This window comes from Kaistella palustris DSM 21579, from assembly GCF_000422265.1.
Classification (GTDB): domain Bacteria; phylum Bacteroidota; class Bacteroidia; order Flavobacteriales; family Weeksellaceae; genus Kaistella; species Kaistella palustris.
In genome coordinates this window covers 1-52,221 of sequence record NZ_AULL01000002.1, presented here as the reverse complement: position 1 = coordinate 52,221, position 52,221 = coordinate 1, and the positions used below count along the sequence as shown (strand labels likewise).

39 protein-coding genes are annotated in these 52,221 nt (G+C 40.5%); 27 read left to right on the top strand and 12 right to left on the bottom strand.

Going from position 1 to position 52,221, the window contains the following annotated elements:
• The first annotated feature begins 442 nt into the window (after positions 1-442).
• The 15 genes from H562_RS0100525 (at position 443) to H562_RS0100455 (ending at position 18,048) form a co-directional block, all read left to right on the top strand.
• The gene (locus H562_RS0100525) at positions 443-1,291 is read left to right on the top strand and encodes an ABC transporter permease (RefSeq protein WP_027375726.1); all 849 of its coding nucleotides are present in this window, start codon (positions 443-445) and stop codon (positions 1,289-1,291) included.
• Between the two features lie 188 nt (positions 1,292-1,479).
• Entirely contained in the window at positions 1,480-2,760 is a 1,281-nt protein-coding gene (locus H562_RS0100520; protein WP_027375725.1) for an ABC transporter ATP-binding protein, read from the top strand.
• On the top strand, positions 2,745-4,625 hold the full coding sequence (locus H562_RS0100515) for a protein kinase domain-containing protein (RefSeq protein WP_027375724.1): 1,881 nt from the start codon (positions 2,745-2,747) through the stop codon (positions 4,623-4,625). The genes H562_RS0100520 and H562_RS0100515 overlap by 16 nt, the downstream gene beginning before the upstream one ends.
• Positions 4,622-5,563: a glycosyltransferase family 2 protein gene (locus H562_RS14390; RefSeq protein WP_084466304.1), complete on the top strand. Its 942-nt coding sequence runs from the start codon at positions 4,622-4,624 to the stop codon at positions 5,561-5,563. Before H562_RS0100515 ends, H562_RS14390 begins: the two co-directional genes overlap by 4 nt.
• Positions 5,560-6,498, top strand: a complete 939-nt coding sequence (locus tag H562_RS15270) for a glycosyltransferase family 2 protein (RefSeq protein ID WP_051190344.1) — start codon at positions 5,560-5,562, stop codon at positions 6,496-6,498. Before H562_RS14390 ends, H562_RS15270 begins: the two co-directional genes overlap by 4 nt.
• On the top strand, positions 6,495-7,514 hold the full coding sequence (locus tag H562_RS15475; RefSeq protein WP_084466295.1) for a glycosyltransferase family 2 protein: 1,020 nt from the start codon (positions 6,495-6,497) through the stop codon (positions 7,512-7,514). The genes H562_RS15270 and H562_RS15475 overlap by 4 nt, the downstream gene beginning before the upstream one ends.
• Before the next feature lie 54 nt (positions 7,515-7,568).
• Positions 7,569-8,591: an acyltransferase gene (locus H562_RS0100495; RefSeq protein WP_169463239.1), complete on the top strand. Its 1,023-nt coding sequence runs from the start codon at positions 7,569-7,571 to the stop codon at positions 8,589-8,591.
• Positions 8,569-9,711, top strand: a complete 1,143-nt coding sequence (locus tag H562_RS0100490; protein ID WP_027375722.1) for a glycosyltransferase family 4 protein — start codon at positions 8,569-8,571, stop codon at positions 9,709-9,711. Before H562_RS0100495 ends, H562_RS0100490 begins: the two co-directional genes overlap by 23 nt.
• Before the next feature lie 210 nt (positions 9,712-9,921).
• Complete coding sequence (locus H562_RS0100485) at positions 9,922-11,055, top strand: glycosyltransferase (RefSeq protein WP_051190343.1); 1,134 nt, start codon at positions 9,922-9,924, stop codon at positions 11,053-11,055.
• 47 nt (positions 11,056-11,102) lie between these two features.
• Positions 11,103-12,197, top strand: a complete 1,095-nt coding sequence (locus tag H562_RS0100480) for an EpsG family protein (protein WP_027375720.1) — start codon at positions 11,103-11,105, stop codon at positions 12,195-12,197.
• Entirely contained in the window at positions 12,197-13,084 is an 888-nt protein-coding gene (locus H562_RS0100475) for a glycosyltransferase family 2 protein (RefSeq protein WP_027375719.1), read from the top strand. The genes H562_RS0100480 and H562_RS0100475 overlap by 1 nt, the downstream gene beginning before the upstream one ends.
• Complete coding sequence (locus H562_RS0100470) at positions 13,081-14,202, top strand: glycosyltransferase family 1 protein (RefSeq protein WP_027375718.1); 1,122 nt, start codon at positions 13,081-13,083, stop codon at positions 14,200-14,202. The genes H562_RS0100475 and H562_RS0100470 overlap by 4 nt, the downstream gene beginning before the upstream one ends.
• A gap of 193 nt (positions 14,203-14,395) precedes the next feature.
• On the top strand, positions 14,396-15,397 hold the full coding sequence (locus H562_RS0100465; protein WP_169463233.1) for a sugar-transfer associated ATP-grasp domain-containing protein: 1,002 nt from the start codon (positions 14,396-14,398) through the stop codon (positions 15,395-15,397).
• Between the two features lie 416 nt (positions 15,398-15,813).
• A complete protein-coding gene (locus tag H562_RS0100460; protein WP_027375716.1) occupies positions 15,814-16,878 on the top strand; it encodes an ATP-grasp domain-containing protein in 1,065 nt (354 codons plus the stop codon).
• 18 nt (positions 16,879-16,896) lie between these two features.
• Positions 16,897-18,048 (top strand): glycosyltransferase family 4 protein, encoded by a 1,152-nt coding sequence (locus tag H562_RS0100455; protein ID WP_027375715.1) that lies wholly within the window; start codon positions 16,897-16,899, stop codon positions 18,046-18,048.
• Positions 18,049-19,308: 1,260 nt separating this feature from the next.
• On the opposite strand, the gene H562_RS0100445 is transcribed toward H562_RS0100455, so the two are convergent.
• Positions 19,309-20,292 carry a lipoate--protein ligase gene (locus H562_RS0100445; RefSeq protein WP_027375714.1) on the bottom strand — a complete coding sequence of 328 codons (984 nt, stop codon included), beginning with the start codon at positions 20,290-20,292 and terminating at the stop codon, positions 19,309-19,311.
• Between the two features lie 846 nt (positions 20,293-21,138).
• Here H562_RS0100445 and H562_RS0100440 point away from each other — a divergent pair.
• From H562_RS0100440 to H562_RS0100430, 3 genes are read left to right on the top strand one after another with little or no spacing between them, the layout of a single operon-like run.
• On the top strand, positions 21,139-21,897 hold the full coding sequence (locus H562_RS0100440; RefSeq protein ID WP_027375713.1) for a hypothetical protein: 759 nt from the start codon (positions 21,139-21,141) through the stop codon (positions 21,895-21,897).
• Between the two features lie 2 nt (positions 21,898-21,899).
• Positions 21,900-22,304: a DUF5675 family protein gene (locus tag H562_RS0100435; protein ID WP_027375712.1), complete on the top strand. Its 405-nt coding sequence runs from the start codon at positions 21,900-21,902 to the stop codon at positions 22,302-22,304.
• Positions 22,301-22,519: a hypothetical protein gene (locus tag H562_RS0100430; protein ID WP_027375711.1), complete on the top strand. Its 219-nt coding sequence runs from the start codon at positions 22,301-22,303 to the stop codon at positions 22,517-22,519. The genes H562_RS0100435 and H562_RS0100430 overlap by 4 nt, the downstream gene beginning before the upstream one ends.
• Before the next feature lie 360 nt (positions 22,520-22,879).
• On the opposite strand, the gene H562_RS15835 is transcribed toward H562_RS0100430, so the two are convergent.
• From H562_RS15835 to H562_RS0100370, 9 genes are all read right to left on the bottom strand, one after another.
• Positions 22,880-23,218, bottom strand: a complete 339-nt coding sequence (locus H562_RS15835; protein WP_316928492.1) for a hypothetical protein — start codon at positions 23,216-23,218, stop codon at positions 22,880-22,882.
• A 235-nt stretch (positions 23,219-23,453) separates the two neighbouring features.
• On the bottom strand, positions 23,454-24,023 hold the full coding sequence (locus tag H562_RS0100415; RefSeq protein WP_027375709.1) for a hypothetical protein: 570 nt from the start codon (positions 24,021-24,023) through the stop codon (positions 23,454-23,456).
• A 556-nt stretch (positions 24,024-24,579) separates the two neighbouring features.
• Positions 24,580-24,912 carry a hypothetical protein gene (locus H562_RS0100405; protein WP_034690282.1) on the bottom strand — a complete coding sequence of 111 codons (333 nt, stop codon included), beginning with the start codon at positions 24,910-24,912 and terminating at the stop codon, positions 24,580-24,582.
• A 94-nt stretch (positions 24,913-25,006) separates the two neighbouring features.
• Complete coding sequence (locus H562_RS15795; protein WP_262493278.1) at positions 25,007-25,129, bottom strand: hypothetical protein; 123 nt, start codon at positions 25,127-25,129, stop codon at positions 25,007-25,009.
• Between the two features lie 3 nt (positions 25,130-25,132).
• Positions 25,133-25,429, bottom strand: coding sequence for a winged helix-turn-helix domain-containing protein (locus H562_RS0100400; RefSeq protein WP_027375707.1), 297 nt, complete (start codon positions 25,427-25,429; stop codon positions 25,133-25,135).
• A 3-nt stretch (positions 25,430-25,432) separates the two neighbouring features.
• Positions 25,433-26,044 carry a hypothetical protein gene (locus H562_RS0100395; RefSeq protein ID WP_027375706.1) on the bottom strand — a complete coding sequence of 204 codons (612 nt, stop codon included), beginning with the start codon at positions 26,042-26,044 and terminating at the stop codon, positions 25,433-25,435.
• Positions 26,045-26,323: 279 nt separating this feature from the next.
• Positions 26,324-26,854 (bottom strand): hypothetical protein, encoded by a 531-nt coding sequence (locus H562_RS0100390; protein WP_027375705.1) that lies wholly within the window; start codon positions 26,852-26,854, stop codon positions 26,324-26,326.
• A 562-nt stretch (positions 26,855-27,416) separates the two neighbouring features.
• Positions 27,417-28,100, bottom strand: a complete 684-nt coding sequence (locus H562_RS0100380; protein WP_027375704.1) for a GNAT family N-acetyltransferase — start codon at positions 28,098-28,100, stop codon at positions 27,417-27,419.
• Between the two features lie 575 nt (positions 28,101-28,675).
• Entirely contained in the window at positions 28,676-28,897 is a 222-nt protein-coding gene (locus H562_RS0100370; RefSeq protein ID WP_027375703.1) for a hypothetical protein, read from the bottom strand.
• Between the two features lie 1,207 nt (positions 28,898-30,104).
• On the opposite strand from H562_RS0100370, the gene H562_RS0100365 reads away from it, so the two are divergent.
• From H562_RS0100365 to H562_RS0100355, 3 genes are read left to right on the top strand one after another with little or no spacing between them, the layout of a single operon-like run.
• Positions 30,105-33,104 (top strand): SusC/RagA family TonB-linked outer membrane protein, encoded by a 3,000-nt coding sequence (locus H562_RS0100365; protein ID WP_027375702.1) that lies wholly within the window; start codon positions 30,105-30,107, stop codon positions 33,102-33,104.
• Between the two features lie 12 nt (positions 33,105-33,116).
• The gene (locus H562_RS0100360) at positions 33,117-34,490 is read left to right on the top strand and encodes a RagB/SusD family nutrient uptake outer membrane protein (protein ID WP_027375701.1); all 1,374 of its coding nucleotides are present in this window, start codon (positions 33,117-33,119) and stop codon (positions 34,488-34,490) included.
• A 52-nt stretch (positions 34,491-34,542) separates the two neighbouring features.
• Positions 34,543-37,035 (top strand): S9 family peptidase, encoded by a 2,493-nt coding sequence (locus tag H562_RS0100355; protein ID WP_027375700.1) that lies wholly within the window; start codon positions 34,543-34,545, stop codon positions 37,033-37,035.
• Between the two features lie 16 nt (positions 37,036-37,051).
• Here the strand turns inward: H562_RS0100355 and H562_RS0100350 are convergent, their stop codons facing one another.
• The gene (locus H562_RS0100350) at positions 37,052-37,321 is read right to left on the bottom strand and encodes a DUF6520 family protein (RefSeq protein WP_027375699.1); all 270 of its coding nucleotides are present in this window, start codon (positions 37,319-37,321) and stop codon (positions 37,052-37,054) included.
• 23 nt (positions 37,322-37,344) lie between these two features.
• A complete protein-coding gene (locus H562_RS0100345) occupies positions 37,345-38,856 on the bottom strand; it encodes a DoxX family protein (protein ID WP_027375698.1) in 1,512 nt (503 codons plus the stop codon).
• Between the two features lie 69 nt (positions 38,857-38,925).
• Between H562_RS0100345 and H562_RS15585 the strand changes: the two genes are divergently transcribed.
• From H562_RS15585 to H562_RS0100315, 6 genes are all read left to right on the top strand, one after another.
• Positions 38,926-39,264 carry a hypothetical protein gene (locus tag H562_RS15585; RefSeq protein ID WP_027375697.1) on the top strand — a complete coding sequence of 113 codons (339 nt, stop codon included), beginning with the start codon at positions 38,926-38,928 and terminating at the stop codon, positions 39,262-39,264.
• 275 nt (positions 39,265-39,539) lie between these two features.
• Positions 39,540-41,240, top strand: a complete 1,701-nt coding sequence (locus H562_RS0100335) for a helix-turn-helix domain-containing protein (RefSeq protein ID WP_084466280.1) — start codon at positions 39,540-39,542, stop codon at positions 41,238-41,240.
• A gap of 32 nt (positions 41,241-41,272) precedes the next feature.
• A complete protein-coding gene (locus H562_RS0100330; protein WP_027375695.1) occupies positions 41,273-42,127 on the top strand; it encodes an RteC domain-containing protein in 855 nt (284 codons plus the stop codon).
• Positions 42,128-42,349: 222 nt separating this feature from the next.
• The gene (locus tag H562_RS0100325; RefSeq protein ID WP_084466279.1) at positions 42,350-48,136 is read left to right on the top strand and encodes a GEVED domain-containing protein; all 5,787 of its coding nucleotides are present in this window, start codon (positions 42,350-42,352) and stop codon (positions 48,134-48,136) included.
• Between the two features lie 550 nt (positions 48,137-48,686).
• Positions 48,687-51,872: a T9SS type A sorting domain-containing protein gene (locus H562_RS0100320; RefSeq protein ID WP_169463231.1), complete on the top strand. Its 3,186-nt coding sequence runs from the start codon at positions 48,687-48,689 to the stop codon at positions 51,870-51,872.
• 111 nt (positions 51,873-51,983) lie between these two features.
• On the top strand, positions 51,984-52,221 hold a 238-nt coding region (locus H562_RS0100315), incomplete at its 3' end, for an IS1182 family transposase (RefSeq protein ID WP_034690278.1).

Here is a 52,221-nt window from a genome sequence, read left to right as displayed (position 1 = left end):
GAAAGTCCGCTGAAGAGGGGTGATAGTTTACAGTTGATAGTTGACAGTTGACAGTGGGTAAAACAGTTAGATCGAAATGTGCTGATTTGATAATTGGATAATTTGATAATTTGAAAATGTGCGAAGTGAGGATTTAACCCGTCATTGCGAGGAGGCGCCAAGCCGACGATGCTTCGACAGGCTCAGCAACCGTGCTTCGACAGGCTCAGCAACCATCCTTCGACAGGCGCAACACCCGTGGACAGGCGCAACAGCCCCGCTTCGACAAGAATGATATAAATTCACCACACTCACCCAAAGAAAAAGGCCCAAAAGCCACACTTGCAAAATATCACAATACCATCCATTTTTCCTTACTTTTGCTGCTGTCTGAAAAACAGCCCAAAAACTTTAAACTGCTGTAAAAACCTGATCTCACTTTCAACACGTTCTGCAAAACTATATGAACAAAGAAACGCCCACCACTTATTTCATCAATTCCAAACAGTCCGTTTTTTCACTTAATCTGAAAGAAGTCTGGGCCTACCGGGATCTTCTTTTAATGCTTGTTAAAAAAGATTTCATTACTTTTTACAAACAGACGGTCCTGGGACCGCTGTGGTTTATTGTGCAGCCCCTGCTCACCACCGCGATTTACGTATTGCTTTTTGGCAATATCGCGAAACTTTCCACCGACGGTATGCCGCAGATCCTGTTTTATCTTTCGGGCATCACAGTGTGGAACTATTTCTCAGAAAGTCTCACCAAGACCTCATCCGTCTTTACCGCCAATGCCGGAATGTTTGGCAAGGTATATTTCCCGCGGCTCATCATGCCGTTGTCGATTGTAGCGTCCTCGCTGCTCAAATTTGCCGTACAGTTTGGCATCTTTATTCTCGTACTGCTGTACTATGTGTTTTTTACCGAAGCCGTGCATCCCAACGCCTGGATTTTTCTGACGCCGGTCCTGGTTTTACTGATGGCCATGTTTGCACTTGGCATGGGAATGATATTCTCGTCGCTGACGACCAAATACAAGGACCTCAGTTTTCTGCTCACTTTTGGTGTGCAGCTTTTCATGTATATCACGCCCGTGGTTTATCCCACTTCCGCTTTGCCCGAAAAGTTCCGCTTCCTCGTCTATATGAATCCTTTATCTTCGGTGTTTGAATGCTTCAGGTATGCCTTTCTTGGTTCCGGCAGTTTTGATGTTATTAATCTGGTTTGGAGTGGCCTCTTCATCACGGTGATCTTAATTTTGGGCACGGTGATCTTCAACAAAGTCGAAAAGAGTTTCATGGATACGGTTTAATTTACGTCCTTCAATAGTTGAATTTTGCAATTCCCAATGGCCTGCACGCATCCGCTATCAACTGTTAACTTTCAACCGTCAACCATTTAAAGAAATTCACCATAAAACGCACAGATACAATTAAATTGTTATTTTTGCCCCTCACAACCCATTAACTGTCAACTGTCAACCCTCAACGCTTCACTCATTTGAAATCCTCAACCGCCATCATCGCCCACAACATCTCAAAACAGTACCGCCTTGGTGAAGTCGGCACAGGCACGATCTCCCATGACCTGAACCGCTTCTGGGCAAAAATGCGTGGTAAGGAAGATCCTTTCTTAAAAATTGGCGAGAGCAATGACCGCACTGCAAAGGGGGAGAGCGATTATGTCTGGTCTTTGAAGGACATCAATTTTGAAATTGAAAAAGGCGATGCCGTGGGAATCATCGGTCGGAATGGGGCAGGGAAATCGACGCTTTTAAAATTACTGAGCCGCGTTACGAAACCGACGACGGGACATTTTGAAGTGCAGGGCCGGATCGCTTCTTTACTGGAAGTAGGGACGGGTTTTAATCCGGAAATGACGGGTAGGGAAAACATCTTTCTGAATGGGGCGATCCTGGGAATGCGCCGCCAGGAAATTAAAAGGAAGTTTGATGAGATCGTGGATTTTGCAGGGGTGGAACGTTACATCGATACGCCTGTAAAACGCTATTCTTCCGGCATGTATGTGCGGTTGGCCTTTGCCGTAGCCGCGCATCTGGAATCTGAGATCCTGATCGTCGATGAGGTTCTTGCTGTTGGTGATGCCGAGTTTCAGAAAAAATGCCTGGGTAAGATGGGCGATGTGAGTAAAGGCGAAGGCAGGACGGTTTTATTTGTGAGTCATAATATGGCGGCGGTCCAAAGTTTGTGTGGTAAAGGGATTTTGTTGAATAATGGAACAATACAGTATAAAGGAGGTGTAGAGGAAACAATTAATTTGTATAGAAAGAATAATGAAATAGACAGCGCGGAAGTGTATGATTTTTCTAAACGTTTAGAGGATGAGAGCAAAGAAGTAATAATTTCCCATTTCAGTATACAAACTTCTTTGCTAAATAACACAGCAAATATAGGTGATCAAGTAAAATTTAACATTACTATTAAAAGCAAAATAGAAACTGCAGCGACCATTAGAATCACTGTGTTTAGCAAGGATGATGTGCGCGTTTATACTTTTGATTCAAAAGACATTGGTGTAAATTTTTTGCTTTCAGGAAAAGATAAAACGGATGAGTTTATTTGTGAGCCATTAAACGGATTTAATCTCAAACCTGATACCTATAAAATAAATGTTTCAGTCAAGTTTGGAGAACATATTTTTGATTATATTCAGGGTGCCGCATATTTACATGTTTTGGAAGGTGATTATTACAAGAATGGCAGATTGGTGGTTAATGACATGTCTATTTTTTTAATGAAACATCAATGGCAGAAAATATGAACCTAAGTGAAATTCATACTTTAATAATTTGGTCAAAAGCTGCTGAACACAAGGAAATTATAGTCAGAAAAATAGTCCAGCAGTTTAGCATTGTTAAAACTTTAAACTTTGAATGGGATACAAATAACTTTCTGCACAACTTGTTTCCATTTTATGCCCATTCTCAGCGACATCTTAACTTTGAAGACTATAAAAATTTATTGCTTGCCAAAATAGAACATTGTGGTGATGGTTCGTTTCAATTATTTGTATTCAGAGACGAACATCCAACTTATGATTGGCGGGAAACTTCTTCTGGGGCACGACAGGTCAATACTAACATATTTGACTTCAAAACATCTCTGCGTGAAATCACAGGTGGCGGGCATAAAATTCATGCTTCTGACAACACCTTTGAAAGCAATAAAGATTTAACCATACTGCTCGGAAAAAACACTGACGATTTTCTGGAAAACATAGATGTCTACAAAGATCATCAGAAGATAACTGAAAATTGTCTAGGTGTAAACGGTTTTAAAAATATTCATGAGTTATTTTATCTGCTCAATAATAGCATAGATTATATCGTTCTCCGTAATTATGAATGTCTTCCTGATGAATATACTTTGGAAGGGCACGGCGATATTGATCTTTTAGTTGAAAATCTAAATTATATAGTTTACTTATGTAGTGCTACACCAGAATATCCTTTAGATTCGCTTCGAGCACAATATAACGTACGTATTGGAAATGAAAATATTCCTTTCGATTTTAGATACGTAGGAGATAATTATTATGATCAAAAATGGCAAGAACATTTGCTGGAAACTAAAACACAATTTAATGCTGTTATACCAGTACCTAATGATAAAGATCACTTTTATTCGCTGTTATATCATGCCTATGTCCAGAAATATGAAGTGGCGCCAGATTATAAAATAAAGCTAGAACGATTATCTGAAAAGGCGAAAATAGAATACCATTCATTGATGCCCAACACCGCGGTTAAAAAAATATTGGACGGTTTCTTCGACAAACGAGGATACCGTTTTGTAGTACCTGTTGACCATTCTGTTTTTTATAATATGCAGTTCACAACATTAGGATATCAGCCAAAGGAGTATGGTGTACTTCTTTCACGGCAGGTGGCACGGTTAGGAAATAAAGCTATTTTTACTGACGTTTTTCATAATGTGGAAAAAAACTGCATTGTCAAAGTATGTTTAGATCCGATCGCATCTAATGAAGCGAATGGCTTAACAAAGTTGAAAGATCGGGATATAGCTCCAAAATTAATTAGCGCAACGAAAAAAGGTGATTTTACTTTGCTGCAAATGGAGTTTTTAAAAGGGGACCCTATCTCGAGTTTATATAGTCAGGGGTCATTTTGGACACTAAAAAATATAAAAAAGATTATAGAAGATAGTATTGGAATCTTAGAAATCCTAATTGACGAAGGAATACAACACAGGGATATTAAACCCGATAACTTTTTAGTTTTGAAAAAAAATAATACATTCCAATTAAAAATAATTGATTTTGGATGGGCGGACTACGATCAAAGTAATTCTCCTGTGCCATTTTTGTTGGGTAGTCCTTATGGATATGGTGAAGGGAAATTTAGCGACCCCTACGCACTTGGAAACACTTTAAAAGAAACTTTTATCAGGTTTCCTTCCATTGTTAAAATCATTGAAAGTTCTTTATTGACTTTTACGCCAGAGGATAATCTACAATTAAAAGCTCGAATGAATGATGTACGTAAAAATTTTGAGAATCTTCAACTTACACCGAAGGAAAAGATCATCCTTACTTTAAAACGTTATCCCCAGAGTATTCTAGCTATAAAAAAAATTAAGTGCAAAAGTCAGAAAACAGTAAGATGAAGAACGTATTTGCAATTGTGGTTACGTGGAATGGAATGCAGTATAATTGGATTGATAAATGCCTAACCAGTTTAAAAAATGCAGGTGAAGGCGTTCAAACTATTGTTATAAATAATGCATCTTCTGACGAAACAGTGAGTTACATTAAAAGTGTATTTCCTGAAGTGGTGCTCATTGCCTCTGAAAAAAATCTTGGTTTTGGTGCTGCAAATAATCTTGGACTTGAAAAAGCCCTGGATCTTGGAGGTGAGTATTTTCTATTATTAAATCAGGATGCCTGGGTTATTGGCGATAGTTTAGAAAAACTCGTTAATATTAGCAGAAAGACTCCGGAATATGGTATTATATCTCCATTGCACCTTAATGGTGGCGGAGATGAATTAGAGCCTTTTTTTGAATCTGTTATCGGTAGTGAAAGATGTAAAGGATTATATTCTGACTTTGTATTAGACAGGGTCGAGGATAGGGTTTATGAATCAGGATTTATTAATGCCGCAGCTTGGTTGATTACGAAAGAATGCCTTAAAAAGGTGGGCGGGTTTAGTCCTTCCTTTTACCATTATGGTGAGGACGATAATTTTGTTGATAGGTTACTACACAAAAAATTGAAAATTGGAGTTTATCCCCATGCAAAGATCTGTCATGACAAATTAAACAGTAAAACGCATGCAGCATCTGACGAAGATAAATACAGATTGCGGATGATGTCACTTATTTTATCAGCGCCAAATCAGCTCTTCAATTTTCGACATTATTATTTATTTTATTGCAAAGAAGTTGTAAAAAGAACATTTAAAGGGAACTTCAATGGAGCGTTCCAAGCTGTAAATGATTTAAAATATTTGATAACAGAGAGAATAAATATTGAAAAGTATCGTAGGATATCAATAGAAGATCATTCCTTTGCATTTCTTAAATGTAATCCCGATAAATTATGATCTCAGTAATTGTTCCCGTTTATAATGCGGGAAAGTATTTGGAGCAGTGTATAGAATCTATCGTAAGACAGAAAATCGCGGATTTTGAAATAATTCTAATCAATGACGGATCCACTGATCGTAGTGGAGAGATATGTGATAAGTATGTTTGCTTAGATGAGAGAGTCCGAGTTTTCCATCAACAAAATGCTGGTGTAAGCAATGCCAGAAATGTAGGGATCAAAGCCGCAGTAGGCGAATGGATCACTTTTATTGATAGTGATGATTATATCACCGAAAATTATTTTAATAGTATTACCGACAATTTAAATGCTGATTGGATTTTAGTAAATATTTCGCGGGACTTAAATAGCGAGATTCACGAACATCTAAAGCTTGTAGATAGACGGTACGAAAAAACTTCTTTTATAAAAGATTTTTTTTTGTATCCACATTTTCCCGGACCATGGGCCAAATTTTTTAAAAGAGATATTATAATTAACAATAAACTACAGTTTAACCCTGACTTAAAATTTGGGGAAGACGCATTGTTTAATCTACAGTATCTTAATCTTTGCAAAATTATTCAAACAAATACAAAAACTACTTACATTTATAGAGATACGGAAAACGGTCTAAGTCAATTACATTTTGATATTAAAAATGATCGTCTACTATATCACGAAATTAAAAAAGCTCTTAAGGACTATAAAGGAACCGAGTTTTACAAAAAGTCTTTACATTTCCCATTAAGTAGAATGATTAGAATATTGTATTTTGATAAATCTCTGACTTCCTCGCAACGCCGTTCTCATTTAAAGGAACTTGTTGAAGAAAATTACGAGATTATTTTAGGGATTTATGTAAATCCTAAAATTAGACCTTTATTTTACATTGCTCATAAAACGGGTTCTTATTATTCGCTCAATTATACTCTTTCAAAATTACACAAATGAAAATCTCTGTAATAGTACCAGTATACAATGTTGAAAAATATTTGCATCAATGTATTAATTCAATAATCGCTCAAACTCACCGTGCTTTAGAAATTATTTTGGTTAATGATGATTCCACAGATAATTCTGGGAAGATTTGCGATGAGTTTGCTGAACTTGATAATCGAATTAAAGTGATCCACCAAAAAAATGGCGGTGTTTCAGTAGCCCGGAATACAGGAATTGACGCAGCTTCGGGTGATTATATTACCTTTGTTGATAGCGATGATTGGATTGAGCCGGAAATGTACGAAAATATGACACAAGTAATTGATGATACGAATCAAACCGATGTGGTTATGTGTGATTATTATCACGTCGGACCTGAAGGTAGAAGCGAAATGGCGCGCGATATTAAGGGTGGTTTGTTCGATAAAAATGATATTATAGCGCAATTTTATCCTACCCTTTTGGTAACTGAAGACTTTGGAGGTATTCCCGTCTTGTCAGCGTGCGTCTGTTTAATCAAAAAAGAAATATTAATAAACAATGAGGTTTATTTTGATCCCTTATTAAAATTTGGAGAGGATTACTTGTTTACGCCGGCATATATGGTGCATGTAAATTCCTTCTTTTATATGAAAGGAAAGTTCTATTATAATTACCGGCAACATGTTTTATCCCGATCGAGAAAATTCCAGAGAGAATGGTGGGAGAATTTCGTAGATCTCCATAATAAGTTAGGTCTATTGCTTGAAAATAATACTAAATTCGATTTCAGCAGACAACTTAAATTACAACTTATTCATTCAGCGTTTCTTTCGCTGGACCGAATCTATATAGACAAAAGTTTCACCGATTTAGAAAAAATCAGGGAGATCAAAAATATAATGCATGATAAGAATTTATCTGTCGCTTTTAAAAAATTTAAATTTCGAACTCGTCACAACGGTATCAAAATCGTCGGCTTTGCAATGAAAAATAAGATGGCATTAACTTATTTCGCTTACCGAAAGTTAATTTCATCCGTAAAATAACCTATTCAAAATCATTTCGATAAAAATTCTATGGATGAGACGAGAGACATTAATGTGAAAATTCAGAATTATGAATGGGTAGATTCACTTAGAGTTTTGGCTACATTTAGTGTCATTATACTTCATGTGGCAGCTCGCCTGGCCGTTCAATACGGAAAAATAAGCGATTCGGAATGGTGGACAGCAAATATCTACGACAGCATCGTTCGTTTTTGTGTGCCTATTTTTTTGATGATCTCTGGCACTGTTATTTTCAGCAAAACCTATATCAGTACAAAATATTTTTTACAAAAAAGACTGGCTAGAATCGTTTGGCCGTTTCTGTTCTGGACTTTCATTTACATATTTAAGGATCTTTTCTTTCAATTTGTTCAGGGTGAACCTTTAACGGTTGTTAATATTTTGTCTTTTATACTTATCCAATTTAAAGAAGGAGCAAGTGTACATTTATGGTTTGTGTATATGATTATCGGTCTATATTTATTTTTTCCGATCGTAGCAAAGTGGATTCATAATAGCGAGAGAAGAGATATAGAATATTTCCTGATTTTGTGGGTCGCTATTATGATACTTAATTTACTAGCGCTGCAGAGTCTCGTTAAGCAATTTCACTTGATCTACTACTCAGGGTTTATTGGCTATCCCATCTTAGGTTATTATCTAACCAATTTCAAAGCTATTTTAGAGCGAAAAATCTTACTTTTCTCAGCGGCCCTGCTCGGAATTTCAATTTCGGCTGTAGGAACTTTCATTTTAACACAGAGAGATGGCATTTTTAACGAATTCTTTTTTAAATATCTCACGCCCAATGTTCTTATGGTGTCCTGTGCTGTTTTTCTTTATTTTAAAAATTGGGTGAATGTTTCAGGCTGGTTAAAAAAAATGATAATATTCCTGAGTAAATACAGTTACGGAATTTTCCTCGTGCACATGTTGGTCTTGTGGGTCATAGAGATTAAATTGAAAAATGTCTTAATTGATCCCGTAGTTGGAATTCCTTTAATCAGTTCATTATGTCTCGCTGGAATTATATACATTTTACATAAAATACCTTATGGGAAATACGTTGCGGGATAGAATATCAAATGTCTCCACAACTAATGAGAATAATATGCGATTGCTATATATTACAAATGGTATAAATGGTTCGGGCGGTCTTGAACGCGTTCTATCAATTAAGGCCTCTGCGCTCGCGAAACAACATGGTTACGCAGTAGCCATTGTAGTGTTGAATGATGCGCACAAAAATCCTTTTTATATTTTTAATCCTAAAATTGAGTTGATGACCATCCAGGTGGGAGGAAATGCCTTGTCGTATATTGCAAAATACAAAAACGGGTTGCAACAGGCTGTTGATCTGTTCAATCCGGATGTTATTTCTGTCTGCGATGACGGGTTAAAGGCCTACTTCATTCCCCATTTTATAAAGACTTCGGCAAAAATTATCTATGAGCGTCACGTGTCAAAATTGATAGGAACTAGAGATGATAACGGTATCATTAAGAACGCAGTTACGAGTTCCAAATGGTGGCTCATGGAAAATCTTGCACGCAAATTTGACCGTTATGTTGTACTTACGCCGGGAAATCGGCGGGAGTGGACTACATTGCAAAATATGCAAGTGATAGCGAATCCACTGCCGTTCTCTTCATCTAGAACTTCAACGCAGAAAAACAAGATTGTCATCTGTGTTGGTAAAATTGGCTACCAGAAAGGTCAGGATCTTTTGGTTAAAGCCTGGTCACAGGTACATTCGCAATTCCCCGATTGGCAACTCCATTTGTATGGAAAGGAGAATTTAGATTTTCTAGATACCAATAATTTAAAAGAGAATATTCATTATTTTCCCCCTGAGAAAAATATTGATCAGAAATATCTAGAATCTTCGATTTGTGTTATGTCATCGAGATTTGAGGGCTTCGGTATGGTATTAGTTGAGGCGATGGAATTCGGTTTACCCTGCGTAAGTTTTGCCTGTGATTACGGGCCTTCAGATATTATCGTAGATGGAGTTGATGGTTTTTTGGTACAGAAAGAAGATGTTACGGCCCTGAGTAAGCAATTGACTGTTCTTTTGGGTGACGAGGACCTGCGTGTGAAAATGGGAAAAAAGGCAAAAGAAAATGTCCAACGTTTCGCTCCTGCAGAAATTGTGAATAATTGGGATCGATTATTCCGTGAACTTTGCCGATTATAAAAACCAACGTGCCTTACCGGCTTGAAAATAATAAGTATCTTTTAAAGTTAGCTGCAAATTATTTCAAACGGGCATTAGAACTTTCTGTACGGCGTAAAAAATATAGCGTAATTTGCAAAACAATTTAATTCATATGAACATAAAAAAAAAATATTTATTACGTCCCACAGTTTGCGTATAGACGGAGTAAGCAGAAGTCTTATTGGATTATTGGCCAGCATTGATTATACAGAGTATGATGTCGACTTATTTTTAATATTGCACGAAGGAGCGCTGATGAATTCAATTCCGGCGGAAGTGAATTTGCTGCCTGAAATAAAAAAATACAGGTCTATTTTGTGTCCGGCAAAGGAAGTGCTTACAAATGGGTTTGTCGATGCTATTTTTACAAAAGTCAAAAGCAAAAGACAAGCAGCACGTTATGTAAAGCAAAATAAAATTAGCTCTCAAAACATGGTGTATCCTGTGTATTTGCATAAAAATATGGCTAAGGTCTTGCCCGAGATCACCAATAAACATTATGATCTCGCTATCAGCTTTTTAAATCCACATTTTATTACTGCGAAAAAAATTAAAGCTCGGAAAAGATTGGCTTGGATTCATAATGATTATTCGAAGTTCGAGTTTGACAAAAAAATAGAAATTGAGATGTGGGACCATTATGATTATATTGTTTCTATTTCCCACGACACTAGCACTGCATTTATTAATGAACTTCCTGAACTGCGGAACAAGGTTGTTTTAATAGAAAACATTTTGAGTCCTAAAACTATTCGTGACGAAGCAGACAGATTTACCGTTAGTAACGAGATGCACGATGAAGAAAATTCTTTTAAAATTTTGAGTGTGGGTCGGTTTGTTTATCAGAAAAATTTTGAAAATATTCCTGCCATGGCTGATATATTAAGGCAAAAAGGAATTCAATTCAAATGGTACCTTATAGGTTTTGGGGAAGTAGATCTCGTTAAAACTGAAATTTATAAATATAATTTACAGGATATAGTGAAAATATTGGGTGAGAAAGATAATCCCTACCCTTATATTAAAGCTTGCGATCTATACGTACAACCTTCCCGTTTTGAGGGTAAATCGGTATCAGTCCGGGAAGCACAAATTTTATGCAAGCCTGTTATAATTACAGCGTACCCTTCTGCACTTAGTCAACTTGAAAATAATATAGATGGCGTAATTGTTCCGCTCGGTAATGAAGGATGTGCTAACGGAATTGCGGAAGTTATAGATGATACCCGCTTGCTAGAAAGGCTTCAAAATAACTGCCAACAACGTAATTATGGAAATGAAAGCGAGATAAAAAAGATTTATAATTTTCTTGCAGAGAATTAGCAACCATGGTTGGGTCATTAATTATAAAAAAAACTTAAACTTACCTATTGTTCGACTGGATTCCCATAAGCGACTACACTGCTGTTTATTATCATGTCATGTTGTTCATGATGTTAGTTACTTTGTTGCATGTCTATCAAAATGACTTGTTTGATCTACGAACGATCACTTTTTCATTTGTGATGGGTACTGTACTTCTTCTCTTTATTATATTTTACCTCGGTACGCGGCCAATTAGCTATGTTTTTGCGGATATGGCAACCTACGGTAAATTCTATAACCGTGTTGCTGCTGGTGAAACCCCAATAGTTAGAAAAGACTATTTATTTAATTATTTTCTGATAGGTTCCACTAAAATAATGAGTGCCCGCTGGTTTTTTTTTATTTGTGGATTGATTTACACCCTACCCCTTTATCTATTCTCTAAAAAATATTCCGGATCTTTTTGGTACTTTACTTTTTTTATATTCATCGGCTCTTTTATGTATTGGCCTTTCGGAACCAATGGTGTTAGAAATGGCTTAGCAACCTCATTAATTGTATTAGCATTATGTTTTTATGAACGTAAAATAGTGATGTATGCCATAATGGCGTTGGCTTTTGGCATGCACAATTCAGTGATTATTCCGATTGCAGCTTTCGTTATTTCGGGCTTTTATAAAAATCCTAAAATTTATCTTTGGATCTGGCTTTTAGCAATTCCCCTTTCTTTAATTGGCGGGCATTTTTGGGAAACTCTGTTTGGTGGTTTGGGCTTTAGTGACGATACAAGAGCCGGAGATTATCTTACCAAAGGAAACATTAATAAAGATGTTTTTGCCTACACAGGCTTCCGTTGGGATTTTTTATTTTATTCTTGCTTTGCGGCTTTTGCTGGCTGGTATTTCATTTTCAAGAGAGACATTACCGACAAATTTTATATTCACCTTTGGGGCATTTATATGATTGCGAATGCATTCTGGATTTTGGTAATACGAGCCAATTTTTCTAATCGCTTTGCTTACCTTTCTTGGTTTTTAATGGCGCCCGTGATTGCCTATCCGCTCTTGCGTTATAAATTATTTCCGAATCAGTATCGAGTTATAGGTGTGATTTTGGCAGTTTATTATTTATTCACTTATTTTATGTTTATAAAAGGATAATGAAAAAAATCACTGTATTTACGCCCACTTTTAATCGCAAGCATTTACTACCAAGATTGTATGAAAGTTTAATAAACCAAACTGATAAAAACTTTATTTGGATGGTGATTGATGATGGGTCAACCGATGGAACTGATGAACTTATTGCGAAGTGGATTGAAGAAAAAAAAGTGGATGTTCAATACCATTATAAAGAAAATGGCGGCATGCATACCGGTCATAATTTAGCTTATCAATTAATAGAAACAGAATTAAATGTTTGTATTGATTCTGATGACTTTATGCCTGATGATGCGGTCGGACTTATTATAAGTAGATGGAACAACATCGTTGATAAATCTAAAATTGCGGGAATCATCGGTTTAGATAATGATGCGGAAGGAAAGATAATAGGAACGAAGATACCTGAAAACTTAGTGAAAGGTAGTTTATATGAAATATATAATAACCATAAAGTTACAGGTGATAAAAAAATTATTCTAAGAACAGATGTTGTACGAGAATATCCTTCGTATCCAGAATATGAGGGTGAAAAATTAGTTCCTCTTGGATTGCTTTACTTAATGATAGGAAATGAATATGATTTTATATATTCCAACGACGTATATTGTACCGTAGAGTATCAGCAAGGAGGTTCCTCAAACTCAATTTTGAACCAGTATAGACAGTCACCTAAAGGTTTTGCTTATGCGAGAAAAACTAAATTAAAATACGATAAGAGTTTTAAAGACCAATTTAGAGTTTATACACATTTAATATCATCTTCCTTTTTCGCAAAAGACCTATCTTTGGCATTTAAAGGTGTCAATCCGTTATTATGTTTATTGGCCTATCCCTTTGGCATACTACTACATATATATATATTATTGCGAATCAAATTATCATGAGTGCACCCGTCCGGATTTTACAAGTTGTAACGACAATGAACTTGGGAGGGTTAGAAAATTTCTTGATGAATCTATATAGAAATATAGATCGCTCCAAAATTCAATTTGATTTTTTGGTTCATCGCGACGCACCAGGTACTTTCGACGATGAAATTAGATCTCTTGGTGGGAGAATATATAATGTCGGGCCCATCAACCCAAAAACTTTATTAAGTTATAGAATAAAACTTCGAAAATTTTTTGAGCAACATTCGGAATTTAGTATTGTTCACTCTCATTTAAATACATTAAGTGTTTTCGTTCTTTTTGAAGCTAAAAAACGTGGTATTTCCGGTAGAATTGCTCACTCACATGCAAGTACTGCAAGTCGAAAATACGGATTCTATCGTAGCGTTTTAATAGGGCTTGTCACTAAATATAGTTCTCACAATATAGCATGTTCCGCCGATGCCGGGAAATGGTTATTTGGGGATGATACTTTCACAATAATTAAAAATAGTATAGATTGTGAAAAATTTGCTTTTAATGTTGAAACCAGACAATCTTTACGGAAAAATTTGCAAATATCCGACGACACCGTAGTTTTCGGGAATGTTGCTAGCTTTAGTCCGGTTAAAAATCATTCATTTCTTTTAGAAATTTTTTCCATTTACCACAAAACAAACCCAAATTCTTATCTGATTCTGATGGGTGATGGCATATTACGAGACGAAATCAAACTTAAAATAAATGAGTTAGATATTAGTGAAAATATTATTTTATTAGGTGCAATTCAAAATACATATGATTATTTAAATGTTATTGATATGTACATATTTCCTTCTCTTTCGGAAGGATTCGGCCTTGCTTTATTAGAGGCACAATGTAATGGTATTCCCATAATAATGTCTGATACAATGCCAGAAGATATAAATATAACCGATTTAGGTAGAAGAGTGTCACTAAATGATCATCCTGAAAAGTGGTCAGAAGAAATTTTCCGAATTCTTGATCTACCATCTGTTCCCCGAATTAGTTATAAAGATGTTGTTATTGCTGCTGGATTTGATGTGGAGAATAATGTTCAAATCCTTTCCGGCTTTTATGAAGAGTTTTTATTAAATGTACGACTGCTTTAGCGATTGTTCTGGATTTAAGCTGGTCAGCAATATTTTTACTAGATTTCGAAAACCTAAACAATAGTGATAAGACATGTTAAAACAAATAATGAGAATAAATAAGTTCCCATTTCATAAAAAAGCACTATCGACGGTAAAATATTTGTTTTATTATGGAGTATCTACTATACTGTATAAACTTCATTTAAAGAAAATGAAAGAAAATGGTTTAAATATTATTGCATTAGAAAGAAACGATACTGAAATCTATAAAAAGTATTGGAAACCTTTCCATTGGAATATTGAAACTGATACTATTCATATTGTTCATACACTTTCTGGGAAATTTGATAGAAGAATAATTCCTGAAAACATATTCTTTTCTGATATTGAATTAACGTTAAATTATTCCAAAAGCAAATATTTTTTGACGAACAAAAGTATGTACAATAGATGGTACAAGTCCGATTTGTTTCCGAAGGATTACTTGCACAAGATGAATGAAATAATATACGATTCTAATCTTGTCGAATTAAGCAACACTGGTGTACTGAATGAAACATTACAATTGGTTAAATTTCCTGTAGTAATTAAACCAAATATAGATACATCAGGAGGAAGTAACATCTTCTTCATTAATGATTTAGTAGAATTGAAAGAAAAAATGAGAACTCTAAAAAATTATGTGGTTCAAGAACGGTTAGTACAAAATACCTTTTTCTCTAATATTACAAATGCGCATACAATACGAGTTTGTTTATACAAATCGGTGAAGGATAATCAAGTTCATATTTTAAATATGGCCCTTAGAATGGGAAAAGATGGCTCTTTAGATAATGATGGGGCTGGTGGAATCGCATTGAGCATAAACGAAAAAACAGGTAAGGCTGGAGGTGTAGCATATAACAAATACGGTACAAAATATCATAAACATCCTAATTCGAATGTGGCGTTAGATTTTACCATCCCATATTTTGATAAGTTGTGTGCTAATTCTGTAGATATTTGCGAGAATATCATTGATTTACGAATTATTAGTCTAGATATGTTTTTAGATTCCAATAATGAATGGCGAGTTATTGAAGTCAATTTGTATGGTCACTCTATACGTTTTGCACAATATTTTGGCAAACCCTTTTTTGGTGAATTTACAGATGAAGTAAAAGAATATTGCTTAGTAAATCACTGGGCTTTTCAAGATCAAAAATTACTTTAACAAATTTATATTTTAATATTCTTATCATTAGTGTAATTAGAATAAAAAAAATAATTAAATAACCGGGTAATCACCTCTTAGTATTAAAGGTAGGAGGATCACTATTTTGAGAAAGCACGTAACATAAATTATACTATTTAATATATGTTTTTTCTGCAGGATTTTTCATTAAATGATAAAATAGTTTAAATAAGAGAATTTGTAGAATTTTATACAAAAATAACAGTCCTTAATATTTAAAAATGTTATACCATCATGCTTTAAGCATGAGAAACTATTGTTGAATTTCAACCGTTGCAAAATGCACGGCGAAATTTCAAAATTATTTCAGAAACAATTAACTATTTTCTTTTTAACGCCTATTTTTTTACGAGATAGACGGTGACCCAAGATATAAAATTCTATAAAAATTAAAAATGAACGTAGCTATACTTTTTGACCAGAAAGAAAAATTACATTCTACCCATTGGACTTTACAATGGATCGATTATTGTGAAAATAATAATATAGAATTTTCAATTGTAAACCCTTATCAAAATGGGGTAATAAAATTACTTCTTGATTTTGACTTGGTCCTTTGGCATTACAGTAATTATTCTTTCAAGGATATGTTAATGGCACAGAATGTATTGTTTACCTTGCATGATCGTGGTGTTGCGGTGTTCCCATCTTTTAAGGATTCTTGGCATTTCGATGATAAAGTTGCAGAGACCTATCTACTTGAAAGTGTGGATGCACCAATTCCGAAATCTTTTTATTACTATAGCTTAGAATCACTTGAAGAAGATATGTCTAAGAATAAACATTCTTTTCCCATAATTGCAAAACTTCGAAATGGATCTGGTTCCCATAATGTAAAACTAATTCAAAATAAAAAGGAGCTGTTGAATTATGGTAAAAAAATGTTTTCAAGTGGCTTAGACAGTGCACCAAGTTTATTATACAAAACATCCTCTAATGTAAAATCTGCGAAAAATTTAAAAACTTTTATTAGCAGAGCGAAGCGGATTCCTGAGTTTTTAAATTCGCTTGCGAATGCCAAGAAATTTTCAGTGGAAAGAGGCTACGTGTATTTGCAAGAATTCATCCCAAATGATGGTTACGACTTAAAGATTGTTGTAATTGGCGACAAATTAAGTTTCATAGGACGAAATATTAGGAAAGGTGAATTTCGTGCTTCAGGCGGGGGGAGTGCCTTCTATCATAAAAGTTTTGTAACCAAAAATGTAATTGATTCTGCTTTTAAAACTTCTGAGAAACTTGGTTTTAATTGTATGGGGTATGACTATGTCGTAAATGCAAAAACGGGAGAGGGGATTATTGTTGAAATTAGTTTTGGGTTTTCGCACGATGCTCTTTTGCAGGCAAATGGTTATTTTAACAGAGACGGAAGTTGGCATGGTGAGCCGTTGAACGCACCCAAGGAGTTACTTAAAAATATGATTTCAGATTTAGAAATTTCCGCCGAGCAATCTATCTAATAAACAGATTAAAATTTCTTGAAAAAACTAATCCGCATCACGACCGTCCCTCTTTCGCTCGATAAACTCCTGGGGAAGCAACTCACCTTTCTAAATCAGTTTTACGAGGTAACTGCCGTCTCGGCCAATGCACCGGAACTGCGCCGGGTCGCCGAAAAATACGGTGTTAAGCATCACGCGGTTGAAATGACAAGAACGATCGCGCCGCTTACAGATATCAAGGCCGTGTGGGCGCTTTACAAATTCCTGCGCAAAGAAAAACCGGATATCGTCCACAGTCACACACCAAAAGCAGGCATTGTCGGCATGATGGCCGCCAGGTTGGCGGGAGTACCGCATCGATTTCACACGGTTGCTGGCTTACCGCTGCTCGAAAGTACCGGCAAGAAAAGACTGCTGCTCAACCTCATTGAAAAACTGACCTGCCGTCTTGCTACCAAGGTTTATCCGAACTCGTTTGAACTTCAGAAGATCATTGTGGCACACAGGTTCTGTAAGCCCGCGAAACTAAAGGTCATCGGCCAAGGCAGCAGCAACGGTATCGACACCGCCTTTTTCAGCCGAAGCGAAGTGCCGGAAAGTCAGCAGTGTGCTCTGAGAAACGAACTGAATATTTCACCTGAAGATTTCGTGTTTATCTTTGTCGGCCGGCTGGTGCGGGACAAGGGTATCAACGAGCTCGTGGCAGCATTCAAAAACCTTAACACTAAATTGAAGGGCGGGCATAAACTTCTGCTTGTCGGGCCTGTTGAGCAGAAACTGGATCCGCTCGAAGCGCAGACACTTACTGAGATCCACACCAATCCCCATATTATTTCAGTCGGTTTCCAACAGGAAGTACGGCCTTATTTCGCGGTGAGCAATGCACTGGTTTTCCCAAGCTACCGCGAGGGCTTTCCCAATGTGGTGCTGCAGAGTCTGGCGCTGGAACTTCCGGCTATCGTCACGGATATCAATGGCTGCAATGAGATCGTGACTTCGGGCCATAACGGACTTGTAGTGCCGGCCAAGAACAGTGAGGCCCTGCAGAACGCGATGGAACAGATCCTTACCGATCCAAAACTGTATGAGCAACTTAAACAAAACACGCGGCAAAGTATTGCTCCATACGAACAGCAGGCGCTGTGGGAAGTCCTGCTTGCTGAGTATCGCGGGGAGGTGGAGGAGTGAGAATTGTAGGGTTGCTCAGCGGAATTTTAGTTATTGAGATTGCTTCGTCGTCGTACCTCCTCCCCGCGATGAATGTGGGATTTTTATCCTCCCCGCAATGACGGTATGGTGGTTTTTCGTGATTAATGGCTGATAGGAAACCAGGCGATTATTGTCATTGCGATGCGGCATTGTAATCTAGGGTTGTCGGCGGACTTCGCTGCCGCTGAAGCAATCTCCATTATCTTTCAGCGGACTTTTTTTCTTATTGAAATTGCTTGGTCGTCGTTCCTCCTCCCCGCAATGACGGTAAGCTTGTTATGCTCCTCGCAATGACGGTGGGATTGATAATTATTCGCAACCAATATGCCCGCGGCATAATCACTCGCAAAACCACAGAGCAAGTTTGCAAAGCGATTCTAGTGCTCAGCGGAATTTTTATTATTGAGATTGCTTCGTCGTCGTGCCTCCTCCTCGCAATGACGGTGGGTTGTTATCCTCCCCGCAATGACGGTACGGTCGTTTTTCGTGATTAATGGCTGATAGGAAACTAGGCGATTATTGTCATTGCGAAGCGGCATCTGCAACTGCAACAAATGATTCATTTCGCAGCCGCCGAAGCAATCTCCATTATCTTTCAGCGGACTTTTCTTTCTTATTGAGATTGCTTCGTCGTCGTTCCTCCTCCTCGCAATGACGGTTTGGTGGTTTTTCGTGATTAATGGCTGATCGGGAAGTCGCGATTATTGTCATTGCGAAGCGGCACCTGCACCGGCAACAAATGATTTACCTCGTAGCCGCTGAAGCAATCTCTATTAAAAACAATTCCGCTGATCGTTTTAATAACTTCAATATTTCAGTGGACTTTTTCTTTTATTGAGATTGCTTCGTCGTCGTGCCTCCTTCTCGCAATGACGGTACCCCTGTTATTCTCCTCGCAATGACGGTGGGCTTGATAATTATTCGCAACGAACATGCCCGCCGCATAATCACTCACAAAACCACACAGCAAGTTTGCAAAGCGATTCTAGCGCGCAGCGGAATCTTAATTATTGAGATTGCTTCGTCGTCATGCCTCCTCCTCGCAAAGACGTGGGATTGTTATTCTCCTCGCAATGACGGATTATATTTGCACTTCGCAGATTTTCAAATTCTCAAATTCGTGTTAATTCAATCGCACATTACCTGCCAATCAAGTACGATCATTCTTTTCAGCGGAATTTTTCATTATTGAGATTGCTTCGTCGTCGTTCCTCCTCCTCGCAATGACGGTTCTGCATTTTATTTAAACAACTCCAAAATCTCGGCAATTGTGACTTTTCCGAAATAAGAAGTAAGATCCAGATCTGCGAGTAGATGGGATAGTTCTTCAGGTTCGTGTTTGTGTCCTATGAGCTGTTCTTCCAGGCCTTCGATGGGTTCCGAGGCGAAAAAGTCGCCGAAGATCTTGGCTTTTTGGATGATGCCATTTTCCACATCGAGGTGGAGCTCCACAAAACCGGCGGGAAATTTCAGCGCTTTGGTGAAATTGTATTTCGGCGAGAAGCCGAAGTTCCAGTCCCAAGTCTCGTATTTTTCGGTCATCAGCTTGTGAATACCTGCCAAATCTTCATCGGTCAGTTCATATTTTTCAGCACCAGGATTGTCTTTAATGATTTCCGCGGTCAGCAAATCTTTCACCTTTTCAGTGGTTGTCCCTTCCGGCAGATAGTGGATGAGGTTGGTCACCCGTGCGCGCGTAGACTTGATAGCTTTATCGACAAATTTCAGGGGGTTTACTTTCAGGGCTTCACCGAGCACTTCCATTTCGGAATCGAGGAGAATGGTGCCGTGCTGAATCATTTTGCCATGTCGGGCCAGTTTGGCATTGCCACTGAACTTTTTGCCGTCAACAAGAAGGTCGTTCCTGCCTTTTAATTCTGCGGGCACACCGAGACTGTTGAGCATGTGCAGGACAGGCTTGGTGAACGTGGAGAAATCACCAAAATCTTTATCGCCCAAGAGGGTGTGAAAAGAAAAGTTGAGGTTCCCCAGATCGTGGTACACCGTGCCGCCACCTGACATGCGGCGGACGACCTTGATGTCTTTATCTTTCACATAATCCAGGTTGATCTCGGCCAGGGTATTCTGGAATTTGCCGACGATAATCGAAGGTGCATTGACGTATAGCAAAAATATGTCTTCTGTGGGAAAGCGGTGGAGCAGGTATTCTTCGGTGGCGATATTGAAGTAGGCGTTGTGGGAGGGAGAATCGATAAGGAGCATAAGGTTTTGTTTCTGCAAAAATAGTGATAATGATTGAAGGGGGGTGGGCAGGTAGCTACCGCAAATTTAATTTTTAGATTATAAATTTTAGATGGTAGAGGCAGCAGTTTAGCGGATACATTATCAGTGTGTGGAATTGGAAAGCTGTGTTGACAGTTGATCGGTGGCGTGGAGTATGTGGACCGTACTGCCCGTCCGGGAGATTTTTGGGTGGATGGTGTGACCGCCTCATTTTAAAAGAAGAAAATTATGTCTCCTGAGAAAATGCCGAGCCAGAAGAATGCGAATTTGGCCGTTCATTTTGCGCGACCGATAAAAATTTCCATGCTCCATTTTTGTAGCCGGATTGACGAAAAAAAGTGATCAGGTTTTCATGAACTATCCATGAAGTATCCATGAAGTATCCATGAAGTAAGGATGAAGTGTGAATCCATCCTAAAGTAGCTACGACCTATCCTAAAATAACTGTACAGATTAACGGATAAATCCTGGTCTCACTATACAATTAATGATGATCATCCTGAAGGAACTATACATCTGTACTGAGCATATTATCTTCCATTGTTCCCCTGTATCACCTAAAAACGGTAAAGTATGCCGGCATGGGAGTAGCGGCGGTTCTTAACAGTTTGCGTGGTGGTCATCTTTATGCTATATGTGTCGTTTCCGGCAATAATCTTCATTTATGGACGGTCCCGGTGAAAGCGGACTGCTTTGGCGAAAACGGCTGTAAGCGGCATGGGAACTTGGTTTGTATGATTTTGTTAGGCAATTTTGTCCCGTGATCACAACAGGTTTTCAAGGGTGTGCCTCAACATCCTCCATCTAATTTTAAAAATTTACACAATGGCAAGACAAAAAGGTCTTATTAAGCTGCACGGTACTATGGGTGATATTACCTTCTACCGAAGCAAAGATGGCTACATGGCCAGAGAGAAAGGCGGAATTTCCGCAGAACGCATGATGTCTGATCCCCGATTTCAGAGAACACGCGAGAATATGGCAGAATTTGGACGTGCCGGGAAAGCCGGTAAAATACTGCGGTCTTCAATCCAGAGTATTTTGAGAACCTCCTCAGATCCCAGAATGGTCGGCCGGCTGACCAAAGAAATGGTGAAGGTCATCCAAATGGATGCGATCAATCCGAGGGGTTTACGAAACGTCATCGACGGTGAGGCTGAGCTGCTGGAAGGCTTTGAGTTCAACATCAGCGGAAAGCTTTCCACCGCCATAGCAGCGCCTTTCACGGCAACAATTGACCGGGTAACCGGCGACGCGATCATTAATATGGATCCGTTCATCCCCACGCAAAGCATCATTGCGCCCAGCGGAAGCACGCACTACAAGATGGTGGCGGCAGCTATGGATATTAATTTCGAAGCCGCAACGTACGCCTCCGAGGTGAATGAACAGCCCGTGCAAGCCATAACTTCCGTGCTTACGGCAGCGCTGCAGATCACCAACAATCTGCCGCCTGCTTCGGTCAACCCGCTTTTCCTGGTTTTTGGAATCAGTTTCTACCAGGAAGTGAACGGTACGTTTTACGAACTGAAGAACGGTGCCTTCAACGCCCTACAGATCGTGAAAGTTTCCGGAACACCGTAATTATGGAAGTGCAGCTGATCCGAACCTATCACCCGGACGGGGTGAACGGTGTACTTTACTTCCAGGGAAAGGAGCTGTGCCGGACGATTGAACTGCCGTGGCAGGATAACCAACCGCGCGTGTCATGCATCCCCGAAGGAAGTTATAAGCTGAGAAAGCGACAGAGTCCCCGTTTTCACCTCCATTTTGAGGTGATGGGCGTGCCGCAGAGATCTTACATCCTCTTCCACGCAGCCAATGAGGCAAAGAAAGAGTTACGAGGATGTATCGCACCAGTGCTGACGCACACGGGTGCCGGAAAAGGAAGCGGCTCGCGCGCTTCTTTGGAAAGAATGAAAGAACGCCTGTATCCGATACTGGATAGTGGCCTGGAACTTCTATTAATCATTAAAAAAGAAAAGTCATGAGAAAAATAGTGAAACGCGTGCAGGAGCCTACGCCCAAATTCTTCCGAAAGATCAGGAATATTGGTCTGATCCTAACGGGAATAGGCGGTGCCATTGTTACCGCTCCTGTGGTTCTGCCGGCGGTGGTGACAGCGGCAGCAGGTTATGCTGCCCTGGCAGGCGCCATCGCAAGCATTATCAGCCAGACGGCCGTGGCAAACGACCGCGTTCGTTGACACCGTTTGACAGCTCCCAGCGTATCAGCACCGCAAGTGGCATGGCACTTATCGTGATGATGCAGGTAGAAGGTGATGAGGTAGTAAAAACCGTGGTTTTAGCTGCAATTGGGGGTCTCTCCAGTTACTTTGTCACCCTGACGGTTAAATATTTGATCCATTTTTTACGCAAAAGATGGTGAGAAAGCAGAAGTGAGCCTCCCGACAGGGGGGCTTTTTTTGGTGATGGTTGCGAGTTGAGAGTGGATACTTGTCGGTTGATGGTTGAGAGTTGAGAGTTGACGGTTGACAATGGACCGTTGAAGGTTGGTGGGGAAGATTGGAAAGGGGGGATGGGAAACAGGAAAGTGGGAGGTGGGATCAGTCGGTAATAAACTGTTGGACTGCTTCGTAGGGAATGCCCATATAGAGGGCAAACTCTTCGACAGTGACGACCTGATGGTCGGGTTTTTGGAGTGTCTTTTTTATGGACTGCAGTAAACTGCGGCTGTAGCGCTCGCTTTTGCCGGTGATGCGCTGGATGTCTTTTGGATAAATGCAAAGGCGGGTCATCCGTGGTTTCATCTGTATTGTGCTTGGTAACACAAAGTTGAACAAACAAAACGGAAGTTTTTCGGTAGGTCTTCGGTAGTACCGAAAGATTTTTACGTCTATAATTGGCGCAAACGTATTGGTGCAGCAGCAGGGTGCTGCAGACATGACTAACAACAATTACTTTTGGAAAATACATGAGATGATGAGAATGTGGTTAAAAATACGGGAATTATCGAAGGGAAAGTAGAAGATAGGTAAAACAGATCAAGGCAGGAGATTTTGCGCGCGGGGTTCGGTTATAAAAAGAACAAAAGTTCCATAAGTTATTTAGCTTTATCAAAAATTTTAGGTAGATCCTTGTTTTTACACTGTAATTTAGTACTGCTGCTATAATTTTAATTTATTGTTTTTTCTGTATTTTCTCTAAAATTAATTTGATTTCATTAAGTTCATACGCTATTCTACCTATGTAATCCGCTGGTGGCTTTAATATACTTTGTCCAGCTAATTCCTTTAGTTCCAAATTTAAAGTTTTAGTATATTTCCTTTTGAAAATATTTTCATAAAATACTTCTATAATTATTTTCTCTTCGATTTTATTTTTATAATCATCTGACAAGTTGGTCAAAAAATATTCAAACTTTTGGCTTGGTGCAAAGTTATCTTTCCCATATTTAATTATTCCTTTGTTAGAAAAATTGAGCGTTTGGTGATGATAGCAATTAAAATCTTGTATTATTGTGAATTTAACATTTTTAGCATAACCTAAACCAATATTTTCGAATACAACAAAAATGAATGACGGATCAGCTTCAGCTCTTTTAAGGTAAACATTAATGTCTGGCGAGTCTTTGTGTTCTCGTGTCAGTCTAGCTTCTCTTGTTAGTTTTGAATTTAATATTAATGAAACAACAGTCGAAATCGCTACAAGAGCTGAGAAAATTAATGTGTATAATTCAAATCTTGTCATTAATAGATAGTGTTTATGTACAGTTTGATACAACAATCAAATATAAGAAATGAATCTTTCGCTTTAAAAAAGTGGGGCCGACACATTGATTTATTATTGTATATATTATTGTTAAGAAACGTGTGCAACCAGTTGTAGATTTCCAATTTTAAAAGGTGAGGTCCTATGCATGCGTTTCTGTATGATTTAGAATCAATCGAAAAAATCCGCGTTTGATAGAATCTTTACATTTGCGTTTCTGCATTAAGGTCTGGGCTGCGATTTACTGGAATGTGAGAATATTTGCTGCATTCAAAGACTGCACTCTGATGGAGACCTTTTGAATGAATGCGCTTTATTTTGGTATCAGGAGAAACACCTACAATGCTACGGTGGAAAAACACTGAAGTTTTACAACAGTATCACTGTCGAATACAATGTTGGAGCTTGGCCTAGAAGCGGATTTGCGAAGCACTAAACTGTTTGCCTTGACTAAACTTCATACGAAGCACAAGCTTTATGTAAAAACTTACCTTTTTGCCAAACGCCTTTTGTGCGCAGTTATTTTTTGTAAGAATTAACTTCCTGAGAAACCTGGAATATTGAAAATGCCGACCGCTAAGTCTATCCAAATTAATACAAATGTCAATAAAATCAGAACGCAAACAAAGATTCTTAATTTTTGCGTTTTGACTTTTCGCAGCACGAACTCGCATAATAATGCTGTGCCGAACAAAAGAAATCCGCAGATTATAAAGTCGTTTAGTTTCCAATTAAAACCTTGTCCGTCAACGCCGGTGCCGACCGTTAGTTGTAATACCGCAAATATTAATAAAATAATACCGGCACCAAATAACAAACTTAATAGCCTTTTATTTGGATTTTTTTCTAAAGATTGAATTGTTTTCATTTTGTTATTTTTTTAATTTAAGGTTCATCTAAAAATACGTTTTGTGTCTGTAAATGTTATGCGAATATAGATTGAGATAGTGTGCCTAATAATATTACCAGAAGAAGTCCAAGTCACCTTCAATGGTGATCATATAAATAATAGTAGCTATTCCAAGTGGTGTGAGAAGAATTGCGAGCATTTCGGCAAAGGGTTGATTTTTTATTGGGTTCTTCATATACTATAGTTGTTTTATTAATTGCTCAATTGAACGTAAGTGCTTTATAAAGGCTTTCCTACCCAATTCTGTCGCAGAATATGATGTATTTGACTTTCGTTCGAAGAATTTTTTTTCATAAGTAATATAGTTACTCTTCTCCAGCGACTTTAAATGGCTCGCTAAATTCCCATCTGTTACAGAGAGCAATTCTTTGAGCGTATTGAAATCTACGAACTCATTCACAACCAATGCTGACATAACTCCCAACCGAATTTTGTTTTCAAATGCTTTGTCGAAATCGTTAAGAACGTTTTTCACAGGCTAGTTTTTCTTCTGTATAATTAAGCCATAAATAATCTGAACAATCCCAAAGCCTAAAGCCCAAAATAATAAGCTATAACTGATGAACTGGAATGCTAACAGCCCAAGTAATATCTGAAGTATTCCCAAGTATCTTATCTCACGAAATGTGTATTTACTTCCATTTATTAGCGAAAGGCCATAGAACACTAAAGTGAAAGAAGGTAAAAAACCTATAAACCCTTTACTCAGGAGCATTAGGCATAAGGTACCACCTGTTATCAGCGGTATTAATAAATTGAATAGAAAGCGTTTTGTTAGACTATTCCAAATTATTTGCTTTTGGATTTTCGACTTCCTTTTCGTAAAAAATACTGCACTAATAACGGAAAGAATAACTGTTATTATTGCGATGGCTAACAAATAAATTTCTCTTTCGTTGCTCAGTGTTACTGCATCATAAACTAAATAATTTTGATTCTTGAAAACGGTCTTATAGGTTAACCATATCCCTGCTAAGGCAATGATACCTGTCGAAATGCCTGAAAGTCCGCTTAAGGAGATAAACTGGGTAGTACGAGACATTATCTCTTTTATCTCCTTCAAGTCGTCAGGATATTTATTCGTATTCATAACTGAAAGTACTTTGAGATACAAAGTACGATATAACAATTAGTACGACAAAATATTTTTTATAAAAGTTTAAATTTTTTAAGATCGCTGTTGTTGACACCACTAACAATAACTAGTTTAGGAAAGTGGATTATAAAAGGTAAAACAAAAAGAAACTATAAAAAGCTTAAAAGCAGGAGACTGTAGGTAGCGGCGACTTAGCTCTTCTGCATGATTTGCAAATTAATCGAAAGAAATTTGTTGAAGTTTGTCGCAGAATATGTTAATTGCAGTCATAAACTATTTGTTTTCAATAAATTCTATTTTGAAATTTTCATTTTTAAATCGATTAACAGTTTCACTCAAATTTTTCCAATCAATAAATTTACCGATGTTTAGTAATTGTGATAAGTCTATATATCGCTTTCTAAACTTTTGATAATTTGCCAACTTTCTATATTCATCTAAAACCTGATTATGAATTTCAGAAGACGAATACGTGGTAGGGATGTTTTTTTCACTTAATTTTCCTAAGTAAATGAATTTCTTTTTTCTGATTCCTTTATTAATTCTTTCGTTTTTTATAAACCAATACTCAATTCTAAATTGATTTCCGAGGAAATATAAATTAAGATAACCTACAATTTCATTGTATTTCCAAGAGTAGCAAAAATTATCGTCAATAAAAAATTTATAATATTCAAAAGGCAATCCTTGCTGCAAACCTGCGAATTGAGAATAAAAATTATTTCTTAAAGTAGAGATTTCTTTGGAATGTTTTTCATTTGAACAGCGATAAATTGGAATCTCAAAAATTAACGGTTCTGTCATATGTTGGAGTGGTCAATTGGTTAAATAGGTTGACTTTTTTGGGTTGATATTTATTCAAATTTATCATAATTTTTATAATAACAGTTAAATTTGTAAAATTACCATTGATGCATGACTACTTATCTCTCTTTATATTATTGCTGCGGTTCTTAAACGCCCGGACAAGCGTTTTACGCTTTTAAAACGCCATTTTTATAAGGTATTATTGACGATGAGTGACCTGCTTACCGTTCCGAGGTATTTGTGGATCTGGAATTCCGTTAGTAATATATTCCCTTAGTTTTTTTTGTTCTCGATTTCGTCTGCCAGTTTTTCGGATAAGAACATTTTATGAGTTCCTTACTTGTCATAAGTGCAAACTCGATAATGATGTCCTGTTCCAAAATATTTAATTTCATCCGAAATGTAGATCTTGGCTTTCCGTGCCCAGATTTCATCTTCCTTGATTTATACTTTTTTCTCCACGATGTTGCCTAATTTCTTTTCAAACAGGTGATGGTGCTTTGACTTACGATATTCTTTTTTGAGGCAATCGAAGATTGTAGCAAAACTGTTATTGCATTTATATGATTGGTATGTAAAAACATTCATAAATTTCGCTATTTCTGTCTAGTTCTTTATATCTTAATATTTTTAAGGTATTATTTTTAACCACCTTAATTTGCCATTTGCAATTCCCAAAAAATAAAATTGGCTTAAGAAGCTCGTTTGATCCCTTTTTAAATTCTAACTCGCAAATCCATTTTGGTGTTTCATTCTTGTCGGGCCATTCCTTATCCCAAATTTCAATATAATCTTTAAATTGCACATCATTACATACTTCAGGTGACTTAACTTCACCAAAAATTTTATACATAAAAATTTTCCTGTGGTCAGAATCTTTTGGAAAATATTTAAATCCAACTTTAGTCCAAAAATATTGTGATTCTTGAGGTGAGCAATAAAGATAAAATGCTTTAAAATGAGAGGATTTAAAATGCGTAATTAATGTTTTTAGTATTGTACCGGCAATACCTTTTTTTTGAAATTCTTTTTTTGTCTCTGCAAGGGAAATAAAAATAGTTACTTCTTTTTTGCTGCAAGCAAAATAACTTACAATTTCATTTTTATATTTTGCAACAATTAAGTCGCTACTATTTAAAGATTGTAAAATGGTTGAAAAATTTGAATCCAAATTTGATCCCCAACTTTTTATTTGATTTAAATCATCAAAGGTCGGTTTAAAGTCAATTTCTAAATCTTCCATCTTTTAAGTTGGACTTTTTTTTACAATCTGCTAACTTTCAAATATATGTAATAAAATTTTCTTAAATTAAGAAAAATGTTAGATCTATTACTCTGTAATGTGAACAATAACTGTTTTAATAGCATTTATGGTTGGCTCAAGATTTTACAATTTTAAAAGTAATTTGCCTCTATAGGTATTTTACTTAGGTTAGTCCATTGGTAAAAGGCTAAGTTTGAAAGTAAACTCCGACATGCTTACATGCATGAAAATCTGTCATTTTTAACTGAACTGTCACAGCCGTCATTGAGCCCACAAACACATTCTGAAAGGGTTTTATCACCCTTTATTTAGATGCAAGCTTTCTGTTTTTGAGTTGAATGATATATTTGCAGAAAACATACTTATGAGAACTCTTAAAATTTACAATGTTATCGCTGTGGCCATTATAATTATTCTTCTTATGTGGATTACTGTGCTGCGAAAGGATTTGCAAGAAACAGAGCAGGTTCTGCAGCAATGTTCTGAGAGATATTACCAAAGGTTTGGGAATTAAAGCATGGTAGTGTAGAGCCAGTTTGCGTGGTCAGCAAAAATTAGACGCCGACCATTTTGAAAAAATCGTATAACAGCAACTCTTTTGCTTCACATATTTTTTGGATTGTCACTAAACTGATCTGATAAGTGGTGTCCTCTCTAATTCGGCGGACTGTTTTCTCATCAATGTTGTTTTCGTTCGCAAATTTGCTGTTGTTATTCATCGGGATTACCCATTGATCCCGGATAAATTCAACGATTCTCCTATTTGCTACGTTCATATTAGCAAAATAATAGCTTAAAAGCAAAATAATTTCGGATTAAAGTCCGAATATTAAAAATATTTGTTATATTTGCTTCAAGATTACATACACAAATGTAATTTTGCGATACTTCAAAAAAGAAGCTATTGCTTAGAATCTCGACTTGAAAACTGGTAATTTTTAGCAGCGAGACGATAAGTATAGTAGCTCACGACCTAGGCGTGGGCTCACTTATCTGTTGCACGGTATACCAGTACCTCGAGTCGGATATGTTGAGACCCACGCTGTTTTGTATTCAGATTTCTCAATCCTAAGCGTAACTTTTACAGTATACAGCACAGCAATGAAATGTATTTGCCCAGCAAAGGAAATTTCATTGCCTGCCCGGAATGACCTTAAAATCATTCAGAATGACATATACAATGGTTGCGCAGCCATTGCGGCTTAACTGCTTCGCGGGACATCACTTATTCTATTTCTTTTCAAATTCCAAATAAGGCCTTCATTTATGAGGTCCATGGTCAGTGCTTATAATAATACTTCGTAGAAAAGCAAAAGCTTCATATCAGTGCTTTTTTGAAGGATTGCTCATCAGCGGGGAAGCGTTTTTTTGATGTTGCTTTCCCGCGAGGCAATCCGGGTGTAAGAGGCGAGAGCCAGGAGTTAAGAGGCGGTAGACGGTAGATGCTAGATGTTAGATTTGAGACATTAGATTTGAGACATTAGATGTGAGACATTAGATATTAGATATTAAATATGAGATATGAGATATGAGATATGAGATATGAGATGGCGGGTAGTTGAGAAAGTTCAGATAATTAAGACGTTTAACCAATTAAAATAGACTAAAAAGGATTGTTCTTTAGCGGGGAGGTTTTCATTTTTTCATCAGTTGTGTTTTGCTTTCCCGCGAGACAGTCCGATAGAAGGAGGTAATGACTAATTAATAATGAATAATTAAAAATGAAAAATTAATAATGAATGATGGATGATGAGTGATGAAGGGTGGTAGGGATCATGAATAATGGGTAATGGATAATTACTGAGGAATGATGGATGATCTAGGGCGAAAGATGAAGAAAGAAGAAAGAACAGCGAAATAGATATCAGTATGCGCGGTCGATATGATGCGCAGGGACATAAAAAAGCCCTTTCCCTAAAGTTTGCAGCCGCGGGAAAGAGCGTGGAAATTAATTAATGACTAACTAAAAACCAGAACAAAACTATGAAAAAAAAGTTTTGCAGGCCGGCAGGGTTGACCTTTGCCTTCCTGCTCTCCGCCGCGTACTGCACAGTACACGCGCAGACCCGGACCGTCACGGGAACCGTAAATGACGGCGAGAAGCCCCTGAGCGGGGTGGTAGTTTCACAAAGCGGCACTTCGCAGGCCACCACCACTAACTCCGCGGGTGCATTCAGACTTGAGATCACTGGCGAAAATCCCATCCTTGTTTTCCGACATCCGGAGTACACAGAGGGAAAAATCGTGACCGACGGTAAAAGCCACTTTGCGATTTCGCTCAAGGGAAAGGAAAGTGCAATCCAGGAAGTCACCCTTAATGCCGGGTACTACGAGGTGAAAGCGAAAGAAAGTACGGGCAGCATTTCCCGCGTTACCGCCAAAGACATCGAAAACCAGCCTGTGAGTAACGTACTCGCTGCCGTACAGGGGAGAATGGCGGGGGTGAGTATTACACAGAATGGTGGTGTACCCGGTGGAGGCTACCAGGTTCAGATCCGCGGGCGCAACAGCCTCCGTACTATTGCTAACAGCGGTACAGACGGCAATCAGCCGCTCTATGTTGTTGATGGTATTGTAATCGGCATGGACACTCCCACGAAATATTCGGCGACCGCACTGCCGCTGGGCAGTATCAGTCCTTTAAACAGCATCAATCCGAATGACATTGAAACCTTCGAAATACTGAAGGACGCTGATGCTACAGCAATCTATGGATCGCGTGGGGCCAACGGTGTAGTACTGATCACCACGAAAAAAGGAAAATCCGGTAAGACCAGCCTTTCTTTTACAGCCAACTACGGAATCAGCAAAGCCCTGAATAATCTCAAAATGATGAATACCGCGCAATACCTGCAGATGCGCCGCCAGGCGTATACAAACAGCGGGGTCACAACTTTTCCCGCGAATGCATACGATGTGAACGGTACGTGGGACCCAACACGAAATACGGACTGGCCGGAAGAACTGCTTGGCAATAGCGCTACGATGACAGAGGTACGTACTTCGGTTAGTGGTGGCAGTGAGCTGACCCGCTTCCGCATCAGTGTGGGACACACCGAACAGACGACCCCTTTCGGCAACGGTTTCCGGTATACTGCCAACACCCTGTCCAACAGTGTCACCCACCACTCCCGGGATCAACGGCTGCAACTGAGTATGGCCAACAATATTGCGCTGCTGAAAAATAATGCGGTAGGCACGGATATTACAAGGCAGGCTTTCCTACTGCCGCCCAATGCGCCGGAGCTTTATGGGGCAGACGGCAGTCTGAACTGGGCCAACGGCACCTTCACTAATCCGGTTGCCGCCTTCAAAGGGAACTATACCAATGAGAATAAACAATTCATGACGAACCTTACGGCCAGTTTTGAACTGCTTAGAAATATTACTGTTAAACTCAATGGGGGGATCACGTATCAGGACTTTGAAGAATGGTCCTTCCAGCCGAACACGCTGTATAATCCCGCTACCGCACAGGGGCTTAACAGTTCCACTTCGCGGGCAAGCAAGTCTGACCAGAACCGGTTCTCCTACGTGGTTGAACCGCAGGTGAGCTGGACATTTATCAGAGACAGGCACAGGCTCACTGCCCTTGCGGGCGCAACCGTGCAGCAGGACCAGCTGGGACAGGGTTATATGACCGGTACCGGTTTTGAGAGCAATGCCCTGATCAGCAATATCGCAGCGGCAAAAACCAAGACGGTTGGGGATCAACTGACGACGGAATACCGCTATGCGGCGGTTTTCGGCCGGGTCAACTACCGTTATAACGGGCGCTATCTGCTAAACCTGACCGGGCGGCGTGATGGTTCCAGCCGCTTCGGACCCAACAACCGTTTTGCAGATTTCGGGGCGGTGGGTGCCGCCTGGATATTCTCTGAGGAAAACTTCGTGAAAGATCTGAAATGGCTGAGCACAGGGAAATTGAGGGGCAGTTACGGACTCACGGGAAGTGATCATATAGGCGATTATCAGTACCATGACACCTATACCGTATCCAATATGATCTACAACGGAGTTACAGGTTTGGTTCCGTCGCGCCTGTTTAATCCCGACTACAGTTGGGAGAAAACCCGGAAGCTGGAAGCTGCGCTGGAACTTGGGATGTTTGCCAACCGGCTCAGCCTGACGACCTCCTGGTACCGCAACCGCTCGTCGAGTCAGCTGGTCGGCTACCAATTGCCTACTGTCACTGGTTTCAGCTCTGTGCTTGCAAATCTGGCAGCAGATGTGGAAAATACAGGAGTAGAAGTTGAGGTGGGCTACCATTCCTTTAAAGGCCGGACAATGCAGTGGGAAACCGCCTTCAATATGAGCATTCCGAAGAACAAACTGCTTTCATTTCCGGGACTGGAAGGTTCCACTTATTCCAATACCTATGTCATTGGAATGCCGGTAACGATTGTAAAACTTTACAATCTTGAAGGAATCGACGCGGCTACCGGTAAATATATTTTTACCGATTATAACGGCGACGGAAAGATCTCGGCACCGGATGACAACAAGGTGATTGAAGATCTAGGGGTACGGTTTTTCGGAGGGTGGAGCAACCGCCTCAGCTATCGGAACTGGGACCTGTCCTTTCTCGTCCAGTTCGTAAAACAGCGCAACAGGAACTTCAATAATTCGATTCCATCGCCGGGGTTAATGAACAACCTGCCGGTGCAGGCGCTTGACGTGTGGTCACCGCAGAATCCTGGGGGTCTTTATATGCCGTACCAATCTACAGCTAACCCGTTACATCCTTATTTTCAGAACAGCACCGCCTCAGTGGGTGACGCATCATTCCTCCGGCTTAAAAATGTGCAGTTGGGATATGATGTTCCCGTTCGGGGAACCTTCTTTACCAATGCCAGAATTTATGTACAAGGTCAGAATCTGCTCACCGTGACGAAATATTTTGGATATGATCCTGAAAATCCTCTGACCAGTTTCCTGCCACCGTTAAAAACGTGGTCTTTCGGCCTACTTTGTAATTTTTAAAAACGCTACACAATGAAAAATACCATTCTCACCTTCATCTATACCGGCTGTCTTTTCTCCTTACTGACGGTCTCGTGTGAAAAACTCATCGAAGTTGACCTGCCTGCGAACCAGATCGCCTCCGGAACCGTATTCGCAGATGCGCAGACCGCCGAGGCGGCCCTTGCAGGGGTTTATGCCGGAGTTTGGGGCAATTCCCCGCTTGCCGGTGATAAGATAGGGCTGCTGCTGAGCCTCTATACCGATGACCTGGATTTTTACTCGCCGACTTCAACGAACGGAATGCCGGAAGTCTATAACAACGGGCTCATCCCAAGTAACCCAGTGGTTTACAGTCAGTGGACCGCGGCCTATCAGCAGGTGTATGCCTGTAATGCGGTCATAGAAGGCTGTGAGCAGTCAGAAACCCTGGTGGCCGCCGACAGAAAGAGGATCAGCGGTGAAGCACTGCTTATCCGGTCCATTCTCCTGTTCAATCTTCAGCAAATTTTCGGCGATATTCCATACCCGGTCAGCACCGATTATCATCTGAACCAGGCTATTTCGCGGAAAGCTTCTGCTGAAGTGCTGCAACTGCTGGAAGGCCATTTTAAGGAAAGTGCTGATGCCCTGGAAGACTCCTATCGAAATTCAGAGCGCATCTACCTGAATAAAAAAGCCGCCCAGCTCATGCTCGCTAAAGTGTATATGCAGGAACAGCGGTTGGCCGAGGCCGAAACACTTCTGAAAATAATTGTGGGAAACAACATGTACGTGATCCAGAATGACGTCACAAAGACGTTCAAAAAAACGGGCACCAATATCATCTGGCAGCTGAAGCCTGCGAATAACGGTGATGCAACGAAGGAAGCCATCGCTTATTATTTCGATTACATGCCGCCCTATAATTATGCTCTTTCCAGCGATTTTATGACCTCTCTTTCTGCGAACGACTTGCGAAGAGCAGCGTGGACAAAAGCCGTGACTGTGGGTGGTAATACGTGGTACAGACCGTATAAGTACAGGAACCTTACGGGAAATACCGACGAATATTCTGTGGTTTTCAGGATTGAGGAAGTATATCTGCTATTGGCGGAAACATTAGCCCAACAGAATAAAGTGTCTGAAGCTCTGCCCTATCTTAATGCTACCAGGGTTCGGGCGGCACTTCCGCCCGTTGCAGCTCCTATAACAAAAAGTGAAGTGCTGAATGAAATCCTGTTGGAAGACCGCAGGGAGTTCTTTACCGAAACGGGGCACCGCTTCTTCGATTTGAAAAGGATGGACCGTCTCGACTTGTTGCTTACGAAAAAGCCCAACTGGAAAGCCCATCACCGTGTATGGCCGATCCCTGAAAAAGAACTGCTCCTTAATCCCAACCTGAAACCCCAAAATACAGGCTATTAATAAGCGAAGTCATTGCGAGAAAACCGTGGTGCCTAGCAACAAACGATAATAAATGAAACAACCGATCAATATAAAATTACTCCTTATCTCCCTGTTCCTGTGTTCGGGACTGCTGCCCGCCCAGCAGAAGACCGACAGCCTGGAGCAATGGATAGCGGGATTTGCCAACTTTCACAATCTCCGCTCATCTCCCGGGCAGCGCTGGGTGATGGCCAGTAAAAGTTATCCTTCGAACCGCGACACGTTGCAGGTCTTTGATACAGGGCGGCCGGGAAAAGCAGTGCTGAATCTTGTAAAAATGAATGTGATGCAAAACTTCATGGGCGAAAAGGCACTGCTTGTGCAGGGGCAGGGAATTGCGGAATATATTGTGCTGCCCGATATAAGGAGAGTGCAGTACTCCAACGTAATAAAAACAGCTGTACTCACAGATCTGAAAGAATATGTCATCCTGGATGAAACAAACGTGCTGACCCTGTATGATGAGAACGCGGGTGCGCTTGTGAAAGTGCAGAACGTAAAGGATTTCGTATCTGACGGAAAAAGAACAGTGGCCGCAGTGGTAGAGGAAAGCGGGATGTTCAGCATCGTCAGGGTTGCTGCCAGCAACACACCCATACTTTATCAAAGCCCGAACAGGATAGCTGCTGTGTCTAAATTTAAAACGGCAGATTTTGCTGCCTTCACGGAGACGGAACAAAGAACCGGAAAAATGCGATGCGTGCTCATCGATATCGGCAGGGGGCGAACGTTCCTTCCGCAAAACGGTACTTTTACTGATGCAACTTATTTGCAGGTTGCTGAAACACCGGACGGTAAGGCGTTCCTGATCAACCTGGTGAAGCGGGTACAGCCTATGCAAAATGCAGTTGTAAACTTATGGTATGGTAATGACCGGTATCTCAGGGAGAAAGAGAAAGGAAGAGATTATATGGTCTACCTTCTCTGGAAGAAAGATGACCAGCGTACTGAGACATTGCCTGCCGAATATGATGCATGGCTCGCACTGACAAGCCGGTATTTTGTAGCTTTCAACCGAGCTGAGCAGCTTGATTACCGCTTTACCTTCCCTGTATTTCCACTTTATCTTTTTGACCGCGTAAAGGGCACCGTCAAAAAAATTGCTGACGCCAGCAGAGTAGGCGCAGTCTCGCCGGACGGAAAGACCATTTTGATAAAGGAAGAAATCGGCCGGGAATGGATACTATGGGAAGTCGGAACCGGCAAAAAATATAAAGTGGGCCTGCCTGAGGTTAGTAAACCTTGCTATACTTCGGACGGGAAATACATCCTGTTTGAAAGTGAAAATGGCCTTGGTCGGTATGATCTAGGCGGGCACCGGTTTTTACCGCTGCTGTTGCGCGGTCAAAAGACCCGAATATTATTGAAACAGAGTCAAAATCTTTATGAAAAGGATGAAGTAGATTTTACCGTCAGTTCAGTAAACGTGAAAGAAGGCATGGTGGTGCAGACCTACAGCAAAAAGGACCGTAAGTCCGGATTGTACCGGATTTCCGGTGATCAGGTAAAACAGTTGATTTCGGGGAACACCAATTACATCCGACAACTGCTGTTTACTCCCGGTTTCTCAACGGCTGTTACGATCGAGGAATCTTACAAGACAAAGCCCGCTGTCTTTCTGTATGACCTGAGCCGGGACCGGAAAATAAGTCTTTCGTCGGCACAGCCGCCGCAAGTCGAAGAAGGCCGAAGGCAGGAAGTTATTTCATACTTGAATTCCCGGGGAAGGGAACTGACCGGCACTCTGTATTACCCCGAGAATTTCAGGGCGGAGAATAAATATCCGATGGTGGTGCACATTTATCAGGAACAGGGTGAGATGGTGAATAAATATCCTTTCCCTGGCTACGGCGATAAAGGATACAACATCCGGATGCTCACCAAAAACGGTTATATCGTCTTTCTTCCTGACACGGTATTGGATGACAGGGGAACCGGTATCTCAGCACTGGACTGTGTCAACAGCGGGATGGATGCTCTCGCCGGAAATCCTAATATCGATTTCGGAAAGGTCGGACTCATAGGCCATTCTTTTGGAGGCTATGAAACCAATTTTATTGCAGGACACTCTGTGCGTTTTCGCGCATATATCTCCGGCGCCGGAATCAGCAACCTGACACAGTGGTATTTTTCCTACAATCCTTCCTATCAATTTTTTGAATATTCAAGGATTGAAACCGGCCAGTTTGAAATGCAGCAGTCATTTTCCGAGGCTAAAGACAAGTACATCGCAAATAACCCTATTTATTTTGCGGATAAAGTGAGTGCACCTATGCTGCTATGGACAGGGATGAAGGACAGCAATTTGCCGCCGAACCAAACCTCTGCATTCTATACGGCACTGGTGCGCAACAAGAAGGACGTCATCGCTCTTTTCTATCCTACCCAGAACCACGTCTTGGCGCCGGGCACGCCGGAAATCAGGGATCTGCATATCCGTACGATGGAATGGTGGGACTATTTCCTAAAGGACAGGAAAGACGTCGGCTGGATACAGCAACAAATGAAAAAGGATGCACTGTAGGCATCCCTTTCTGTTTTTAAGGTTGTGGCACCTTGTAGAGAAGCTCTCCACACATCGTCGGCGTGTCGAACTGATGCAATGGAGTAGTTCCATCGACTGACCACGTACAGATGTCGGCACCTGCTGTGGTGCAGTCCTGCTGTGCATCGACGCACACGGTTTGGTTCGGGCCTACAGAAACAATTCTGAAAGCCGGTGTTGTGGAATCGCTGCCTGTCGCAGGTGTGGCAAAGGCTGCTCCTGTCCCCAGTGATACCAGGATGGCAGGAATGATTAATTTTTTCATAATCATAAAATTAAAATTGTTGCCTACTCTTGAAACGGGTTTTCGGCTTCCCCCGGTTGGAAGTACTTCAGAATTTGACCAGTGATCCTGTACTTTGTAAGGCGATCACCGTGTATTGCATACAGAAAGTTTTCTGTTACCAGGAAATCATTCAGCTTTAAATGCGTTTTCCTGTAGAGGTAAAGACTGCCGATGTAGTGCTGGGTGCCGGTCAAGTAAATGTCGATAATGTCGGCTTTGCGCCATGCCTTACGCGATTCGTATTTTCCCATTAATGAGGAGCGGTTGAACAGAAGTTCCGCATAAAGTACTGAGCCATTATTGACCTTGAGCGGTGGCCGGCCCATCTTGTAGGTTCCGTTTGACAACCGAGTCGTTGCGACCTGTGCAATTTTCGTCGTATCAATGGTATGAAGCCTATTTATAACCTTCAGCTGCTGATCGGTTACAATGAACTCGTTACGGTAGGAATAGATGTAGGCGATTTCCTTTCTGACAGGGTCCGCCAGCAGGCTGCCGTCCATATCAAACACACCGTCGACCTGTTTGGTAAGGATTTGCGGATGCAGCTGAAGTTTTGGCTTTTCGTTCAAGGCAAGCCTTGCCAGCGAAAAGAACTTTGTTTCTGCACTTTGGCTGCGCAGCGCAAACGTTGTGGAATCGATAACTTCCAGCTGGTTAAAATAAGCATCCTGAAAACTGATTGTTTTGGCCGCAACAGCACCGATTTTTCCTCTAAAGATCACGGGGACTGATCCATCGTAGATATAAAAGAAAGGGGGTCTGGCCTTTACAACGATATTGCTGAAGGCGTAGTTCCTGTCAGGTTTCAGATATTCAGTCTTCCTTATATCAAGTGCAGTGTCTACGGTGGTAAAAGTAAGAGGGTATTTTCTGTTCCGCAGATATAGCGCCTGACGGTCGGAACCGGCGAAGTAATACTGATCATTGGCAAGTTGCATACTTTTCTCCTCCATCACAGGATGCAGAAGAAACCGCCGTATGAAATTGTTCTCTTTCTTGATGATATTTTCCGAAGAAACAAAAAGAACCACCATGCCGCCTGATCCTAAAAGGAACATCATCGCCATTTTCACCGTTTGTCTCCACAGGCCGACAGCGCGCTCTTTTTCCATGATCATGACCGCGGCTGCAGCGAGAAACACGCACCCCAGATTGAAGATCAGATGCTCTCTCCAGCCCATTTTCTCCAAAATGCCGCCGCAGGAGCAGGGGATAAAATCGCTGTAATTCATGATCAGGTAGATATACACCGTGAACGACACCATAAGGGCGAAAGTAAGGTATATCCCAATCAGTCGCAGCCTTTCCCACAGGAGCACCCCTGCGATCAAAAGTTCCGCTCCGATCACCGCGTAGGAAATAAATCCTGCATAAGCACTAAGTAAAGGCGATTGCGCCAACTGGACCTGAAAATTCTCAAAATCCCGCAGTTTGCTCAACGCCGCATAAATGAAGAGCAAGGAAAAGAAAAGGGAAATGGTATACGGGAGAGCAAAGCGCAGGTTTTTCATAACTGATCTTTTTCCGTGGGACTTTGAGCGTGGAGGTACCACGTTACTTTTTTACCGCAATATTCCGGCATGACCTGCCCTTTTGAAACAGGACGGCTGGTGGTGACCAGCCCAGATATTTTCCAGATACCACTGCGCGGACAACTCTCGCCAGATTTAACTGTGGATAGCGTTTTCATTTTTCTAAATTTTCACCTTACGGCAGGCTTCCAATTATCCCTGTCTTTGGGAACATCCTTGGGTGGATCCGTTGGTTCATCAAAGGAGCTGAACGCCGCCGGGTTTTCAATGAATGGGGGTGACAATTCGGATTCGTCATCAGTTCTGCAAGAGGTAACGACGAGTGACAACAGCAACGCTGTTCCTGTAAATACAATAAATAGTTTCATGATAGGATTGTTAAAATGATTAATAATCCCGGCCGGTTTTTTATAGAATTCCAGAAGCGAATTTAGAGGTGGTTTTCTTCAGCGACAAGAGAAGCTGGAGGAAACGGGCTTATTTCATTGTGGAAATTGGGGAATATCCGCTGCTTGATAGACAGTTAGTTAACTGCTAATCAATGAGTAATAAAAATGCATGACCGCGGCCTAAACCACTACTTTGATTTCCGATGGGCATAGCCCTGTTTTTCACTAAATTTGATTTAGCAGAATGGACTTTTTAATTGTAATGTGATCGTTATGAGATTAATGCACCGTTTGTTTCGCCTGATCGTATTTATTGCAGTGTTATTTCGTGGTCAGGATTTTACTGATTACCGGAACAGTTATGACAATTATGAAGAAAATGACGAAAGGGCGTTTCAGTATCTCAAGCCCTATATTGCGAAAGCGAAAGGGCAGCGCAACTACCGTGAACTGACACAAGCTTATAAGGATGCGGTAAGTTTCAGCAGAAATCAGAAAATCATATTTGCAGACAGTATGATTACAGCTGCAAGACGTACAGCAGATAACGATCTTTTGGCCACTGCTTTTCTCACGAAGGGTACTGTGTACTATTTTAACTACCGCAAGTTTAAACCCGCACTGGATGAATACATGGAGGCGTGGCTCCTTACACAGCACTCAAACAATCGGTATCTGCATTATAAAAATCTTTATCACATTGGGGTAGTAAAGAGTTATCTTGGTTATTATCAAGAAGCACTCGGTATCTTTGAACAGTGTGCTGTATATTTCAGGAAGCCTGTTACACTGCCTGAAGCACCCAACGTGCATTACAACCGAAAGAAAGGGTATCTTAATACATTGAACCAGATTGGCAGGTGTTATCTGCAGCTGTCGCAATGGAAGGAGGCCGCTGCGACGGTTGATAACGGTCTGCGGGAAAGCGGATCTGAAGCTGATTTCTATGCAGAAAGAAGTTATTTCCATCTGTTGGAAGGAATCCTGGCATTTCGGCAGAAAAAAGACGCCGCGGCTATCACTTTGCTCAATACGTCGCTGGCAGGTCTGGAAAAGAAGAATGACTTTACCAGTGCCTCGGTTGCTTATTATTATAAAGGAAAGAGTGAGGCGCAACTTGGCCGTACCAAATCGGCCGTAGAAAACTTCGTAAAGATAGATTCCATTTTCCGCATGTATCAATTCATATTGCCGGAAGTGCGCGGATCGTATGAATTTTTGATCGACCATTATCACCGAAGTGGCGGGCAGAAGCTCGAGCTTTATTATACTACGCAACTTCTAAAAGCAGATCAGATCATCTCAGGAGATTTTAAATACCTGTCGGAGAAAATTTATAAAGAGTATGACACCCCACATCTCCTTGCCTCTAAAAAAAGACTGGAGCGTTCTTTGTCCATGTTTTCCGCAGGGCTTGCGGTGGGTGCCACTGTGTTTATTATGTTACTTATTTATCTGCTTATAAGGATGAAGCGCCAACGAAAACACGAAGGAGGAAAAACCGAAAGCAATGTGTTGCAAAACGGTGTTAAAGAGAAAAGGACCGTTGCCAATCCAGAAGTGGTTCAAAAGGTGCCCGATGCGGTGACGAAGGCAGTTTTAGCGAAGCTGGCCGTGATGGAAAAGAACAAGTTCTTTCTTCAGCAGCGCGTCACGCTCCACCAGCTGGCGCCGCAACTGGGAACGAACAGCAATTACCTCAGTATGATCGTCAAAGAGTATAGGGGATCATATTTCCTGGTTTATCTAAAGCAGTTGCGGATTGAATATGTGACCCGTATGCTGCGGGAGGATAAGAAATGGCGGCATTATTCGGTGGAAACACTGGCGAACGAATGCGGTTTTGCCGACCGGACACATTTTTCGAGGGCCTTCGCAGAGTATAATAAGATGAAGCCCGGCGCCTTTATAAGGAAACTGGAGGCTGAATCAGCAGCCGCGAATGATGATCCCAAGGATACAGATGAAGATTAAAATTTTATCCCTATTTTTTATCTAAAAAAAATATGGAGACAAAATTACTCTTTGACAAAGCCAAACAAATGTATCAACAATTATGCAGCGCGCTGGAAGATATTCAAACAGAAAATGCAGCGAATCCTATAGAGGCGTATGAAAAAGCACTTATGGAAATTGACGCGGCAATCCGCAATTTAAAGGTGCATGCTTCGCAAACTGATTTTATTTCTACAGCCGAAGAAGTCTATTTTTTTAAAAAAGTAAAACCGCTGTTTGTGTCGCAGTTCATCTATTATAGTAAGATACTGAGCATAGAAGCGGGAAAACCCAATGCAGGGCAGTACGTGGTAAAAGAATATTATGAATTTGAGCTGCAGAACCTGAAAACTTTTGTGGATGAACATTATTCGTTTTACGAGTATTACCGACGGAAGGCTACTTATCTGGATGCCGCCTACTTTGTACGCCGGCAATTTGATTTTAAGATGAATGTGGATCCGCACCTTTATAATTTTGATGAGGCATTCACTACTTCGCACGACCATCTGGTGTCGCAGATCATGGCAAATGACAGACTGGAAAAATATTTGCTGCAATCGATTTATCAGCTGGAGGGCTATTTTTATGAAAAGTTCTCCAATAAATCACCCATTACGTGGACGGGCTCGAAGTCGGCGCTCATTGAACTGGTGTATGCCCTGCATGTGATGCACTGCTTTAACGGCGGAAGTGCGGATTTCAGTGAATGCATCAAGAGTGTGGAAAAATCCTTTAATATCGATCTGGGTAATTTCTACAAAACGTTGCATGAGATCAAGAACCGAAAAACCGGGCGGACTAAGTTTTTGCAAGCATTGACGGATCACCTGGCGCAGCACTTTGAGGGGTTGGAAGAGGGGTAGGATAGAGGTGGAGTGGATAGTTTGACTCTTACACAAAAAGTAATTGGGCGAAATGTTTGTTTATTTTGGCTGTGGCGGCATCCCTAAATATAATTAGATGTCGCCACTAAATAAAAGGTGTTTTCACCCTAAGCATTAGGGTGTTAAATCTATAGATTTGTTAAGGTTGATGTAGCATTATATATTATTATGCGAAATTATTGATCCGACAAATGACGTCAAATGAAAAAAAAACATACTTTTTTAAGTGCTCTTGTTTTATTGCTTATATGCATAGCTGCACAACTTAGTGGACAAATTAGTCCTAAGCCAGATTGCTTGATCAGAAAAGGTTCAACACCGCAAAAGCTAAATGTAAATAACATAAAAGGTTCACGCTTTTCAAAAGAAAAACTAAATGCTAATAAATATCAATTATTAAAAGATTTTAATGAGGTAAGTAACATTGTTAATCCTGTTTTTAAAAGTACAATCAGTACGGATAAATATCCAGACAATTATATCAGTCAAAGTGGTTCTAAAAACTATATTAGGAATGCTGGGAAAATGCAGACTTCAGAACTTTCTAATTCTACTGCAGAAAATACTTCGTCTTCCAGCACTAATTCTTCTCCTCTAGATGCCATGAAAGGTAAACGGGAGTTGTTGGAAAAACGCGATGCATACAGCAAACATTTCAAAAATTCAGATGGGAGCTACACCGCAATAATCGATGCTGTTCCTATGCACTACGAAAGAAACGGGAAATTTCTCGATATTGACCATTCTGTAGTCGCTAACAGTTCCATTAAATATCCGTTTGCAAATACAACTAACTTATTCGAGTCTTATTTTGGTTCAAATTCTAAGGGGGGGATAAAAATAAAAAGTGCTGGAGGCGAAGTAGAGGAATTCTTAAACACCAGGATGTATTGGGAAGTCAAAGGTCAAGAAATAGGATCAGTTGAAAGTTCCAACACACAAATTAAAGTGAAGGGAGATAAAGCTTACTATAATAATTTATACGGCGATATTTCCGCTGAGTTCACCATTTTAACTGGAAGAAGAAAATTAGATTATGTTATACCGAACAAAAATGCATTAGGTGATATTCCGGCGAACGCAGATTTTTTGGTTTTTACCGAAGAGGTAATTCTTCCAGATGGCTGGAAACATACTTTGACAGAAAGAGGGATTGCCATTTTAGATAAAAATAACAAACAAATTTATCTCTATGAAAGTCCAACATCAAGTGATGCGACCAATGAATTGAGTAGAGAAAAAAATACATTTTTTGAAACAAATATTAAAGAAAATATTTTAACCATACGAACAAAAGTTAAAACACGGTGGATTTTAGATAATAATAGAAGATTTCCCATTAAAATAGACCCCACTGCAACTGCTCCTCTAAATTTTTGGATAAGCATTTATGACGATGGTGTAGAAGAAACAGGTGGTAAATTTTTTGGAAGGGTCAGTGGATTTTGGCTTAATACTTTTGTGAAATACGATACATCATCCATTCCTTCCGGATCAACTGTCAATAACGCTAACACGACTACAGGAAGTATTAGAGTAAATAGTGTAAATGGCACAACAAATAATTTAAATAGCGTGATGATGACAAATTGCGCTGATCCGACTACAAACACAGGTCTTGTACTTTATAATAGTGCTACTACCGCTTTAACTAACTCATTTGTTAATAAGACAACGGGAATTAAAACAGTAACGTTTACTCTTGCAGGTCGCAATTATATACAGGCAGGTTTAGGAACTAGTGTTAATTTATCAATTTATGGTGGAGGTACATATAATGCAACAAACTATTACGGATTAGGAACTGCGGGTAATTATCCTCAACTGACCATAGTTTATACCCCTCCACCTGCTTGTTCCGGCACTCCAACTGGGGGCACAACGGTATTAACCCCTAATACCGGGACTTATGGCTCAACTTTTACTGCTACTGTTACCGGTAGTACCGTCGCAACAGGATTAACTTATCAATGGCAATTAGCACCTTCCAGTTCCGGGCCATGGACAGATATTGCCGGAGAAACGGGAGCATCCGCAAACTTAACTGCACCAAATGTTTTAACAACACTCTACGCAAGAAGAAAGATTACTTGTGGTGCAAACAGCAATTTCTCTACAGCCGCACCATATATTATTACTTGTACACCGTCACATACAAGCGGTAACTGTGCAGCGCCCGGAGATTGTGGATATGTTGGAATCTCAAATGTTAGTATTGGGACAATTAATAATACAACCGCTTATAGTAATCCAGCACCTGCATATAATTACTATTCCGCTTTATCTACAAATATTAGCCAAAATAATTCCTATCCGTTGTCAATAACTTATCGTGATAAAGTTGGTAATTTAGGAAAAATTGGTGCATGGATCGATTGGAATAATGATGGTGATTTTGAAGATGCAAATGAGTTTATTGGAAGTTTAGGTGGAGTTCCTGCAAACTCAATAGTTACAGCCAATGTCGTTGTACCTATTGGAGTTGCGCCGGGAACAAAAAGACTTAGAGTCAGATCGGTTTTCAATGGTGAAATTTTAACCTCGATAGATGCTTGTACGAGCAAACAGTATGGTGAAACAGAAGATTACAATGTAAATGTTGTAGTCGTCTTAGATTGCGTTCCTACTTCCTGGGATCCGGATGGTTTGTACATTGAGAGTGTGAAATTTGTGGGTACACTATCAGATCCCCCCGTCAATCCATCAAGCTACAGTGCGAACGGATTCCAAAATTTCACAGCATTACCTTCTAAAGCAGTGCAGGCACAAGGTGAAGGAATTAACATTATCGCGAGAGCAAGCTCCGCGGGATCTGTATTTGCGAGAGGAACCTGGAAAGCTTGGGTAGATTGGAATAACGACGGCATCTTTGATCAAAATCCCGCTACAGAAGAAGTGTACAATATCTATGGCTACGTCGGATCCGAAGCGAATTTTGGATTTGTAATTCCGCCCTCGACTCCTCCGGGAAATTACAGAATTAGAATCAGAGTGAATAATAGTATTCTATATACAAATGATCCACCTGAACCTGCGGCTTATGAAACTGGCGGCTTTAATTTTTCACCCTGTGATCCATTTACTGAATATGCTTCCTATAATAATAATATAGACGATTACGGTGAAACAGAGGATTATTTATTCACCGTGGAAGCAAAATGTAATTCTGTAATTACGGCAGTGACAGATGGTCAAAACTGCGGTCCCGGAACAGTTACTTTAGGGGCAACTGCCACAGGGACCCCCGCGGTTACTGAATTTAGATGGTACACTACTAAGACAGGAGGTTCTTATACGACATCACCTGTCAGTGGTTCATCCACCACCTTTACAACACCCTCAATTTCTGTTACAACAAAATATTATGTAACCGCTTTCAATGGCTGTGAATCTCAGGAGCGAACTTTGGTTACTGCTAAAATAAACCCAACACCTATCGTGACATTTTTACAAACCGCTCCTACTATTTGCGGCGAAGCTGCAATTATGCAATTGACTGCGGTTGGGGATAAAGAAGTCGTTTATGAAATAAATGAAAACTTCGAGAGCGGCACTTTAGGAGTTTTCGAAAATATAAATAGTGATGGAAACAGTGCTCAAGTAGATGCAAATACCAGTTGGAAAAATCAAATCAGTACATTTGTGCCTGACACTAATATATGGGTTCCTGCAATTTCCTCCGGTTTCGGCGACAATAAATTTGCATTGGCTTATTCAGATTCTAAAAAACCAAATCCTGCTACCACTACGGTTGAAAACAGTATAACTTTAAAGAAAAGCGTTGATATAAGTTCCTATCTAAACTTATATCTAAAACTAGATTTGTATTACTCTCGAAAATTGCCCGATGGTAATATAAGCGAAGATGAATATGTAAAGATTGAACTTTCAACCGATGGAGGTATAACTTATCCGTATGAAATAGATTCATTTATTGAAGGTGTAGGCACCAGCACGAGATTTAAAGAGTTTGAGCCTTATGATTTGTCTTCTTATATTTCGCCCGGTGCCACTAATATAAAAATTCGAATAAGACATCGTTCATGGGCAGCTACTGGACAGGGCTTTCTCGCCGACGGCGTCGCAGTCGATAATATACAATTATTCGGGGATAAACCACTTCCAACTTCTTTTATGTACGACACTACTGCAATTGATGGGTATACTAATATCGCTTGTACAGTACCTTATGTTTCCGGTACTCCCGTTACTACGATTTACCTGAAACCTTCGGACACTCAGCTGGAAAATAATCCAACATTTACAGTGCCTGTAAGTGCTACATTAAAGAATGGTTGCAGTGCGGCCAGCTCGATAGATATAAATAATGACAGTAAGATCTGGAATACCGCCTCCACTAATTGGAACACCACGAACTGGAAACCGGATCCTGCTGTTCCCGATGCTACTAAATGTGTGATCGTAAAAAAACCGGTCACCTTAGGAAGTGCGACAAATGGTGCTGCGCTAAACTTAACTGTTCAGGATGCAGGAAACTTACAAATTGCCGGTAACCTCAGAGTGACTGACTATATAAAAAATACCACTGGCATTGCCGACCGTCTCACCGTGAAATCTGATGCCAATTTAATTCAAATCAATGAAGGAGTCGCAATCAACACAGGAGATATTACCGCAAAACGCACCCTTAATCTGTCTTCCGGAAGACAGCAGTATAATTATATGATCTCGCCTTTGGAGGGTCAGTCTTTAAAAGATGTTTACAATAATGCTGGTACTACCGTTCCATTTGTTTTGTATCACCGCGAAGACACGAACAATTTTTATAACTCTTCCGGTGCTTATATCAAAGGGCGGGGTTTGGCAGTGAAGGAACCGGCAACCTCCTTTTTACCAACTGCGATCAACACAACCTTTACAGGAAAACCGACGAATGGTGCATTCACTTATCCACTCGTAAGATCAGCCGGTGGCGACCCGGAAGACCGTGGATTTAATCTGGTGGGAAATCCATACCCATCAAATATCGACCTGATCAAACTTTTCGCTGAGAATGACGGAACCGGTGGAAATCTAGATTCTTCATTTTACTTCTGGGACAACAATGCCAACAGCCAGACTGCACAAGCAGGAAATAACTATGATGGAGTTGCATACGGTATTTTTAATGCGCAAGATGGAACAGGAATTCCGGCAACAGGTGATCCTGGAAAGGTCACAACGAAAACTCCGACAAGATATGTAAAAGCCGGACAGGGCTTTATGGCAAGATCTAAAATTGCGAGTGCAAATCTAATCTTCAATAATACAATGAGGACCAAAGAAGGCACCACCAGTTTCTTTGGCAAGATGTCGGACTCCACAGAAACTGCTGTGGACCGCTTTTGGCTGAATATGATTTCGCCAGCGAATCTCGCCTCCACTATTGCCATTGTATATTTCCCCGAAGGAAATAATGCTTTCACTCAGGATGATTCCCGCTCACTCGGTGGCTCAGATGCTGTTTACAGTATGGTGGAAAATGAAAAAGTGGTGATCAACGGACGAAGTACTTTTGTAGATACGGACAGAATCCCATTAGGAACCAGTCATTTTGTAACCGGAAACTACACCATAGGTTTGGCTGCAAAAGAAGGAATTTTCGACGGACCACAGAATATATACCTTAAAGATCTGCAGACAGGAACAATCACCAATTTAAGTGCAGGAAATTACACCTTCGACGCAAATGCAGGAGAAAGTACCGGAAGATTCGAAATCATCTACAAACCGGAAACCATTTTAGTTACCGATAATCCGGCAAAAGATCAGATAGTGGTGTACCGCGACGGTAATGATTTTGTCATCAGGTCACCTAAGGACCTGTCGCTTGTGGAACTGTATGACAGTTCCGGTAAACTCATCACCACGCTGAAAACCAACGGTACAAAAGCAGTGGTGGACGGTTCCTCATTGCCGAACGCCGCTTATGTACTGAAAATCACCACCAAAGACGGTGGAGTGGTGACAAGGAAAATTCTGAGGTGACCAATTAACAGGTAAGTAAAGCCGGGCAATTGTCCGGCTTTTTTGCTTTATATAGTATGAAATAACCTTGTCATCAACTTCTCCTTAACCTCCACCTTAACCTCATCCTCACCACGAGATTGCCGCGTTGCACTTCACCCGCTGCGTTTTAGTAGGGTCCATTCGTTATGACAAGCGTACACATCATTATTTCACGACCCATTGCCGCCATTGCGAGGAGCGAGCCCCGAGCGACGAAGCAATCCCAACGTTCAAAGCGGTGACTTTTATTAGTTGGGGGAACTCAACCTTAACCTCAACCTCAACCTGAGATTGCCGCGCTCCATTCCGTTCGGCTCGCAATGACAGCGCAAACGTCGTCGCGGAGAGCGAGTCCCCGAGCTACGAAGCAATCCCAAATTACAAACCGCGGTATCTTAACCTCAACCTTAATCTTAACCTCAATCCTAACCCGATATGGCCCGCACCAGGCTTAGTCTTATTCAGGTGTAATGACCCGAAATCTTCTCAGGAGTATTTTATAATTTTGAGATAACACAAAACACAAATGATGAAAACGAAATTAACCACTTTGCTGGGGTTGCTTTTCTGTGGGTTGCTCTTTGCGCAGACAACGCTCGTGTCTTATCAATTCAACAACAACCTGACACCCGACCCCGGTGCAATCGGTTCCCCCACGTTGCAGTACTATGATGGGTCAAACAATGTAAAAACACCTGCATTTAACAGCAATATGCTGAGTACTAACGATCAGGGTGATTACCTTGAACTAAGCGTGGACGCAAGTCTGCAGCAAAGCATGATACTCTCTTTCTACGGAGATTTTGCCGCCTGGTTTATTGCGGGTGAGTGGATCGTCAGTTCAAATACCGGTCCCGGTAATGCTTTTCAGGAGTTGGATCGTGCCACCTATTATTCAATTTTTAATGTACGGACGGGTGGTAATTTTTCGGTAAACCTTCCTGCTTCCGCTGATAATAAATCAAATCTTAAAATCAGGATCGGGACAAATTTTGTTGCTATTGGCGGAAATCTGCGGCTTGACAACCTTAAATTGTCAGGAGGAACACCCAAAATTTTAGTTTCGTCCAATTCGGATATTCAGATTCCGCATCTTTCTCCTGCTTCTATTGCGCTTACCACGGATTTTGGAACAAGGCAAACCTCGGATCCGATGTTAACGCGAACTTTTCGCGTCAGAAATTATCTGGGTACGAATGGATCGCAACTTAATGTTTCAGATATCACGGTCACAGGTGCAAATCCCGGGGATTTTACGGTTACACCTACGACACTGTCGAACATCGGAAGGTCAAATTACGACAACGGAAGTCCTTATAAAACTTTTGACATCGGATTCTTACCATTGTCGGATGGCATCAGAACTGCAGAGATTAATGTGTATTCCAATGCGGCACCAAGTCCTTATACCTTTACGGTCATCGGTACCGGTGCGAGCTGCTCGTTAATATCGAGTACATTTGCGGTCAACACCATGGCTCCCGGTCAGCAATCCCTTGAATCTGATTTTAACCCTTCCACCGATTTAATCGGCGGCCAGGCAGACAACAGTCCGACCAATTCGCTCAATACCATTTTATATCCCAACAAGGGCAATTTGCTGCTATCAGTGAGTTCGCCAACTGCATGGTATGTGCGTAATGCAGTGAAAGTGGTCGAATTTGGCGGGACTTCCGGTTTGGATATATCTGCACAGAAAAATGTGAGTATTGAGTTTAGTGTGGCTGCTTTTGGAACATCTTCTGACAGGGGCGTAAATAATAACTCAACCATCACCTTATCCGTTCTGAAACCTGATCTAACCTGGTCAGATGAAATGACATTACGTGGTTCGGCTGCAGACGTAACGTATTACAATTACGGTTTTGGGACGGCCCGCCTTTTTGAATCGACCTACGATGGTGACAACTCGCCGAATCAAATAAACAACAGAGATCAATTTATTACACAATACAGATATAAAACCTTCCGACTTAATCTTCCTGCTTCTGCAGCGATTAATAGTTTGAAGTTCAGAATTCGGGCTTCAACACCGAACGCGAATGGCCTTTGGCTCATTGATGATGTTCGTGTTGTAACCAGTAATTCCGTTTTTAAAACTTTTACTACCGCTAATGTGTGGTCGCCTTCCCCTCCGGAACCCGATGAAAAAGCCATTATTGAAGGGAACTACACCAATTCGGGCAATCCCACCATTTGTGAGTGCGAAGTCGCCGCTAACGGCTCACTGACCATTCCGGCCAATACCTCTGTTACGGTAAAAGGTAAGATCATCAACAATGGCGACGGCTCAAATTTCATCGTCCAAAACGACGGCAATCTGCTGCAGGTAGAAAATGATGCGGTTAACTCGGGCGATATTACGGTGCAGAGAAACATCAACCTGACCGCTGCCAGGCAGCAATATAATTACGTCATTTCACCCGTTGTCGGCCAGAACATTAAAAACATTTATAAAGATGCTTCCGGAAACAATGTTGCCATGCCATTCGCATTATCTTATGCAGAAAGTACAAATATGTTCATGAATTCTGCCGGCACCTATGTGGAAGCCAAAGGTTTTGCGGTAAAAGAACCCACTGCTGCCACTTTTGCAACAGGACCGATGGTCGCCAATTTTAAAGGTTTGCCTTTTAATGGTACCGCCCAGTTCGGCATGGTAAATTCGACCCCGCTTGACTTTGTACATGGCTATAATTTGATCGGCAATCCTTATCCTTCGAATATGGATCTGGAAGCATTTTATAACTACAATGACGGTATAGATCCCACCTTTTATTTCTGGGACAGCCAGGCGAACAATCTTACGTCGCAACAGGGAAATACCTATGGTGGTCAAGCGTATGCAACTTATAATGCGGAATTTCACACGGGCCTCGCGGCCACGGGCGATCCCGGTCATGCGGGAACCAAAGTGCCAAACCAGTCCGTTAAAGTCGGGCAGGGTTTCATTGCGAGAAGTCTGAATGCAAGCCTGCTGATTACGTTTCAAAATAAGCAGAGGAATATAGCGGCTGCCACAGGTTTCTTCGGCAAAGGCGAAAATGCAGCAGGTCAAATGGACCGCTTTTGGCTCAATCTCACCAGTCCTTCAAATATCGCCTCCAATATTGCGGTGGTCTATATGGCGGGTGCAGACAGTGGTTATACTAAAGAAGATTCCCGTTCATTTTTGGGGTCTGATGCGGTTTACAGTATTGTAGGCGATGAAAAAATCTCCATTAATGGTAAAAGCGCTTTTGAAAATTCCGATATAGTCCAGTTGGGGACAAATCATTTTGCGCCGGGCAATTACACCATATCTCTGGCAGGTAAAGAAGGCACGTTCGCCAACGGACAAAGCATTTACCTGAAAGACAACCAAACCGGTATTATCACCAATCTCAGCCAGGGCGACTATACTTTTGCAGCAAGCGCCGGTGAGAGCACGGGCCGGTTTGAGATTGTTTATAAACCGGATATTGTGCTCGTTACAGATTCTGCGGCAAAGGATGAAGTTATGGTGTATCGCGACGGGCAGGACTTTGTGGTTAAAGCGAAGACCAAAAATATCAGCACCATAGAAGTTTATGATTCCGGTGGCAGAATGTTTTATAAGATCCAACCGCACGACTCCACCGCTGTAATCAACGCCGTATTTATGCCACAAGGCGTTTATATCCTGAAGACCACCACTGCCGATGGGGCAGTTACCAACAAAAAAATATTAAAATAAGACTATACAGGAAGCCGTCTCAAAACTGAGGCGGTTTTTTTGTGATTTTTTTTGCAAAGTATTGTCTATTTTATAGTTGTTTTGTATCTTTAAGTATTGATAATCAATGATATGAATATTAAATTTAAAGATTATAATCAACAACAAAACTGGTTATTCCCGCCCTCAATCGAGGAATTGATTCCGGAAAGTCATCCTGTTCGCATCGTTAATGGGGTTATTGAGCAACTTGATCTGAGACTGCTCATTGAGGAGTATAGTAAAGATGGCAAACCCAGCTTTCATCCCAAGATGATGCTCAAGGTAATGGTTTACGCTTATATGGATAATATCTATTCCAGCAGGAAAA

Bases quoted from the DNA above. Each gene is read 5' to 3' on its own strand.
- H562_RS0100515 (WP_027375724.1), top strand. From the start codon at position 2,745: ATGGCAGAAAATATGAACCTAAGTGAAATTCATACTTTAATAATTTGG.
- H562_RS0100345 (WP_027375698.1), bottom strand. From the start codon at position 38,856: ATGAAAAACCTGCGCTTTGCTCTCCCGTATACCATTTCCCTTTTCTTT.
- H562_RS15795 (WP_262493278.1), bottom strand. From the start codon at position 25,129: ATGAAGAACCCAATAAAAAATCAACCCTTTGCCGAAATGCTCGCAATT.
- H562_RS0100325 (WP_084466279.1), top strand. From the start codon at position 42,350: ATGAAAAAAAAACATACTTTTTTAAGTGCTCTTGTTTTATTGCTTATA.
- H562_RS0100405 (WP_034690282.1), bottom strand. From the start codon at position 24,912: ATGAAAACAATTCAATCTTTAGAAAAAAATCCAAATAAAAGGCTATTA.
- H562_RS0100525 (WP_027375726.1), top strand. From the start codon at position 443: ATGAACAAAGAAACGCCCACCACTTATTTCATCAATTCCAAACAGTCC.
- H562_RS0100445 (WP_027375714.1), bottom strand. From the start codon at position 20,292: ATGCTCCTTATCGATTCTCCCTCCCACAACGCCTACTTCAATATCGCC.
- H562_RS0100460 (WP_027375716.1), top strand. From the start codon at position 15,814: ATGAACGTAGCTATACTTTTTGACCAGAAAGAAAAATTACATTCTACC.
- H562_RS15270 (WP_051190344.1), top strand. From the start codon at position 5,560: ATGATCTCAGTAATTGTTCCCGTTTATAATGCGGGAAAGTATTTGGAG.
- H562_RS0100415 (WP_027375709.1), bottom strand. From the start codon at position 24,023: ATGACAAGATTTGAATTATACACATTAATTTTCTCAGCTCTTGTAGCG.
- H562_RS15835 (WP_316928492.1), bottom strand. From the start codon at position 23,218: ATGTCTGCAGCACCCTGCTGCTGCACCAATACGTTTGCGCCAATTATA.
- H562_RS0100395 (WP_027375706.1), bottom strand. From the start codon at position 26,044: ATGAATACGAATAAATATCCTGACGACTTGAAGGAGATAAAAGAGATA.
- H562_RS0100320 (WP_169463231.1), top strand. From the start codon at position 48,687: ATGAAAACGAAATTAACCACTTTGCTGGGGTTGCTTTTCTGTGGGTTG.
- H562_RS0100470 (WP_027375718.1), top strand. From the start codon at position 13,081: ATGAGTGCACCCGTCCGGATTTTACAAGTTGTAACGACAATGAACTTG.
- H562_RS0100390 (WP_027375705.1), bottom strand. From the start codon at position 26,854: ATGACAGAACCGTTAATTTTTGAGATTCCAATTTATCGCTGTTCAAAT.
- H562_RS0100430 (WP_027375711.1), top strand. From the start codon at position 22,301: ATGAGAAAAATAGTGAAACGCGTGCAGGAGCCTACGCCCAAATTCTTC.
- H562_RS0100365 (WP_027375702.1), top strand. From the start codon at position 30,105: ATGAAAAAAAAGTTTTGCAGGCCGGCAGGGTTGACCTTTGCCTTCCTG.
- H562_RS0100370 (WP_027375703.1), bottom strand. From the start codon at position 28,897: ATGAACGTAGCAAATAGGAGAATCGTTGAATTTATCCGGGATCAATGG.
- H562_RS0100350 (WP_027375699.1), bottom strand. From the start codon at position 37,321: ATGAAAAAATTAATCATTCCTGCCATCCTGGTATCACTGGGGACAGGA.
- H562_RS0100465 (WP_169463233.1), top strand. From the start codon at position 14,396: ATGAAAGAAAATGGTTTAAATATTATTGCATTAGAAAGAAACGATACT.
- H562_RS0100435 (WP_027375712.1), top strand. From the start codon at position 21,900: ATGGAAGTGCAGCTGATCCGAACCTATCACCCGGACGGGGTGAACGGT.
- H562_RS0100490 (WP_027375722.1), top strand. From the start codon at position 8,569: ATGGGAAATACGTTGCGGGATAGAATATCAAATGTCTCCACAACTAAT.
- H562_RS0100475 (WP_027375719.1), top strand. From the start codon at position 12,197: ATGAAAAAAATCACTGTATTTACGCCCACTTTTAATCGCAAGCATTTA.
- H562_RS0100380 (WP_027375704.1), bottom strand. From the start codon at position 28,100: ATGGAAGATTTAGAAATTGACTTTAAACCGACCTTTGATGATTTAAAT.
- H562_RS15585 (WP_027375697.1), top strand. From the start codon at position 38,926: ATGACCTGCCCTTTTGAAACAGGACGGCTGGTGGTGACCAGCCCAGAT.
- H562_RS15475 (WP_084466295.1), top strand. From the start codon at position 6,495: ATGAAAATCTCTGTAATAGTACCAGTATACAATGTTGAAAAATATTTG.
- H562_RS0100355 (WP_027375700.1), top strand. From the start codon at position 34,543: ATGAAACAACCGATCAATATAAAATTACTCCTTATCTCCCTGTTCCTG.
- H562_RS0100335 (WP_084466280.1), top strand. From the start codon at position 39,540: ATGAGATTAATGCACCGTTTGTTTCGCCTGATCGTATTTATTGCAGTG.
- H562_RS0100360 (WP_027375701.1), top strand. From the start codon at position 33,117: ATGAAAAATACCATTCTCACCTTCATCTATACCGGCTGTCTTTTCTCC.
- H562_RS0100330 (WP_027375695.1), top strand. From the start codon at position 41,273: ATGGAGACAAAATTACTCTTTGACAAAGCCAAACAAATGTATCAACAA.
- H562_RS0100440 (WP_027375713.1), top strand. From the start codon at position 21,139: ATGGCAAGACAAAAAGGTCTTATTAAGCTGCACGGTACTATGGGTGAT.
- H562_RS14390 (WP_084466304.1), top strand. From the start codon at position 4,622: ATGAAGAACGTATTTGCAATTGTGGTTACGTGGAATGGAATGCAGTAT.